This window comes from Streptomyces sp. NPDC001732 (genome assembly GCF_053596315.1).
Map to the genome: position 1 here is coordinate 1 of NZ_JBSFFY010000037.1, position 56291 is coordinate 56291.

Annotated in this window: 50 protein-coding genes and 2 pseudogenes (1 of these 52 running past the window's edge); 29 read left to right on the forward strand and 23 right to left on the reverse strand. The window is 71.4% G+C overall.

Features of this window, described 5'->3' with window-relative positions; genetic code table 11:
- Positions 1-829: 829 nt before the first annotated feature.
- From ACWCXX_RS27755 to ACWCXX_RS27780, 6 genes are all read right to left on the reverse strand, one after another.
- Positions 830-1399: a hypothetical protein gene (locus tag ACWCXX_RS27755; RefSeq protein WP_451131825.1), complete on the reverse strand. Its 570-nt coding sequence runs from the start codon at positions 1397-1399 to the stop codon at positions 830-832.
- Between the two features lie 61 nt (positions 1400-1460).
- On the reverse strand, positions 1461-1745 hold the full coding sequence (locus ACWCXX_RS27760; protein ID WP_451131827.1) for a hypothetical protein: 285 nt from the start codon (positions 1743-1745) through the stop codon (positions 1461-1463).
- A gap of 233 nt (positions 1746-1978) precedes the next feature.
- The gene (locus ACWCXX_RS27765; protein WP_451131829.1) at positions 1979-8323 is read right to left on the reverse strand and encodes a type I polyketide synthase; all 6345 of its coding nucleotides are present in this window, start codon (positions 8321-8323) and stop codon (positions 1979-1981) included.
- A gap of 451 nt (positions 8324-8774) precedes the next feature.
- Positions 8775-10091, reverse strand: coding sequence for a beta-ketoacyl synthase N-terminal-like domain-containing protein (locus ACWCXX_RS27770; RefSeq protein WP_451131831.1), 1317 nt, complete (start codon positions 10089-10091; stop codon positions 8775-8777).
- Positions 10092-10154: 63 nt separating this feature from the next.
- On the reverse strand, positions 10155-10415 hold the full coding sequence (locus ACWCXX_RS27775; RefSeq protein WP_451131833.1) for a DUF5988 family protein: 261 nt from the start codon (positions 10413-10415) through the stop codon (positions 10155-10157).
- Positions 10416-10946: 531 nt separating this feature from the next.
- Positions 10947-11354 (reverse strand): hypothetical protein, encoded by a 408-nt coding sequence (locus ACWCXX_RS27780; protein ID WP_451131835.1) that lies wholly within the window; start codon positions 11352-11354, stop codon positions 10947-10949.
- A 1261-nt stretch (positions 11355-12615) separates the two neighbouring features.
- Here ACWCXX_RS27780 and ACWCXX_RS27785 point away from each other — a divergent pair.
- A complete protein-coding gene (locus ACWCXX_RS27785; RefSeq protein ID WP_451131837.1) occupies positions 12616-13125 on the forward strand; it encodes an ATP-binding protein in 510 nt (169 codons plus the stop codon).
- A gap of 338 nt (positions 13126-13463) precedes the next feature.
- On the opposite strand, the gene ACWCXX_RS27790 is transcribed toward ACWCXX_RS27785, so the two are convergent.
- A complete protein-coding gene (locus tag ACWCXX_RS27790; protein WP_451131839.1) occupies positions 13464-13922 on the reverse strand; it encodes an Ig-like domain-containing protein in 459 nt (152 codons plus the stop codon).
- A gap of 179 nt (positions 13923-14101) precedes the next feature.
- Positions 14102-15124, reverse strand: coding sequence for an IPT/TIG domain-containing protein (locus tag ACWCXX_RS27795; RefSeq protein WP_451131841.1), 1023 nt, complete (start codon positions 15122-15124; stop codon positions 14102-14104).
- 1958 nt (positions 15125-17082) lie between these two features.
- On the opposite strand from ACWCXX_RS27795, the gene ACWCXX_RS27800 reads away from it, so the two are divergent.
- Positions 17083-17829, forward strand: a complete 747-nt coding sequence (locus ACWCXX_RS27800; protein ID WP_451131843.1) for an IPT/TIG domain-containing protein — start codon at positions 17083-17085, stop codon at positions 17827-17829.
- A gap of 510 nt (positions 17830-18339) precedes the next feature.
- Here the strand turns inward: ACWCXX_RS27800 and ACWCXX_RS27805 are convergent.
- Positions 18340-18519, reverse strand: a pseudogene (locus tag ACWCXX_RS27805) (IS256 family transposase); the annotation flags it as partial.
- Between the two features lie 729 nt (positions 18520-19248).
- Here ACWCXX_RS27805 and ACWCXX_RS27810 point away from each other — a divergent pair.
- The 3 genes from ACWCXX_RS27810 (at position 19249) to ACWCXX_RS27820 (ending at position 21081) form a co-directional block, all read left to right on the forward strand.
- Entirely contained in the window at positions 19249-19509 is a 261-nt protein-coding gene (locus ACWCXX_RS27810) for a hypothetical protein (protein ID WP_451131845.1), read from the forward strand.
- A gap of 490 nt (positions 19510-19999) precedes the next feature.
- Positions 20000-20221, forward strand: a complete 222-nt coding sequence (locus ACWCXX_RS27815) for a DUF6480 family protein (RefSeq protein ID WP_451131847.1) — start codon at positions 20000-20002, stop codon at positions 20219-20221.
- Between the two features lie 302 nt (positions 20222-20523).
- Positions 20524-21081, forward strand: a complete 558-nt coding sequence (locus tag ACWCXX_RS27820; protein ID WP_451131849.1) for a hemerythrin domain-containing protein — start codon at positions 20524-20526, stop codon at positions 21079-21081.
- Between the two features lie 726 nt (positions 21082-21807).
- Here ACWCXX_RS27820 and ACWCXX_RS27825 read toward each other — a convergent pair.
- Positions 21808-22974 (reverse strand): cytochrome P450, encoded by a 1167-nt coding sequence (locus ACWCXX_RS27825; RefSeq protein ID WP_451131851.1) that lies wholly within the window; start codon positions 22972-22974, stop codon positions 21808-21810.
- Positions 22975-23179: 205 nt separating this feature from the next.
- Here ACWCXX_RS27825 and ACWCXX_RS27830 point away from each other — a divergent pair, with 205 nt between their 5' ends.
- From ACWCXX_RS27830 to ACWCXX_RS27840, 3 genes are all read left to right on the forward strand, one after another.
- Positions 23180-23854 (forward strand): NAD(P)H-binding protein, encoded by a 675-nt coding sequence (locus ACWCXX_RS27830; RefSeq protein WP_451131853.1) that lies wholly within the window; start codon positions 23180-23182, stop codon positions 23852-23854.
- Positions 23851-24504 (forward strand): AAA family ATPase, encoded by a 654-nt coding sequence (locus ACWCXX_RS27835; RefSeq protein ID WP_451131855.1) that lies wholly within the window; start codon positions 23851-23853, stop codon positions 24502-24504. The genes ACWCXX_RS27830 and ACWCXX_RS27835 overlap by 4 nt, the downstream gene beginning before the upstream one ends.
- Positions 24505-24990: 486 nt before the next feature.
- Positions 24991-25365 (forward strand): hypothetical protein, encoded by a 375-nt coding sequence (locus ACWCXX_RS27840; protein WP_451131857.1) that lies wholly within the window; start codon positions 24991-24993, stop codon positions 25363-25365.
- A gap of 296 nt (positions 25366-25661) precedes the next feature.
- Here the strand turns inward: ACWCXX_RS27840 and ACWCXX_RS27845 are convergent, their stop codons facing one another.
- Positions 25662-26228 (reverse strand): GNAT family N-acetyltransferase, encoded by a 567-nt coding sequence (locus ACWCXX_RS27845; protein ID WP_451131859.1) that lies wholly within the window; start codon positions 26226-26228, stop codon positions 25662-25664.
- 556 nt (positions 26229-26784) lie between these two features.
- Between ACWCXX_RS27845 and ACWCXX_RS27850 the strand changes: the two genes are divergently transcribed.
- Positions 26785-27321 carry a hypothetical protein gene (locus tag ACWCXX_RS27850; RefSeq protein WP_451131861.1) on the forward strand — a complete coding sequence of 179 codons (537 nt, stop codon included), beginning with the start codon at positions 26785-26787 and terminating at the stop codon, positions 27319-27321.
- A gap of 154 nt (positions 27322-27475) precedes the next feature.
- Here ACWCXX_RS27850 and ACWCXX_RS27855 read toward each other — a convergent pair whose 3' ends face one another.
- Together ACWCXX_RS27855 and ACWCXX_RS27860 are read right to left on the reverse strand one after the other, a co-directional pair.
- Entirely contained in the window at positions 27476-28306 is an 831-nt protein-coding gene (locus tag ACWCXX_RS27855) for an SAM-dependent methyltransferase (protein WP_451131863.1), read from the reverse strand.
- The gene (locus ACWCXX_RS27860; protein ID WP_451131865.1) at positions 28303-29172 is read right to left on the reverse strand and encodes a helix-turn-helix domain-containing protein; all 870 of its coding nucleotides are present in this window, start codon (positions 29170-29172) and stop codon (positions 28303-28305) included. Before ACWCXX_RS27860 ends, ACWCXX_RS27855 begins: the two co-directional genes overlap by 4 nt.
- 167 nt (positions 29173-29339) lie before the next feature.
- Here ACWCXX_RS27860 and ACWCXX_RS27865 point away from each other — a divergent pair, with 167 nt between their 5' ends.
- On the forward strand, positions 29340-29642 hold the full coding sequence (locus ACWCXX_RS27865; RefSeq protein ID WP_451131867.1) for a hypothetical protein: 303 nt from the start codon (positions 29340-29342) through the stop codon (positions 29640-29642).
- 293 nt (positions 29643-29935) lie between these two features.
- On the opposite strand, the gene ACWCXX_RS27870 is transcribed toward ACWCXX_RS27865, so the two are convergent.
- Positions 29936-30871 carry a nitrilase-related carbon-nitrogen hydrolase gene (locus tag ACWCXX_RS27870; RefSeq protein ID WP_451131869.1) on the reverse strand — a complete coding sequence of 312 codons (936 nt, stop codon included), beginning with the start codon at positions 30869-30871 and terminating at the stop codon, positions 29936-29938.
- Between the two features lie 49 nt (positions 30872-30920).
- Between ACWCXX_RS27870 and ACWCXX_RS27875 the strand changes: the two genes are divergently transcribed.
- Positions 30921-31856 carry a LysR substrate-binding domain-containing protein gene (locus ACWCXX_RS27875; protein ID WP_451131871.1) on the forward strand — a complete coding sequence of 312 codons (936 nt, stop codon included), beginning with the start codon at positions 30921-30923 and terminating at the stop codon, positions 31854-31856.
- A gap of 43 nt (positions 31857-31899) precedes the next feature.
- On the opposite strand, the gene ACWCXX_RS27880 is transcribed toward ACWCXX_RS27875, so the two are convergent.
- Entirely contained in the window at positions 31900-32520 is a 621-nt protein-coding gene (locus ACWCXX_RS27880; protein ID WP_451131873.1) for a DNA-binding protein, read from the reverse strand.
- Between the two features lie 103 nt (positions 32521-32623).
- Between ACWCXX_RS27880 and ACWCXX_RS27885 the strand changes: the two genes are divergently transcribed.
- Both ACWCXX_RS27885 and ACWCXX_RS27890 read left to right on the forward strand, forming a co-directional pair.
- Positions 32624-33091, forward strand: a complete 468-nt coding sequence (locus tag ACWCXX_RS27885) for a hypothetical protein (RefSeq protein ID WP_451131875.1) — start codon at positions 32624-32626, stop codon at positions 33089-33091.
- A gap of 43 nt (positions 33092-33134) precedes the next feature.
- Complete coding sequence (locus ACWCXX_RS27890; RefSeq protein ID WP_451131877.1) at positions 33135-34277, forward strand: serine/threonine-protein kinase; 1143 nt, start codon at positions 33135-33137, stop codon at positions 34275-34277.
- A 39-nt stretch (positions 34278-34316) separates the two neighbouring features.
- Here the strand turns inward: ACWCXX_RS27890 and ACWCXX_RS27895 are convergent, their stop codons facing one another.
- Entirely contained in the window at positions 34317-35222 is a 906-nt protein-coding gene (locus ACWCXX_RS27895; protein WP_451131879.1) for an endonuclease/exonuclease/phosphatase family protein, read from the reverse strand.
- A 380-nt stretch (positions 35223-35602) separates the two neighbouring features.
- Here ACWCXX_RS27895 and ACWCXX_RS27900 point away from each other — a divergent pair, with 380 nt between their 5' ends.
- Together ACWCXX_RS27900 and gap are read left to right on the forward strand one after the other, a co-directional pair.
- Positions 35603-36559 (forward strand): GlxA family transcriptional regulator, encoded by a 957-nt coding sequence (locus tag ACWCXX_RS27900; protein WP_451131881.1) that lies wholly within the window; start codon positions 35603-35605, stop codon positions 36557-36559.
- A gap of 103 nt (positions 36560-36662) precedes the next feature.
- A complete protein-coding gene (gap, locus tag ACWCXX_RS27905; RefSeq protein ID WP_451131883.1) occupies positions 36663-37661 on the forward strand; it encodes a type I glyceraldehyde-3-phosphate dehydrogenase in 999 nt (332 codons plus the stop codon).
- Here the strand turns inward: gap and ACWCXX_RS27910 are convergent.
- Together ACWCXX_RS27910 and ACWCXX_RS27915 are read right to left on the reverse strand one after the other, a co-directional pair.
- Complete coding sequence (locus tag ACWCXX_RS27910) at positions 37579-38106, reverse strand: DUF6368 family protein (protein WP_451131885.1); 528 nt, start codon at positions 38104-38106, stop codon at positions 37579-37581. The genes gap and ACWCXX_RS27910 overlap by 83 nt on opposite strands.
- Positions 38107-38338: 232 nt before the next feature.
- Positions 38339-38854 (reverse strand): hypothetical protein, encoded by a 516-nt coding sequence (locus ACWCXX_RS27915; protein ID WP_451131887.1) that lies wholly within the window; start codon positions 38852-38854, stop codon positions 38339-38341.
- 166 nt (positions 38855-39020) lie between these two features.
- Here ACWCXX_RS27915 and ACWCXX_RS27920 point away from each other — a divergent pair, with 166 nt between their 5' ends.
- From ACWCXX_RS27920 to ACWCXX_RS27950, 7 genes are all read left to right on the forward strand, one after another.
- Positions 39021-40214 carry a hypothetical protein gene (locus ACWCXX_RS27920; protein ID WP_451131889.1) on the forward strand — a complete coding sequence of 398 codons (1194 nt, stop codon included), beginning with the start codon at positions 39021-39023 and terminating at the stop codon, positions 40212-40214.
- Positions 40215-40270: 56 nt separating this feature from the next.
- Positions 40271-40447, forward strand: a complete 177-nt coding sequence (locus ACWCXX_RS27925; protein WP_451131891.1) for a hypothetical protein — start codon at positions 40271-40273, stop codon at positions 40445-40447.
- Positions 40444-41043, forward strand: coding sequence for a cysteine hydrolase family protein (locus ACWCXX_RS27930; RefSeq protein ID WP_451131893.1), 600 nt, complete (start codon positions 40444-40446; stop codon positions 41041-41043). Before ACWCXX_RS27925 ends, ACWCXX_RS27930 begins: the two co-directional genes overlap by 4 nt.
- A gap of 76 nt (positions 41044-41119) precedes the next feature.
- On the forward strand, positions 41120-41668 hold the full coding sequence (locus ACWCXX_RS27935; RefSeq protein ID WP_451131895.1) for a GNAT family N-acetyltransferase: 549 nt from the start codon (positions 41120-41122) through the stop codon (positions 41666-41668).
- Positions 41669-42078: 410 nt separating this feature from the next.
- Positions 42079-42516: a hypothetical protein gene (locus tag ACWCXX_RS27940; RefSeq protein ID WP_451131897.1), complete on the forward strand. Its 438-nt coding sequence runs from the start codon at positions 42079-42081 to the stop codon at positions 42514-42516.
- 79 nt (positions 42517-42595) lie between these two features.
- Positions 42596-43525 (forward strand): hypothetical protein, encoded by a 930-nt coding sequence (locus tag ACWCXX_RS27945; protein ID WP_451131899.1) that lies wholly within the window; start codon positions 42596-42598, stop codon positions 43523-43525.
- A 93-nt stretch (positions 43526-43618) separates the two neighbouring features.
- On the forward strand, positions 43619-44632 hold the full coding sequence (locus tag ACWCXX_RS27950) for a MarR family transcriptional regulator (protein ID WP_451131901.1): 1014 nt from the start codon (positions 43619-43621) through the stop codon (positions 44630-44632).
- Between the two features lie 97 nt (positions 44633-44729).
- On the opposite strand, the gene ACWCXX_RS27955 is transcribed toward ACWCXX_RS27950, so the two are convergent.
- Positions 44730-45758, reverse strand: coding sequence for a hypothetical protein (locus tag ACWCXX_RS27955; protein WP_451131903.1), 1029 nt, complete (start codon positions 45756-45758; stop codon positions 44730-44732).
- Between the two features lie 477 nt (positions 45759-46235).
- On the opposite strand from ACWCXX_RS27955, the gene ACWCXX_RS27960 reads away from it, so the two are divergent.
- The 5 genes from ACWCXX_RS27960 (at position 46236) to ACWCXX_RS27980 (ending at position 51813) form a co-directional block, all read left to right on the forward strand.
- On the forward strand, positions 46236-47867 hold the full coding sequence (locus ACWCXX_RS27960; protein WP_451131905.1) for an nSTAND1 domain-containing NTPase: 1632 nt from the start codon (positions 46236-46238) through the stop codon (positions 47865-47867).
- Between the two features lie 110 nt (positions 47868-47977).
- Entirely contained in the window at positions 47978-48688 is a 711-nt protein-coding gene (locus ACWCXX_RS27965; RefSeq protein ID WP_451131907.1) for an HAD family hydrolase, read from the forward strand.
- 147 nt (positions 48689-48835) lie between these two features.
- Positions 48836-49261: a hypothetical protein gene (locus ACWCXX_RS27970; RefSeq protein WP_451131909.1), complete on the forward strand. Its 426-nt coding sequence runs from the start codon at positions 48836-48838 to the stop codon at positions 49259-49261.
- Between the two features lie 138 nt (positions 49262-49399).
- Positions 49400-50554 carry a PLP-dependent cysteine synthase family protein gene (locus ACWCXX_RS27975; protein WP_451131911.1) on the forward strand — a complete coding sequence of 385 codons (1155 nt, stop codon included), beginning with the start codon at positions 49400-49402 and terminating at the stop codon, positions 50552-50554.
- The gene (locus ACWCXX_RS27980) at positions 50551-51813 is read left to right on the forward strand and encodes an MFS transporter (RefSeq protein WP_451131913.1); all 1263 of its coding nucleotides are present in this window, start codon (positions 50551-50553) and stop codon (positions 51811-51813) included. The genes ACWCXX_RS27975 and ACWCXX_RS27980 overlap by 4 nt, the downstream gene beginning before the upstream one ends.
- A gap of 125 nt (positions 51814-51938) precedes the next feature.
- On the opposite strand, the pseudogene ACWCXX_RS27985 reads toward ACWCXX_RS27980, so the two are convergent.
- Positions 51939-52136 (reverse strand): annotated as a pseudogene (locus ACWCXX_RS27985) (PaaI family thioesterase); the annotation flags it as partial.
- Positions 52137-52480: 344 nt separating this feature from the next.
- On the opposite strand from ACWCXX_RS27985, the gene ACWCXX_RS27990 reads away from it, so the two are divergent.
- Both ACWCXX_RS27990 and ACWCXX_RS27995 read left to right on the forward strand, forming a co-directional pair.
- Entirely contained in the window at positions 52481-53839 is a 1359-nt protein-coding gene (locus tag ACWCXX_RS27990; protein ID WP_451131915.1) for a diacylglycerol/lipid kinase family protein, read from the forward strand.
- Entirely contained in the window at positions 53832-54437 is a 606-nt protein-coding gene (locus ACWCXX_RS27995; protein ID WP_451131917.1) for a phosphatase PAP2 family protein, read from the forward strand. Before ACWCXX_RS27990 ends, ACWCXX_RS27995 begins: the two co-directional genes overlap by 8 nt.
- Before the next feature lie 88 nt (positions 54438-54525).
- On the opposite strand, the gene ACWCXX_RS28000 is transcribed toward ACWCXX_RS27995, so the two are convergent.
- The 3 genes from ACWCXX_RS28000 to ACWCXX_RS28010 form a co-directional block, all read right to left on the reverse strand.
- Complete coding sequence (locus ACWCXX_RS28000; protein ID WP_451131919.1) at positions 54526-54813, reverse strand: hypothetical protein; 288 nt, start codon at positions 54811-54813, stop codon at positions 54526-54528.
- A 338-nt stretch (positions 54814-55151) separates the two neighbouring features.
- A complete protein-coding gene (locus tag ACWCXX_RS28005; protein WP_451131921.1) occupies positions 55152-55730 on the reverse strand; it encodes a hypothetical protein in 579 nt (192 codons plus the stop codon).
- Positions 55731-56016: 286 nt separating this feature from the next.
- On the reverse strand, positions 56017-56291 hold the end of the coding sequence (locus ACWCXX_RS28010; protein WP_451131923.1) for an RraA family protein. Its footprint extends 541 nt past the window's final position; only the last 275 of its 816 coding nucleotides appear in the window; its start codon lies beyond the right edge, outside the window — the gene reads right to left on this strand; the stop codon is at positions 56017-56019.

Sequence of the window (56291 nt, forward strand, 5' to 3'; positions counted from 1 at the left end):
AGTTGGCCGTAAGTGTGACGGGTGTACAGTGGTGTGCTCTGCCGATCTCGCGCGGTTCGCTCCGCGAACACGACGCGCCGTCGCTACGCGACGGAAGAAAACAACGCACTCCGTGCGTTGTTTTCGGGACTTCGTCCCGGAGATTCGGGCCACTCCGTGGCCCTGGAGTCCAACTCCGTTGGACTCTCGCCCTGTTCGCTCCGCGATCAGGGCGACGGGCCGCGCTCCGCGCGGCCCTGTGGCTGGCTGCTTGATGGGGCATCTCCTTGCTTCTGACTCGTGGTCGGTTTTGGTAGAGACTGGCTTGTTTTATGGAAGCAGAAAAACTATGGAACTTTCGAGATGTCTGTGGGTCCCTCTTCGGGAACGTCGGGGGTGGTTCCGGACCGGTCCTTTCGGAGGTTCCCTTCCATCAACTTGTCTTGGTCTTCTAGTAGTTGATCTGTTTTCTGTTTGGTGCGGGTCTTGCGCAGCCACGGGCCGATCATGACGTGTTCGCCGTCGGCCTCGATCCATTCCCTGGCCCGGGGTGGGCGTCCGTGCCGCTCCACGAAGGCGCGCAGCGGCAGCGCTGTCTGCTCGAAGGAACGGCGTTTCCTGGTATCGGATGTGACGCGAGTTCTCGGTGTTTTGTCTCAGTGTGACTTGATCGGCGGTCAGGTCGAGGCTGGTGAGAAGGTCGCGTTGGCCGGAGTTGAGTTCGTGCCAGGTGGTGAACTGCCGGTGTAGCCAGCTGCCGGCCTTCACGCTGTCGATCACCGTGTCGCGGCGTGATGTGGCGGTGCAGCAGGGGGGATTTGGGGTGCCAGTCCGGGCCGTGAGGGAGTGTTCAGTTGGGGTCGAGAGCAGTGAGTTGGGTGTTGCGGTCGGGGTCGTGGGTGAAGTCGAAGCGGAAGCAGCGCGCGAGCAGGCGGTGGGTATCGTGGTCCGGGCGGTGTGCGGTGTTCTTGCGCGGGGCTCGGGCAGCAATGGCCTGGACGACGCGGCGGACGCTCGCTGTGCGGTCGGCGAAGACCGCGGCTCTACGGCTGGCAAGTCCACGCCTTCGCTGAGGACTTGGGTGTTGGTGAGCACTGCCGGTCATGGCCTTGGGGATGGCCAGGTGTAACGCACTCGTACACCGGGCTGTCGGGGCGAACCCTGTGTGTGCGTCATGCTGGTTGGTCAGGACAGTGCGCAGGTCGGTGTCGGTGGTCGTGGGAATGAGTAGCTGGTGGTCCGCCAGGGTGCCGTCCTTGATCGCGTCCGCGTGGGAGTAGGTGTGCAGGCGCTCCCCGAAGACCTTCGCGTCATCCGTTGAGGCGATGAGGGACGGGGGCTCCCAGGCGGGTACGGTGGTCGGGGTGCGCTTGGGCTGCGGGCGTGTGTCGGGGCCTCGGTCAGACGCGGTGCCTCCCACTCGTACGGTGTCGCTGTCAGGTAGAGGCGTCTGTCGGCCGGGACACGCCGGTTGTCGTGGATCATCGTTTGCTGCTGGTCCCAGCTGCCCGCGGTGCGGTGCGCCTCGTCCACGGCCAGGAGGTCGAGGAGGGGGCGGTGGAGGCGGAGGGCTGGGCTTCCTCGGTCCTCGGAAGGGGGTCGAGCGTGACGAACACGGCCGCCTTCTTGTGCTGGGCCGGCCAGCAGGCCGGGTACTCCCCCGCGCCGGCGAGCAGCGGATTCTTGTGGGCGTTGGAGGAGGAGGCCGCCATCAGTGCCTCGCGGTGCTCCTCCGCGCGGGCCGGGGCCGCCCGCTGGTGGATCAAAAGTTCGGGGACGGCACCGCGGCCAGGAGATGTGGGCTGTCCAATGCCTCGGTGATACGCGGTGCGATCAGGGTCTTGCCCGTCCCGCACGCGGTGTGACGGGCTTCCGGGCTGAGAGAGGGGGTCGGTGGTGCCTTGGGCCGGGGAGAGGGCGTGGGTGGTGCCTTCGGCGTTGCGCGCTGCTTGCGCCTATTGCCGCTGCTTGCCAGGCCTCGCATCGGTCTGGCCGAGCACTACAAGCTGGTACCGGAAAGGGGTGGTTCGTCCTGGGAGGCCAGGCCCATGTGGATGGCCAGGGCTGTGGCGAGGGAGGTGATGGTGGGGTGTTGCCAGATGAAGTTGCCGGCCAGGCGGATGTTGAGGTCGGTGTCGAGGCGGATGCGTAGTTCTGTGGCGAGGAGCGAGTCGAAGCCGAGGGACTTGAGGGGGGTGTGTGGGTCGAGGGTGCTGCTGCCGGTGCGCAGGATGGTGCGGATGTGGTCGGTCAGGTAGCTCTCCAGGGCGGTCTGGCGGGCGATCCCGGCGGGCAGGGCTTCGAGCCGGGACCGGATGTTGTCCTGGGGGTGTTGGGGGGTGTTGCTCTTGTCCGTGGTGGCTTCGGTTGGGGCGGGGGCAAGGTGTTCGAAGAGGCTGGAGTGCGCGGCGGTACTGGGGATCCAGGTCTGGGCCGGGCCGGGGATGACGGCTGTCTGGACCCGCTGGTGGGCGAGGAGTGCGTGCAGGGCTTCCAGTCCTTTGCGGGTGGGGATCGTTTCGTAGCCGCGTTCGGCGAAGTCGACGGCCTGTCCTGTTTCGCCCCAGGGGCCCCAGTCGACGGCCAGGGTGGGCTGGCCGTTGCGGGTGCGCCAGGTGGCGAAGGCGTCGAGCCAGGCGTTGGCTGCTGCGTATGTTCCTTGTCCGGCGTTGCCCAGGAGGGAGCTCATCGAGGAGTACAGGACGAACCAGTCCAGTGAGTGGGTGGCGGTGGCCTGGTGGAGGTTCCAGGCGCCGGTGACTTTGGGGTCCCATACCCGTTTGAGCTGGTGGTCTCGGACGGTGGCCAGTGCGGCGTCGTCGAGGACCATGGCGCAGTGCACGATTCCGCGCAGGGGCACGCCTGAGCTGGTGGCGGCGGTGACCAGCCGCTGGGCGGTCTCGGGGCGGGAGATGTCGCCGAGGATGACGGTGGTGCTGGAGGCGAGTTCGTTGATGGCTTGTGCGGTTTCGAGCGAGGGGCATCGGCGGCTGTTGAGGATGATGCGGGTGGCTCCCTGTTCGGCGAGCCAGCGGGCGGTGGCCATTCCCAGGCCTCCCAGGCCGCCGGTGATGATGTAGGCGCCGTCGGTGCGGACGACGGGTGGTCCGTCGGGCAGGACGGCTGTGGTTTCTCCCCGGTCGGGGACGGTCAGGACGATCTTGCCGGTGTGGCCGGCGCGGGCCATCAGGTGGAAGGCGTCCGCTGCTCGGTCGAGCGGGTATTCGGTGCACAGGAGCGGTTTGAGTCGCTGGGCGGCGATATGGTCCATGGTCTCGCGGAAGACTGTGGCGAACAGCTTTGGGCGCTGCTGTTGCAGTTCGATGAGGTCGACGGTGCTGAAAGTGATGTTGTGGCGCAGGGGGGCGAGCCTGAGGGGGGCGTCGGCCAGGATGTCGCGTACGCCGAGTTCGATGAATCTGCCGAAGGGGCGCAGGGTTTCGAGGCCGGCTCGGACGGCGGGGCCGGTCAGGGAGTTGAGGACGACGTCGACTCCCTGGCCGTCGGTGGCTTGGCGGGTCTGTTTGGCGAAGTCCAGGGTGCGTGAGTCCATGACGCAGCGGATGCCCATGGCGCGCAGGTGGTTTCGTTTTTCTTCGCTGCCGGCTGTGGCCAGGATGTCTGCGCCCAGGAGGCGGGCGACGGCGATGGCGGCCAGGCCGGTGCCTCCGGTGGCGGAGTGGATCAGTACTCGTTCGCCCGGGGCGAGTTGGGCGAGGTGTCGCAGGGCGTACCAGGCGGTGAGGAAGGCTGTGGGCAGTCCTGCTGCGGTGGTGGGTGTCAGGGTGGGGGGCAGGGGGGTGACGGCTGTGGCGGGGAGGGTGATGAAGGAGCCGAAGGTGCCGCCTTCGAGCTGGATGGCGAGTACGGGGTCTTTGGGGCGGAGGTGGTGGACGCCGGGGCCTACGGCGCTGATTTCGCCTGCGCATTCGAAGCCGATGCGGTAGGGGGTGGTGGGTTCGGAGCCGAGCATGCCGAGGGTGGTCAGGATGTCGCGGAAGTTGAGGCCGGTGGCGTTGATGCGTACTTCGACTTCGCCTTCGTCGGGGTGGCGGCGGCCGGTTGCGGCCAGTTCGAGGCTGTCGAGGTTGCCGAGTTGTCCGGCGCGCAGGCGGAATCCGTCCTGTCCGAATCGGACGGTTCGGGTGGTGCAGGTGGTGCGTTCGGTGGGGGTGAGGGGGGCTCGGTCGATGCGGGCGATGTGTCGGGTGTTGCCGCGTAGTGCGACTTCGTCTTCGGGTGCGTCGGCGAGGAGTTCGGTGGCAAGGGCTTGGAGCCCGTTCTTGCCGGGGTCGGTGTCGATGAGGGTGGGTCGCAGGTGGGGCTGTTCGACGGCCATGACGCGTGCGACGCCGCGTACGGTGCTGTGGGCGGGGTGGCCGGTCTCGTCTTGGGTGACGGCGTAGGCGTGGCGGGTGACGGCGTACAGGCGCCAGGGTCCGCTGTGTTGGTCGGCGGCCTGGGCGAAGGCGAGTAGTTGGCGGGCTCGTTGCTGTGCGTCTTGGGTGGGGTGTGGGTGGGGGGTGGTCGGTGCGCGGAAGAGCAGGACTACGGCGCGCCAGGGGTTTGTCGGGGTGGTCAGGTGCTGGCCGAAGGCGGCGGCCAGAGGGGCTAGTTCTTCCGTGTTTGCGGGATATTGCCGTACTTGTGTTTGGGCTCCGGCGGTGTGCAGGAGTGCGGCCAGGTGTTCGCCCTGGCCGTCGCCCTCGTCCAGGATGAGCCAGTTTCCGGGTGGGGTTGTTGTGGGGCGGGGGGAGGGTGCCCGGTGCCAGCCGTGTTGCAGGAACCACTGGTCGACGGTGTTGTCCTGGGCGGGTTCGCTGCGGGTGAAGCGCACGCCGTCGAGGGCGAGTACGGGCCGGCCCTGGGCGTTCAGGAGGCGGACGTCTCCGGCAAGTGTCGTGCCGTTGTTCTCGGTGACCTGTGCGTGGGCGTGGGCGGCCTGGGCGGGGTCGCCGAGGATTCGCAGGGTGCGGACCTGGAGCGGCAGGATCGGTGCGGGGGTGCTCTCGAAGTCGATTGCCGCTACCAGGAGTTGGAGGCACAGGTCGAGGAGGACGGGGTGGATGCTGAGGGCGGGTTCGGGGGTGCGGGCGGGGGGCGGTAGCTGGATGTCGGCCCAGAAGCTGTCCCGGCGGCTCGTCGTGTGCAGGGTGGTGATGCCGGTGAAGGCGGGGCCGTGTTCGAGGCCGCAGGCGCGCAGGGTGGCGTAGAGCCTGGCGGGGTCGAGGGGGACGGGGTGTCTGTTGCTGAGGCCGGGAGCGGGTGGGGGTGGGGTGGGGTGGGGTGCGGGGCCGCGGTGGGCGGTGGCTGTGGCGTGCAGTTGCCAGGAGCCGTCGGGGTTTCGGGAGTGGACCTCGCAGGCGGCCTGCTCGCCGGTGGGGGTGGGTGTGACGGTGGTGCTCATCTGGGTGTCGTCGTCCAGGCGCAGGAGGTCCTGGAAGGTGATGTCGGTGAGGGTGATGTCTGGGGGTGCGCCGGTGAGTGCGGTGTGGGCTGTGGTGTGGAGGAGGGCGCAGAAGGCGGCGCCGGGCAGGACGGGGGTGCCGTGGACGTGGTGGTCGTTGAGCCAGGGCAGGTGGAGGGCGGGGGCGGTGGTGCTCCAGGTGTGGCGGGTTTGGTCGCCGGGGGTTTCGGTGTGGCGGCCGGGCAGGGTGTCGGTGGGGTCCGGTGCGGGCGGGCCGGCGGCCCAGTGGGGGGTGCGGTCGAAGGTGATGGTGGGGGTGTCCGCCAGGTCGCCGTCGCCGTACAGGGGGGTCCAGTCGACGGTGCCGCCGTTGCAGTGGAGGGTGGCCAGCTGGGTCAGGAAGGTGGTGGGTTCGTCCTGGGCGCGGCGCAGGGTGGGCAGGACCAGGGCGTGGGGGGCCAGTGGGGTCAGGCTGTCGGTGAGGGGTTGGGTGATGACGGGGTGGGGTGAGATCTCGATGTAGGTCTGGTGGCGGTCCTGGGCGGCGGCGGTGACGGCGGGGTGGAAGCGGACGGGGCGGCGCAGGTTGTCGCACCAGTAGGCGGCGTCGAGGAGGGGGGTGTGGCGGGGGTCTTCGGTCACGGTGGAGTAGAAGGGGATGCGGGGTGGGCGGGGGGTGAGGTTGGAGAGTGCCTGGTGCAGGTCGGGCAGGAGGGGGTCGACGTGGGGGCTGTGGGAGGCGACGTCGACGGCGATGGGGGTGGCGGGGATGCCGAGTTGGTCCCATTGGCGGGTCAGGCGGGTGATCTGGTCGGGGTCTCCGGAGATGACGGTGGTGTCGGGTGCGGCCAGGACTGCGACGGAGACGGCGTCGGCTCCGGCGTCGGCGAGGGTGGTTTCCGTGGTGGTCCGGGCCAGGCCGATGCTGGCCATCGCTCCTGTGCCGGCGATGCGTTCCAGGAGTGCCGAGCGGCGGCAGATGACGCGGACGCCGTCGGCGAGGGTGAGGGCTCCGGCCACGACTGCGGCTGCGGCTTCTCCCATGGAGTGGCCGATGACGGCGGCGGGCTGGACGCCGTGTGCCTGCCATGTCGCGGCGAGGGCGATCTGCAGGGCGAAGAGGGTGGGCTGGACCTTCGGGCATCCTGTGACGGGTTCGCCGGCCCGGATCAGTTCCAGGACGGAGAAGCCTGCCTCGTTGCGGATGAGGGCGTCCACGCGGGTCAGGGCTTTGGCGAAGGCCTTGTCGTGGGCGAGGAGTTCGCGGCCCATGCCGGGCCATTGGGAGCCCTGGCCGGAGAAGACCCATACGGGCCGGCGGGGGGCGGTGACGTCGGTGGTGCCCGGGATGAGGGCGGGGTGGGGCAGGCCGTCGGCGAACCGTCGGAGTGCGTGGAGCGTGTCGGTGCGGGAACGGGCGAGGACGGCGAGGCGTCCTCGGCCGGGGCTGCGGCGCAGGGCCAGGGTGTGGGCGGTGTCGCGCAGTGGGGTGTTGGCGCCGTCGTGGTCCAGCCAGTGGGCCAGGCGGCGGGCGGCGGCCGGCAGGGCCTGGTGGGAGCCGGCGGCGACCAGGATCACCTCGGGCGGGGAGGGTTGGGGTTTGCGGGGGGCGGGCAGGCTGGTGCGGCGGCGGGGGGTGGGGGGTTGCTGCAGGATGACGTGGGCGTTGGTGCCGGAGAAGCCGAACGAGGAGACTGCGGCCAGTCTGACTGGCTGGTTGCCGGGCCACGGGGTGCATTCGACCGGGACGAAGAAGCGGGTGGTGTCTGCGGCGATGGCCGGGTTCCATCGGGTGAAGTGGAGGTTGGGCGGGATGGTTGCGTGCTGGAGGCACAGCACGGTCTTGATCAGTCCGGTGATGCCTGCGGCGGGTTCCAGGTGGCCGAGGACGGTCTTGACCGAGCCCAGGGCGCACGGGGAGAGGCCGTTGCCGTACACGGCGGCCAGGCTGGCGAATTCGACGGGGTCTCCGAGGGGGGTGCCGGTGCCGTGGGCCTCGATCAGTGAGATGCGGGCGGGGTCGACACCGGCCCGGTCGAGTGCTGTGCGGTAGAGGGCCTGCTGGGCGGTGAGGGAGGGGGCGGCGAGGCCGTCGGAGCGGCCGTCCTGGTTCACGGCGGTTGCGCGGACGACGGCGAGGATGCGGTCGCCGTCCCTGCGGGCGTCGGCCAGGCGTTTGAGGACGACGACGCCGCAGCCCTCGCCGCGGACGAATCCGTCCGCGGCGGCGTCGAAGGTGTGGCAGTGCCCGGTCGGGGAGAGCATGCCCATCCTGGCGAAGGAGCGGGTGATGCGTGGGGCGAGCATGAGAGTGACGCCGGCGGCCAGGGCGAGGTCGCAGTCCTCGCGGTGCAGTGACTCGCAGGCCAGGTGGAAGGCGACCAGGGAGGAGGAGCATGCGGTGTCGAGGGCGAGGCTGGGGCCGTGCAGGCCCAGGAGGTAGGAGAGGCGGCCGGCGGCGACGCAGTGGCCGTTTGTCAGGATGGAGCCTTCGAGTTCCTGGGGTCGGCCGGCCAGCTGGTCCATGTAGTCGTTGTAGCTCAGTCCCGTGAAGACGCCTGTCGGGGAGCCGGCGAGCTGCTCGGGGGGCAGCCCGGCGTGTTCCAGGGCCTCCCAGGCCACTTCCAGCAGCAGCCGGTGCTGGGGATCGAGTACGTCGGCCTCGCGTCCGGAGACTCCGAAGAAGTCCGCGTCGAACCGTGAGACGTCCTTCAGGTAACCGCCTCGGTGGAAAGCGGGCTGGGTGTGGGTGGGGGGGCCGGTCTGGGGGGTGGTCATCTCGCGGCCGGGGGGTGGAGCGCTCACCGCTTCGCGGCCTTTGACCAGCAGGCGCCACAGGGCGGCCGGGGAGTCGGCGTCCCCGGGGAGTCGGCAGCCCATGCCGATGACGGCGATGGGCGGGTTCGCTGGGCGATGGGGGTGCCTGCGGTGGGCCACGGGGGTCTCCTTGTCGTTCACGGGGAACGTGGGGGCGGGGTGTGCGGCTCGGGGCGAGGGAGGTGTGCCGCGCGGTGGGGGAACGGGGCGCACCGGTGCGTGCGGGCGGGTGGGGGGTGTCCGGGCCGGAGGGAGTCCGGGCCGGGATCTCTGTCCGAGCCGGAGGGCGGAAGGCGGAGGGCGGAGGGCGGTCCGGGCCGGGGGCGGAGGGGCGGGGGCGGAGGGGCGGGGGCGGAGGGGCGGGGGGAACGGGGCAGGGGGAACGGGGCAGGGGGAACGGGGCGCACCGGTGCGTGCGTGGGGGGGGTGTCCGGGCCGGAGGGAGTCCGGGCCGGGATCTCTGTCCGAGCCGGGGGCGGAGGGGCGGAGGTCCGTGAAGGGCGGAGGAGGCGGGGGTGGGGGCCCGCCGACGGGGGCTGTCTGAGGACGAGGAGGGGTGGGGAACAGCGGTTCAGACGTCGGGGCTTCCCAGCAGGATCGCGCTTTTCACGCCCCCGACCTGGTAGTTGAAGCTGAAGGCGTAGTCGAAGTCGAGGCGGCGGGGTGCTGTTCCCGGGACCGGGTCGAAGGGCAGCTGTGGTGCCGGCTGTTCGCAGTTGGCGGTGGGGCACACCTGGCCGTGGTTCATCATGAGCAGGGTCAGGGCCACGCCGAGACAGCCGGCCGGGGCGCCGTTGTGGCCGAAGCAGCCTTCCTGCGAAGTCATGAGCAGGTCGCTCGCGGCGGGACCGTACAGTTCCTTGACGGCGTTGGCCTCGAATGCCGTGACGACGACGTTGCCGTCGCTGCCGCCGTGGAGGTAGGGAACCTGGGTGATCTCCCAGGTGTCGCCGAGGCATCGCCGTACCGCGGAGACCAGTGCTTTTCCGCTTTCGTCGCTGGCCAGGGGGTTGGCCAGGCCGTCGCGGGTGGTTGCCTGGGAGAGGACTTGTCCGTAGGGGCGGGCGTCCCGGCGGAAGGCGTGTTCCCTGCTCTCCATGACGATGGTCGCGGATCCCTCGCCGTGGTTGATGCATTCGGCGCGCCGGTCGTAGGGGCGCATCAGGGCGTCGAAGGACGGCAGGAGGCTGGGCATGTCCTGGGACCGCATGGTGTCGTAGGTCCTCTGGGCGCCGTTCAGCAGGCGCTGGATGTTGCGGATGAGCGTGACGCTGAAGACGTCGACTCCGGTCACCACGGCGATATCGACCTCGCCGGCGGCGATGAGGCGCTGTGCGTTGCCGATCTGGAGGGCCGAGGATGCGCAGCCGCAGGAGACGGTGAAGTTGGCGGCCTTGGAGCGGGTGAGTGCGCCCTGGACCAGTGCGACGTCCGAGGGGGTGATGGACTGTTCCGCTGCGACGAACATTTCCAGCGCGTCTGCGACCGGGTAGGTTGCGGGGTCGGCCCTGAGGACGGCGAGGTAGCTGTCGATGTTGGCGTCCACGCCGCCTCGGCCCACCAGGATGGCGGCTTCTTCCAGGTCGTGCCGGGTCTCGAGGCCGGCGTCCGCGCATGCCTGCGTCAGCGACACCAGTCCGAAGCGGTGGGCGTCTGTGTAGTGGCGGGAGAAGAACTCGGGAATGCCGGGCACGCGTTCATCGAACGTTTCGTCCGGGAGGTCCACGCTGCCGTAGTAGACGCCGTTCTTGCTGAGGCAGGACGATCCGGTGGACGCGACGTTCCAGAGGTCGTCCGCGGTGAGCACTGGGGTCCCCGGGCCGGGAAGGCACAGGCCGATGCCGGTGACCACGGCGTCCCGGGCCCGGCCTCCGGTCCGCCGCGTCATGAGTCACCCGCGGGGACTGGTGGATTAATCATGGAATTTTCCCTTCAGGATCACGGTACGGGCTTATTCGGCCACGTATGTGCGGCGGCACCAGCAGTAAACGGGCAGCTGCTCGCCCTCATGGAGGGTGTAACGGCCCGAGAAGTCGAAGTGTTCATAGGCGTTGCCGCACAGGATTTTCACTCTGGGTTCGGCCTCCAGGGACTCGACTTCCCATACGGAAGGAATGAAAATCCAGTCCGGGCCTCCGGAAAGCTTGACTCGAATACGGTCGGACAAATCCAGCTCCAGTTTCGGTCTGCGGGCAGAGGGCGGCTGGTCCACACCGTTCCGTGCTCCGCACATGCACACCGCGCCCCAGGGAGTTTCACCTGGGGCGCGGTGCGGCATCATCGGTTTCTCGCCCGCGAGGGGAGGGCGGGAAAGGGGCGGGAATCAGAAACCGGAATCCATGCAGCAGGCACGGCACAGGGAATCAGGAAAAGTGGTGCCCGGTACGGGGGCCCCGGTATGCAGCGGGAGAAGGTTCATCGCCTTTCGTGCATACACGTCTGCCCGCGCCGTGAGCGCGCAGAGGAAGTGGATCGCGGGGCCCGCGCGGGTCCGCAGGGGTCCGCAGGGGTCCGCAGGGGTTCGCAGGGTTCGCGGGCCGGCGGACGTCCGGGCCGCGGGGGTGATCCGGCTGCGCACGGAGAGGGCGAGGGGCTTCTCGCCGCCCGGCTGCCCGCTGCCGCCCGGGCGGCAGCGGGCGGCCGAAGCGCGCACCGGTCTTCGGGCCGGGATCCCGAAGGCCGGGCGGCGGCCGGCCGGGAGGGGGCGGGGAAGCCCGGTCACCGGCGCCCGCCCGGGCGCGGGTCAGGTCGCGCTGGCCAGCGCCTGGCTGATCGACGAAGCGGTCGCCTGCTCGGAGCCCAGTGCCGAACTGGCCGATCCGAGCAGGTTGTACACGATGGCGGTCGCGTTGGTCGCGGAAGCCATGAGGACATTGGCTCCCACCACCGGCGGCTGCCCGGCACAGTCGCCGAGCGCGGAGGCGAGCGAGGTGGCAGTGCTCAGGTTGCTGGAGAAGGCGGCCTTGGTGTTGTTGGCCTGGTCGGCGGCGATGGCGGCGTTGTTGGACGCCTGTGCGGCCTGCAGGTCGTTGACACAGGGGGAGGCGGCCACGGCAGCGGGAGCCGCTGCGGCCAGGGGGGCGAAGCCCACTACGGCGCCCGCCGCCAGGGCGGCGGTGGCAGTGGCGGCGGCAAGACGGGAACGGAACATGCTGGCACTCCCTACACATGACGTACGCGCTCATCGGCGGCGACGTCGGCGGAGCGGTGCCCTTCTCTTTCCGGGGGACGGTCTGTTCTGCGAGCGAGAACACCGTCTGGTCGCCGCATGCTTCGCTGTGACGGGAGCGAGGACCGGAACGGGTAGCAGCCACGTCCCCGGGAAGGGATGGGCGACCCGCCGGTTCGTAATCCAGTAAGCGGGACGGATTAGTGACGCCTCAAGGGAGGAAGCCCCCAATCACTCGATCGGAGTACCGTGCCGGGCAGGAAATCAAACACAACAGTGTTCACTGCCGCACCAGTGTGCGCACTCCCCCCTTCCCTCCCTCTCCCGGAATTCAGACGGCAAAAATCCGTCCTGCGCCGCAGGAATAACGATCCGGCACTCTGCGGCAGGGTCCCAGGAATAACGATCCGGCACTCTGCGGAGCATCCCCTGCAGAACCCGGCCGCATATCAGACACTCACGATTTCTGCCCCGGTGATGGCGAACGGCCCGGACAAGGAAAGCTGATAAGGTGTCAGGAATCCGCTGCCCGGCGGGCTGCCGAAGCGCCCTTCCCGCCTGTTCGTCCATTTCTAAACCGGACAGAATCTGAACATTTCATCGCACCGAATTAATCCATTCGGGTGCCGTATCATCGACACCTATTGCCGTCATATGCGGGCTCGGCGGATAACGGTCATGTCCAATGGTTGGCCGCCCGTCCTCTCCGGGGAAGTGGCTATCCAACCGGTCAGGCGTCTGATTCGCGCCAGCCGCTGAACGGTTGGTCACCGCTATGGGCGCCCCGTGAGAGGAGTTGGACGCGTCAGCCGGCGCCACCCGGCGCCGGCTGACGTTCCGGATCCGGCACCCGGCCGAGCACCTCGCGGCAAGGCCGCGCCGCTGCCGGACCGGACTGGCCCGACAGACCGCCGTCCTGCATGGGCACGGCGGTTGTCGCCGTCTTCGGGCCGGACCGGCGCCGGAGCATCCGGCCAGGAGACCGGAACACCCCTGCACGAAGGCGCACCGCGCCGCCGGCAGGAAGGAGCGTACGGCACAACCGGCGCCCCGTATGCGCCCTTTTCGTCTTCGTTTCCACCGCTGTCCCCCGTATGCAGGTCTTATGAAAGCACAGTGCCATGCTCCTTCTTCTCACCCGCGTGAAGAAACGCCCCCCGACACGTCGGCGGCACCACCGCGCGCCGCTCCGGGACACCAGAACCTTCTGCCGCCTGCGCCTCTCACGAGCACCAGGAGAGTCATGTCGCCGACCCGTGCATATGCGTGTATCGCGCTCACCCTGCAAGAAGTCGAACGATGGCCCGATACACCGGTGGCGGGCGTGCTGGCCGCCGGCCGGCTCCGGTCGCGTACCACCACCCTGCGTCTTCCGGCGGTGGACCGGGCCGTCCCCGTCTGCCGGTACCTGACCCGTTTATGGCTCGATCAGCAGCACTTGACCGACGAAGGCGTCCGGCACACGGCCCTGCTGATCGCCACGGAACTCGCCACGAACGCCATTCTCCACACCAACAGCAGCGTCATCACCACCGACCTGCAGCAGAACAGGGGTCATCTGCGCATCCAGATGCGCGACCAGGGCACGGAACGGACCGTCAGACACTGGCACGGCAACTCCGGTTTCGGCCGCGGCCTGGGAATCGTCGCCAACTGCACCCGGGCACTTGGCACACACGTGGAACGCGACGGGTCCCGGACGATCTGGGCCACCGTCTCCCTGACGCGCCGCCCGCCCGGGTCCCGTGCATGAGAAGCAGCCGGCGCCGGGTGCGGGGGCGCCCCGGGCGCCCGGGGCCGCGGACCGCGTGGGCCTGCCCCCGTGGCCCCGGGACGGGCTGCCGGGACACCGGGCAGGCCCTTGCGCCGGCGTCCCGGCCGGCAGACACATCCGGCTGCGGCAGACGGGCACCCCGGTCCCGGCACCCCGGACCGGCGCCCAGGGCCGGCACCCCGAACCGGTACCCGGCCCCGGCGCCCAGGCCCGGCGCCCCGTCCTGGCGCCCGGACCGGCACCCGCATCCGCGAGAGTCCTGGGCCGGGCGGACAGCACCCGGGCCGGGCTGCTGCAGGTGCCTCCTGCCGCAGCCCTCAGTGGACGACAACGGTGTTCTTGATGTCCCCCGCGACGAAGCCGATCAGGCTGCCGCAGCCGAGCAGGCACAGACCCGGGGGCTGGCCGGGCGCCGGGGACGAGGAGACCTGGACGGTCGTGGTGCTGTTGGACGCGTCGCAGGCGCCGTTGCCGTTGTACGCGGCGGTGATGGTGTGCGTACCGGCCGTGGTGAACGACGCGGGGTAGGTGGCTTGGCCGTTGGCCGCCACCGGCACGGTGCCCAGAAGGTCGCCGCCGTCGAAGAAGGACACGCCCAGACCGCCGCCCGGATCAACGTCGCAGGTGACAGAGGCGGTCAGCTGGACCGGGCTGTTGACGGCGGCCGACGAGGGCGAAGCGGTGACACTGGTGGAGGACGGAGCGGCGGCCGCCGGCGCGGCAGCAGCCAGGACGATTGCCAGCGCCGCCGAGGTGACGGCCCCCCCGCCATGCATATGCCTGCGCCTCATTGAGCAGCTCCCTTTGTCTGTTTTCGCCGGGTTTTTGGTAGCGCACACGCTAGGCCCTGCCGGAGAGATCCGCGGTGAGGCCGCCCCCGGGACGGACCCACTCAGGTGAGCCCGCTGGGGCGATCGCGTGAAGGAGACGGGGGCGGCAGAAGAAAAGGGGGCACTCAGATCTCGGGCGCCGCAACACGGTGGAAGATCACCGCTCCTGACGTTCCGCCCGCTGTCGTCACCTGAACGGGCACGTCGCCGGCGGCCCCCGGCGGGATGGCCGCGGTCAACTCGGTGTCCGAGAGCACGGTGAAGCCGACCGGCACCCCTGCGGCCTCCACGTCGGTCGCGGTGGCCAGCCCCGTACCGGTCAGTGTCACGACCGTGATGCCCGAGGCCGGCCCGCTGGAGGGGAACACACTGCTCAGTACGGGAGCACCCGCATACGCGTAGGCCAGGGAGTTGCTGGTGCCGCCGGGGGTCGTCACCGTCACCGCGACCACACCGGCCCCTGCCGGGGCGACGGCCGAGATCCCGGTGGCCGAAACGGAGTTGAAAACGGCCGGGAGCACACCGAACCGCACAGCGGTGGCATTCGACAGGTTCTGTCCCGTCAGCTCTACCGTGTTGCCGCCGGCAGCCGGGCCGGCCCCCGGAGAGAGCGCGGTGAGCACCGGGGCGGGAACGTAGAAGAAGTACGACGCCGGGGCGGCGGCGCTCGTGCCTGCCGGCGTCGTCACGGTCACCGGCACCGCGCCCGCGGGCCCCGGCGGGGAGAGCGCGGTGATCTGGGACGGGGAGACGACACTGAAGGACAATGCACTGACGGAGCCGAAGCGAACCTGGGTGGCACCGGAGAAACCGGTCCCCGTCACAGTGACCGTGGTGCCGCCCCCCGTGGGACCGCCGGACGGCGAGAGACCGGTCACGGCAGGAAGCGGAGCGAGGACATAGGTGAAGGTCACCGTGGCGTTGCTCGTCCCGCCGGGCGTGGTCACCGTCACCAAAACCGGGCCGGTGCTCCCGGCAGGGGTGACTGCGGTGATCTGCGTGGCCGAGACGACCGTGTAGGAAACGGCACCGGCGGCCCCGAACCGGACGGCTGTGGCGCCCGTGAGACCGGTACCGGTGATGACGACCGTGGTACCCCCCGATACAGGCCCCTGCGCGGGACTGATGAAACTGACCACGGGCGGCATGGATACCTCCTGGAACGAGAACGGAACAGCAGAAAAACCGGTGCGAGACGGCCCCGTGTCCTTCCCGGCACACGGCACCAGCCGCACCCCGACCACCCCGGGCCGGACAACGGGACCGCATGGCAGCCGAACGAGCCCGCACAGCCCCCAAATCCGCCGGACACCCGCCACCCGGGGCCAAGCCGCCCCCGCATCGAGGAGACCGGGCACGGACAGCGTTCCCGTCCCCGCCGGGACAACAAGCCGTGCAAGAAGCCGTGCACCGTGCAACAAGCCGTGCACCGATCCGTGCACCCGGCCCCGGCCCGGCACAACTCCCCCTTGGCAGGGGGCGGCTGCCGGGCCCGTCACCGAAGACACGGCGATGGGCACTGTCCGGGCCGGTGACAGTACACAAAGAGCGAAGTGCCACTGCTTCACTTCATGAGAACCGTGAACGGCGTGCTCTGCGCCGGCCGCGCGAACGCGACACCGCATGCTTCCCGGTCCGGGAAGGGCGGCCCGCCGGCTGGACATCCCCAGTCACCCATACAGCCGCCCCGGCGACAAGACAGCCCCCAACGGGATCACCCCAACGGGCTAAGCAACACCAGCGGTTCCACACAGAAAACACCCCCCAACTACCGCACCCAGACAGGAACTTGCCCCGCCCCGAACGGCAGAGCCCCGCCCCGCCCCGCCCCGCCCGGAGCCTACGGCCGAGGACAGCGGGACCGGCAAGCCGGCGCGGCAGACCGACAGGCCGGCGCGGCGGACCGACAGGCCGGCGCGGCGGACCGGCAGGCCGGCGCGGCGGACCGGCAGGCCGGCGCGGCGGACCGGCAGGCCGGCGCGGCGGACCGGACAAGTGGATCAGGCCGGCGCGGGAGGCAGGCCGACGGATCGGGCCAGCAGGCCGACGGATCGGGCCAGCGCGGGCCGGGCCGAGAGCAGGCCGGCGGATCGGGCCAGCGCGGGCCGGGCCGACGGGTCAAACCGGGCCGGGCCGGTGGATCAGATCGGCGAGTCGGCCCGAGAGGCAGGCCGGCGGATCGGGCCGGCGGGCCGGGCCGACAGGTCAAACCGGGCCGGGCCGGTGGTCCGGTGGTCCGGGCGGCGCGGAGTGCGGGCCCGGCACGCCCGCGGCGCCCCGCCGCAGCCCCCGCCCTGCCCGCCGGCCGGGCAACGGCACGAAAATCCGACAGCAGCCGGCCTCCCCGTACCCGGGCACGGCCCACCGGCCCGCGTCCGTACTTCCACCGGACCACACCGCGGCAGGAACCGGACCCCCAGCACACCACCCGGCCGGCAGTACGGAGCAGACAGCACCGACCCCGGCCGGCACCCGCCAGACCACCCGGCCGGCACCGGGCAAACCAGCCCCCGGGGCAGCCCGGGCACGCCGGCAACAACGGCTCGGCAGGGCCCCGCGCCGGACCCCGGACACCCAAGGCCCGCGGGCCAAGCCCGTGCCGGATACGGCAGCCCGGCAGAAAACCCGCCCCGCAGCCAGACGGGCAGGCAGGGAACAGCCCAGACGGCTGCCCGGACACAACCCAAGCCGAACCACCGGACGGGCCGTGCCCGCCGGCTCGAAGAAGCCCGCGCCCGCACCGAGACGGCTGCTCCGTTCGGGTGACAGCAGGCCGCGGCCCTTGCCGCCCACAGCCCCCTGTGGGTCACTGAAATGGCGAACCGGCGGGCTGCCCAACCCTGGCCGAGGAAGGCAGGAACAGGCAGCGCATGCCGGTTCTTCTCCACGTTCGAGGAGAAGACGCCGGTACCCAGGGTCCGGCGCCGGACCCGGCCATGCGCGTGCGCCCCGCCCTCTTCGGACTCCCGGCCGTGCCAACCACGCCCCCGCGCGCGGTGCACCCCGACGTCACCGGCAACCGGCATCCTCGCCGGCCGCCGAACGCCCGGGCCGGGCACCGCTCCGCCGGTCACCCATGTCCCCTTGGAGAACGAGGAGCATTGTCATGCCTATCTCTCCCAACCAGGGCTCCACCGGAGGAGGAACCCTGGTGACCATCACGGGAACGAACCTGTCCAACACAAGCGCGGTGAAATTCGGCAGCAAGCCGGCCACCAACATCACCCAGGTGTCCGCGACCGAAGTCACCGCACTCTCCCCCTCCGGCACCGGCACGGTCGGAGTCACCGTCACCACACCGGGCGGAACCAGCAACCCGGTACCGTTCTTCTACGTCGGCGCACCGTTCAAGTCCTCCCTGAGCGGAACCTCCGGACCCACCGCCGGCGGCAACACCATCACCATCAACGGCACCGGACTGTCAACGGCCACCAGCGTCTCCTTCGGCACCACGACAGCCACCCCGACCGTGAACTCCGACAGCTCCCTCAGCGTCACGGTTCCCGCCGGCACCGCAGCAGGCCCCGTCCCCGTGACCGTCACCACCGCAGGCGGCAGCAACAACGGCCTGACCTACACCTACGTGGACGCCCCCACCGTCACCACCCTCACCCCGACCTCCGGACCCACTTCCGGCGGGACCGCAGTAACAATCACCGGCACCAACCTCGACACCACCGACTCGGTCACCTTCGGCGGCACCCCGGCACCCTTCTCGGTGATCAACGCAACCACCCTCGCAGCAGTCACCCCGCCCGGCACCGCAGGAGTAGTCGACGTCGTCGTGACGAACCCCGCCGGAACAGCCACCGCAGCCGGCGCATACACCTACATCGCCGCCCCCGGCATCTAACCCACCCCAACCCACCCCACCCCAGCAAAACAAGGATCCCGTCCGGACACCCCACCCGGACGGGATCCACCCACACACCAGACCCACACCCCCCAGACCCACACCACCACCCCCCAGACCCACAACCAAAAACCCTCCCCCACCCACAACAAAACAACAGAAAAACAGCAGCGCACCACCCCCTGCCACACAAAACCCAGCCCAGGAACCACCTGCGAGACCCGGCCACACCCGAACGACCAGACACAGGACCAGCCACCAGCACGAAAGACAAGCACCCACCCCACACCCAAAGAACGACTCCCCCGCGAGCCCCACCCATAACCACCACACCCCCCAGAACGAAAACCAACCAGAACAACAACACCAAAACCCACACCAACCAAAAAAACCCCGAAACAAACCAACACAAAACCACCCCCCCAACCCCCCGAAACCACCACCCCCACCCAGAACACGACAACAAAGTCCGAGGCTGTCAAACAAGCGGTGTAACTGGGGTTGTTGGAGTTACTGACGGGCTGCGGAGAGGCGCCCGTCGAAGGTGATGTCGAAGGCGTTGAGTGCGGTCTTCCAGCGCATGGTCCAGCGGGCTCGTCCCTTGCCTGTGGGGTCCAGGGACATGATCGCCATGTAGACCCACTTCAAGGCGACCTGCTCGTTGGGGAAGTGTCCGCGGGCCTTGACTGCCCACCAGTTCGTCAATTAGCCGGTCGTCCAAAGACTTCGCTGACGCTGCCTCAGACGGCTCGGCGGGTTCGACCTCGTTCGTGTTGTCGCTGGTCATCGAGGCATCTTCCATGGTCGGGAGTTACACCGAACGTTTTACAGTCCCTTCTTCATCGCGGTAATGACGCAGACAGGGATGTGCTCGCCCCGCACAGCATTCGCTAAAGCTCCACCGCCGCGTGCGACAGCCGCACGACCTCCGCCGCCGTCCAGAACGGCCAGAACGACGGCTGCGACGCGAACCCGGTGACGCGTGGATCGAAAAGTCCATCGAGATCGCGTGATCACGCTCCAACCACGGCTCGAACCCCCGAGTGCGGGCCCCGTCGGCCTGCACTTCGAAGCCCTCGTCCTCGCCACCCTGCGCTGGAAAGCCCCCACGGCACCGTCACCGCCTTCGAAGAGGCCGTTACCGACATCCCGCACGTCCTCAACCGACGCCCCGCTCCGTCGGAGACGAAGAAGGCGTTGACGCTGAACCACGCCTCCGGGGGCTTCCACGCTCGGGGCGCTTGCCCAGGCTCCCCCTGGACTCGCCCGGGTCAGGTCGCCGGCGGAACAGCCCGCAGCGGGGCTTGCCCGGCTCCTGGCCACGAGCTTCTCCTCCGGCGATCCCGGACGGAGATGCAGGAGGTGCCCTCCTGAGCGACAGTGGTGAGAGGGGGAAGCTCCGTCACTCTCGGGAGAACCATGATCATCAAGGTGCTGCACGAGAAGGGCCTGAAATCCGAACACGCATACTGCGCAGGCTTCCTTTCCATCGGTTTGGCCGTGGCCTCGTGGGCCGGGTCCCTGAAAGCGGAGTGCCGCGGACTTGGACGCGCGGATCACTGGGGCATTTTTGTCGGCGAGTGGGCGCCGACCTTCTTCGCGATCGGCCTGGCCCTCGCGAACTACGAGCACGACGACCGGGAGACCCCACCCGAGTCGCTGCGCCCCGTGGCCGACTGAGGCCGGGGGCGCGAAACGCGCAGGCGGCAGACGGTGCGGCCGAAACACACGGTGTTTTTGGTGAACGGATTCGGTGCGGAAAGGGACGCTGAGCGACGACATGGTCGATGGCGAAGGCACATCATCAGGTCGGCGGTCGGCACGCCACGCGGCGCACGCCTCGTAGGACCGGACCAGGGCACCCGCCAACAAGCGCCATCGACGATGGTATCGACGGCAGCGCGGCGGACTCCGAGGAAGCCACCGCGTGTACGCGGCGAGCAGTTGTCTCCCGCAGCCAACCGAGCGCCGCCCACCCTGCTGCCCGCCGGCGGGCTGCCGTGGGGAGTCCAGGACGTGCTCTTGGGGACCTGGCACGGCCCTCGGCCGATGGACCGACCGGTCGACCTCCCCGGTCCGTCGGCGCAGCGCACTGCGGATCCGAGCCTCGGGACCGACGCGTTCGCCCGGCGGAATCACGTCCCGATATCGCGGATGGGTGGTACACCACATGAACACAGGAAATCCTGACCCTGATCCGCGCAACACCCCGGGCCTGGAGCCCGGCGGCGGCGTCCCTCCCGGCGAAACCCCGCCCGCCGAAAGCAGCACCTCGGAAGCGGGACCGCGCCATGAACCCCCGCGAGGATGGGCCCGGGGCCCGCTGATCGCGATCCTTGTCGTCGTGGTGCTTGTGGCTGCCTTCTTCCTCGCCTTCGCACTTCTGGTATGACCCGGGGGACGGCAACCAGGAATGTGACTGCGGCGCCTGCCCAGTGCGGCCACTTTCGCACAGGGCTGTCGGCGACCGGCTCTGTCGGAGCAGCCGCGCGTCCGGCCGTACTCCGTCCCCGGTCCGGCGGCCTGATGGCGAAGCACTCCTGCCGAAGAGCGCCGGGCCCCTGTTTCTCGATCCGAACGGGACCGAGATCCGACCTGTGGAGTCGGCAGGGCCGTTCCGCGGCTGGGAACGCGTTTCGTTTCTCCGCGCGTTCGGCTCCGGGCGCGCGTCTGGACCCGAAGGTGGTGTGCATCATGCGGCATGGCGGCGATGTCATCGAGGAGCTGACGGCCGACCACCGTGAGGTGGAGGAACTGTTCGACCGGATCGAAGCCGTTCCGGCACGAGGCTCGGAACGCAGACGGCTGCTCGACCAACTGACCATTGAGCTGGTACGGCACGCAGTCGCAGAGGAGCAGCACCTGTATCCGGCAGTGCGGGAGCATGTCCCGGGCGGCGATGCACTGGCCGACAAGGCGGTTGCCGACCACAGCCGTGTCGAGCGGCTGCTGAAAAACCTTGAGGGGATGGACGCGGACGATCCCGAGCTCATCCACCTGTTCGTCAAGCTCCGTACCGAGGTCCGCGCGCACGTCCAGGACGAGGAAGGCAATCTGTTCAGTCGACTCCGGGCGGCCTGTGGTCCGGAGGTTCTGGATCTTTTGGGGCAGGAGGTCCGTATGGCGAAGGAGACGGCTCCCACTCGCCCGCACCCCGGCGCCCCGAGCTCCGCGTCGGCCAGCAGGATCCTCTCCCCTGGGCTGGGGCTGGTCGATCGGGTACGCGACTTCATCACCGGCCGCGGCGAATGACTGGTTCTGCTCACTGCCGTGACACGTTTACCGATGAATACCGTACGGTTCGGCGCTCGCCGGTGCGGTGGAGGACGTCCAGGAGCTTCTGCTGGTCGTCGTTGTCCGCTGAGCCTTCCGGAGCAAAGGGACCGCGTGGCCGACGCCAGGGCGCCCCGGCCCTCATTCGGTGCCAGACAGGGTGGGGGGAGCGCCTTCGGAGTCGCGGATGATGGAGGCGCTGCTCGGGGTGTCCACGGGAGGGGAACCGGTGAGGACTCGCCTCCGGCCGTGACGGCGGCCGGAGCAGCCTGCTTGCGGTCTTCGAGGGGGAAGTCGATGTTCCAGCGGGGCCGAATTCCTGGGTCCGGGGCGGTTTCGGCGCCTCCGTCATACAGGGTGGCGACGGTGCGGCCCCCGGTCTGGACGAGGACGTGGTCCTCGGCGCAGTCGATCGTGCAGCCGCCCGGCGCCCGGGTCCAGTCGAAGACCTCCGCGTAGAAGATCACGGCGTCGAACGCGTCGCGGGTCCGAAGATCCAGCCGGGCAGGAGCGTCTCCCCGCCCCACGGGCCAGGACAGGGTCGGGGTCTTCCCAAAATTCCGAACACGGCGCCCTCTCCGTCCGCAGCGATCCCGCACGGCCCTCGCCCGGGGCAAGAGGGCCGACGGCGAGGGTGGCACCGCGCACTGCAAGATCGCCCTGCCGGCTTTGGGCGGGCGGGTCCTGTGTGAGCGGGGTCGGCGACTACCAGGTGACGGGCAGGTGCCGGGGGCTCCGGGTGAGGGCGCTCGCGCGCCATTCGACGGCGTCGGCCGTCAGGGCCGGGCGCAGGGCCGGCAGCCGGGCGGCCAGCCGGTGAAGGGCGAGGCGGAGTTCCGTGCGGGCCAGGGAGACTCCCAGGCAGTAGTGGTGCCCCCCGCCGAAGGCGAGGGTGGGGTGTTCCAGGGGGGCGAACAGGTCGGCGAAGGGGTCGCCGGGGAAGGCCGCGGGGTCGCGGTTGGCCGCGCCGCGGTCGAGGGTGACGAGGTCCTTGGCCCGGATGGCTGTCCCGGCGATCTCCAGGTCCTCGGTGGCGCGTAGCGGGTTGGTGCGCTTTTCGGGGTCGTTGAGCGGGATCAGGTGGGTCAGGCGGTCGGCCAACACTCCCGCGGCCGCTTCGTCGGTACCCAGGCGGGACCAGTCCTGCGGGCGTTCGCTCAGGAGGTAGAGGAGGCTGTTGCCCAGCATGGTCATGGTGGTGTCGTATCCGGCCACGACGAGGGTGGTCACGAGGTTGACGAGGTGGGACTCGGGGATGCCGCCTTCGCGGTCGGCGGCGTGCACGAGGGTGCTGATCAGATCCGGCCCGGGGGCGTGTCTGCGCTCGGCCATCAGGCGGGTGGTGAACTCGGTGAACTCCTGGGCGGCCTTTGCCGTTTCGTCGTGCGGAACCGAGGCGTCGGGGAAGGCACATTCGGTCCAGTGCAGCAGCCGGGTGTCGTCGAGGTCGTGGATTCCCAGCAGCTTGTTCATGACGGCGATGGGGAGGGGCCGCGTGTAGTGGTCGACGAGGTCGGCGGGCGGGCCGTGGCGGACGAGGTCTTCGACCAGTCGGTCGGTGACCTCGGCGACCAGCGGTGCGAGGTGGTCGATCGCGCGAGGGGTGAAGATCCCTTTCGCGATGTGGCGCAGTCGCGTGTGCGCGGAGCCGTCCTGTTTTGCCATGGCGTCAGTGGTGTCGGAGAGGGGCGAGGCAGCTGCGGCAGGCAGGACGGCGCGGACGAACCGGGCGTCGGCCAGTACCTGGCGGATGTCGTCGTAGCGGGTGAAGTGCCAGGCGGGGCTGCCATCGGGGAGAGTCGTGCGCCGGGGCGGGCCGGGAGCCTCGACCGGCAGCCGGTGCAGGGGAAGGGCTTCCTCGTCGTCGGTCATGATCCTCCTCAACCAGCGGCAGCCTGTAATGCCGGGGCGGTGGCATTCCGGTTCCCCGTATGCGATACGTGTGCGGCGGGTGCCGGGGACGGGCGGTGGCGAAGGGGGCGTGACCGTCTCTTCCGGCCCGGGACTACGCAGCCCCGGTGCCGTCACTCGCACACCAGCTTGAACACAGAGTGTACGCATGATTACTATGCGTGTCATGCATGTGGTTATCGCCGGTGGTCACGGCCGGGTCGCACTCGCCGCAACCCGTTTGCTCGCAACCCGGGGGTGGCAGGTCACCGGGCTCATCCGCCGTCCCGGACAGGCCGACGACGTGCGCGCCGCCGGAGCGACCCCGGCTCTCCTCGACCTGGCCACGGCCTCGACGGAGCAGTTCGCCGAGCGGCTCGTGGGCGCGGACGCGGTGCTCTACGCGGCCGGTGCAGGTTTGGGTGACGCGCCCGGCCGGGCGCACCCCGCCGATCGCGACGCCGCCCTGACCCTCGCGGACGCGGCGCAGCTCACCAGCGTCCGGCGTTACGTCATGCTCTCGGCCATGGGGGCCGACCGCAGCGCCCGGTACCCGCAGAACCCGCTCGTCGAGACCTACCTCAGGGCCAAGGGCGAAGCCGATGAGAACCTCCTGTCCAGGCCCTTCCTGCACTGCACCGTCCTGCGGCCCGCATGGCTCCGTGACGGCCCGGCCACCGGCATGGTCCGCCTCGCCGAATCCACCGGGGTCGGCGAGGTGAAGCGGGCCGACGTGGCCGCCGTCCTCGTGGCCCTGCTGGCCGCCCCCGAAACCGCGGGCCGGACGCTGGAGCTCGTCTCCGGCCACACGCCTGTCGACGAGGCCGTCGCCGCCCTCACCCGTTCAATGCGCCCCACGTGACCACGCCTCACAACCACCTCGCGCGCCGCCGTGAACGGCATGACGCTGCCGTGGCGGCTGTACTGGTCCTCGGAGTAGCCGGTGCGGGGAAAAGCACACTGGCTGGGGAACTCGACCGGCGCGGGCTGACGGCGGTCGACTCCGACGAAGTGCTGGCCCGGTGGGTGGACGGCGAAGGGCGCTGCGTGGAGTACCCGGCCGAGCCCGATTCGGCATGGCTGGCCGCTCACCACTGGCACTGGGACGGTGCACGCCTCGACGCGCTCCTGCGCAAGGCGGCCGGCACACTGTTCGTGTGCGGTACCGCCCTCAACGTTGTGAGCTTCATACCGCGCTTCGATCTGGTGATCCTGCTGGAACTGGACACCGAGACCATGGTGCGCCGGGTGGCCTCGCGCAGCACGACTTTCGGACGTACTGGTGTCACCCGCGAATGGCTACTCAGCTGGGCTCCCGGATTTCAAAGGGGCGTCAAGCAGCTCGGGGCGCGGGTGGTCGACGCCCGGCTTCCGGCGAAATGCGTTGCCGATACCGTGATCCGTCTCGCCGAGGAACAGGGACTGATCGATTCCGGCACGCACGAAAGGCTCGGCGGTCCGTGGCGGCACCGTTCGACTGTCCGGCTCCGTCCGCCCGCATTACGACAGTGAAGAAGGCCGCCGCGCCTCCTGCCCGTCGGCCGTCACAACTGGCGCACTCGGCGTCGGCTGGGCGTTGGAAGACGGGGTCGGCGCCTGTTTCGAAACGGTCGGCCGGTGGAGACCGTGACCCGTACACCGCAGGCCCGGCTGTACCGGGTGGAACAGGACGAGACCGGCACGACGACAGAACGGGCTGTGCCCTGCCGCCTCCTCACCACGCACAGCCCTTTCGCCCCTGACGGGAAAGACACCTGAGCGCAGCCGTGCGCTGAACATCAGGTACTCCAGAAGAGAAGAGGCGGTTTCAAGCCGTCAGGCCGTGACTTCCTCACTGCCCCGCCGCGCCCACAAAGCCGGCATCCGGTCACCCGCTTCCGTACCCGGACGTTCAGCTCCCGGTAGTGGTGCCATCGCGCTCCGGCATGCGGCAAGGCCTTGACCGGGCCCAAGCGGATTCTGGTTGAGCCCGGGACGCTGTCCCGGGACACTTGTGCGATGAGACAGAGCATGCCGGCCGGATCGGTGGAAAAGGGCTGGGACAAACCTTGGTACCGGGTTCGCGCGGAAGCCTTCGAGGCGTCGTTCCTGCCCAATGAGGGCGAGGACTTGGAGGCGGTCTGCGACGTCGATGTCCTCGTGACTCTCAAGGACGGATCTCGCTGGAGCGCGACCATGTTCACCGTCGCGCAAGTCGAGCGCCTGATGAAGCTCTGGGAGGGAAGCGACGAGGCTCTCGGGGGCCGGTACTTCTGGTTCTCGGACGGCCTGATTGTCCGGGATCCCGGCATCGACAGCATGACTGACGTAATCGCCGGGCTGATCGAGAACGACGAGTTCTCCGACATCTTCCAGCGGCTCCCCGACGAATGATCAAGCTCGGTCGCCCTCGGTAACGTGGGATGGCCAGGCCACGTCGGTGTCCTGCCCGATGACTTCTGGTCGGTTCTTGAGCCGGTGGCTGGGGCCGTGGACGGAGAGGGGCGTCGTAGCGGTGGAGGAGACGGCGGGGGCCCGTCGACCGGGGCGGGTTTCGGGGCGAGTTCCAGGAGGAGGGGTGTTGCCGGGGTCGGTTCCGCGCTTCCGCCCGCCGGGGCCGCACCGGGGCCGGTCACGTCGTCGAAGTGGTTGGGGACGACGAGGTCACCGACGACGAGGTGCCGCGAAGATCACCGCACCGACGGGCGTTGGTGTGCGGCCCAGTATTCGGCGGCGGTGATGCCGAGCAGCACAACGTCGTGGTAGCCGCCGGCAAAGAATTCATGCTGGCGAAGCCGCCCCTCCTCGACGAAGCCCAGTCTGCGGTAGAGGGCGACGGAGGCGTCGTTGAAGGCGTAGACCTCCACCTCGCACTTGTTGTGGCGCTGTTCGGCGAACATGTAGGTGAGGACGAGTTCGGTTGCTTCCGCCGCGTACCCCTTGCGACGATGATCGCGGGCGATCTCGATCCCCGTCTTGAACCGTCCCGCGCGGCTGTCGGTTTCTCCGACTGTCACGGACCCTGCGAATGCCTGGTCGGCCAGTGTCTCGATCACCAGACGGAATGCTTCGCCCCCTGGCGAACGCCCAGCACGCTCAGCGGTCCAGGAACGAAAACTCTCGGCGGAGCGCGGAGGGGCGACCAGGTCTGCGTTGCGGACGTCGAGGGTGTTCCGGGCCAGGTCGCGAAAGCCTTCCCAGTCTTCGGGCTCGACGCCTCGCAGGCGCACCTTCTCACCGGTCCACATGTCACTCATGACGCCTACCACTTCCGTATCGGTTGCGGACGCCGACGGCCGTGCACTTCAAAAGCGCCGCACAGCGCCACCAAGCGCGTTCCACACCCCTGTCGTACCGTCACCGTCGGTTCACCCCATGCGATTTCGCGCAAACAGATCCGGCCCACCGTAACGCGTGGCGCAGGCCCGGCCGTACAGCACGGCTATGCGGAACGCTGTTCCGCCACGTCCAGGAGCGGCAGCAACGGGCCTTTGCGGAGCACAGGTGCGCTCCGGCGAGCAGGGGCAGCGGCGGCAGCAGCGGGGAATGCCTTCGTCCTGGCCGGACGACGCGGTGAGCCCACCGGCTTTCTCCACCGTTCTTCGCGCCTGCCCCGGCAGGGATCGGCTCGCGGTCGGTGTCGGCGTCGGCGTCGGACCGACGCAGCCGGAATCTGTCGGTCTTCACCGCCTTCCCGTCCTGCTGCCGTTATGACGTGTGGGGGTTTCCGATGGGATTCGTCGGACTTCCACCCCTCCAGTGACTACCGTACGAACGCGTTGCGTTGCCCACGGTTATCCGAGGAGGAACACCATGTCATCACCCTGCGACCCCGCGTACGCCCCCGCCGGCGATGTGGGTGTAGCGCTCATGGCGCTCGACTCCCATCTCAAAGCCGTCTACGACGGCCAGCCCGGTGCCGACTCCGAGCAGCAGCAGTTGATGGACCAGTTCACTGCGTCATTGGGTCCCGCGGAAGTCGATGACGTGGTGGACGGCATGTGCACGCTCGTCTACATGTTCATGCAGTGGCTGCGGGTGACCTATGAGGAGCACGACAGGGACGTCATCGAGTACGTGGTGCCGAGCTTCGTGGCCTCGATGCGCATGATGCCCAAGAGCGTCCGCCCCGAAGTGATTCCCACCATGACCGGGCTGGTCGTCGCGGCCGGCACCGGCCTGAGCCCCAGCCTGTGGCGCAAGCAGTACGGAGACTGGACCGAGAACGAGATGAACTCGCTGGAAGCCACGGCCCTGCTGCTCGCGGACCACATCAACCGGCTCACCGACGACCACGACTTCGCCACCCGCATGGTCACCAAGGCTCTGTCCGTGGCGACCCAGGACTGACGCGCAGCACCTCGGCCCGAGCCTGTCGGTGCGTCCAGGGGCCCGGGGGCGCCTCCCGCGGCCCCCACGATGCCGGGTGTGTTCGATGGCCGAGACGCCCGTGGCACCACCGAGCGCTCCGGGGCCGGCCGTGGACGGCCGGCCCCGGGGCGCGTCAGACGACCGGCTCCCCCGGCTTTCCGGACACGCCCCGGGCGGTCTTGTAGGCGACGTACCCCCATTGCTCGGTGTCCGGGCCGGGGCCGGTGTGCGGGTCGGGGAACCAGCGGTTGATCGGGCCGAGGCCGGGCGGAGGGATGGTGAGGCCTTCCGCCATCGCGGCCATGGCCTCGGCGGAGCTCGCCGCGTAGGGGATGGTCCCGGAGGCCGCGTAGGACTCGTTCGCGGCGTCGACCTCGGGTGACGCCAGGGTCGTGCACAGCACCAGGCAACTGCCCGGTGCGAGGCGGGCCATGTACCTCTGGACCAGGGCGGCGGCCTCGGCGGGGTCGGTGACGTGGCCGATGACGGCCATCAGCATCAGCGCGACCGGCCGGTCCGGGTCCAGCGTCCGCGCGGCGTGGGCGAGCACCGTGTCCGGGTCCGTCAGATCGGCGTCCACGTAGTCGGTGGCGCCCTCGGGTGTGCTGGTGAGCAGGGCGCGGGCGTGCGCGAGGACGATCGGGTCGTGGTCGACGTAGACGATCCGGGCGTCGGGCGCGACGCGCTGCGCGACCTCGTGGGTGTTGTCGGCGGTCGGCAGTCCGGTGCCGATGTCGAGGAACTGCCGGTACCCCTCCTCTCCGGCCAGGTGCCGTACCGTCCGTCCGAGGAAGGCGCGGGTGGCGAGGGCCAGGTCGACCGCGCCGGGGTACTCGCGTTTGATCTGCTCGCCGAGTTCCTGGTCGGCGGCGAAGTTGTCCTTGCCGCCCAGCAGGTAGTTCCAGAACCGTGCGGAGTGCGGTTTCTCGGGCTGGAGGTCCAGGTCCTGCGTGCCGTCGGTCATGAAGGGGGTTCCTTTCCGGTTCGGATGCGGTTGGTCGGGGGCGGGGCGAGGGCCGCGGTCGCGTCCATCGCGGCGAGGTAGGCGAGGACCGCCCCCTGGTCCTCCGTGACCGTGGTGGCCTCCGGGTGAAGGCCGCGCACGATCAGCCGGTCGGCGAGTTGCTGGTGGGTGTAGCGCAGGATGTCCGCGGATCCGCTCAGCAGCAGCGGGTGCTGGCCGGCCGTTGCGGTGATCACCTGCAGGGTGACTGCCCCCCGGCGCTCGGCGAAGTGGTCCAGGTGGGCGAGCTGCTCGGCCATCACCTCCTGGTCCCCGATCACCCGCTCCAGTACGACGTTCTCGATCAGGGCCCACAACCGTACGGGACGGTCCGTGCGGTGGATGGTGTGCTGTTGCCGTTCTTCCAGGAGCCGCAGCCGTCGGCCGATCTCCTCCGGGTCGGCGCGGGGGTGCCGCAGTTCCAGGAGTGCGCGGGCGTAGCCGGGGGTCTGGAGCAGTTCGGGGACCACGCCGGGGGCGTAGGTGCGGATCAGGCTGGCCGCTGATTCCAGGTCGATCACCCCGGCCAGGTGGTCGGGGAGGATGTCGCGGTACGGGTGCCACCAGCCCGGCTGCCGCGCCTCCTCCAGCGAGGCCAGGACCGCCTCCGCCTCGGGGTCCGGGGTCCCGTACAGGCGCAGCAGGTGGCTCACCGTCGCGCGGCGCGGGGCGGTTCTGGCGAGTTCCAGACGGCTGAGTGTCATTTCGTGCACGCCGAGCGCCGCAGCGGCGGCCTCCAGGGTGAAGCCCGCGGCTTCACGCCGGGCGCGCAGCTCGGAGGCGAACAGGCGCAGGGCCACAGTGGGGCCGGAGCGGGGCCGTGACACGGGCAGATGAATCCCTTCTCGGTCGGCGGGTGCCACCCTCCACGATCCAGCAGCTCCCGCTTACTCGCACTCTGCAGGGTTGCAGAGTGTCGGGTCATCTTTGATAGTGGTTTAGGCCACACGGCTGAAAGCATTCCCTCGGCCGTCCCGTAGGAGTGGAGGCATCCATGTACGTCTGCATGCCGGCAGCCCTCGGCTCGATCCCTCACGCCCAGCGCGTCGTCGCTGCGGAGCTCCGGTTGCGGCACTGCCCACCTGAGCAGATAGCCGACACTCAGCAGGTCGTGACCGACCTCCTCAATCCGCTCTGCCGGGCGGCAGAGGTCCGTCAGTACGGCCTCACCATCCAGCAGTCCCCCACCACCCCGGGCGCGGTCCGCGTGAGTGTGAACACGGGCGGCACGAACGTGCAGCGCGAGATCCCCATCCCCCGGCCCCGGCCTCCCGTCGACGACCTCCCGGGGCTCTGAACAGGGTCCCGTCCCCTTTCCGGGTCGCGGACGCCCCGGAGGCCCCTGGGGACGGCGCCGCCGATGAACGCGGGGGCGGTCGCGGCGGAGTGCGGCCCGCCACGGGAGGGGAAGGCGGGGGAAGGGAAAAGGGGCGGGGAGGAGAAGGCCGCGAGCCCGGGGCAGGGACGCGGAGCTGAGGCAGGGACGCGGGGAAAGACTCGGGCATGGGCGCCGGGCACGGACGCGGGCCTGGGCGCGGGGCAGGGGTTCGGCGGGCTTTCCCGTCGAGGCCGGCGGGTGTCGGCGGGCGGTCAGGGGTGCGCGGTGCGCGGCGTCTCGTCGACGCCGAGGGTGAAGACGTCCGGGCGGGCGTAATGGCCGACGGGGTCGAAATCGAAGCGCGCACGGGCCAGTTCACCGAGATCGAGTTCGGCAGTGAGGATGCCCTCGCCGTCGCGCAGCGGGCCCGCGAGTACCTCGCCGAGCGGGGAGACGATGGTGGAACCGCCCCCGATGAGCACGGTGTCCGGCTCGTCGCCCTGTACCGGGTGGACGTCGGCCGGCAGGGCGGAACGGAGCAGGTACTGGTTGGCACTCAGCACGAAGCAGCGGCCTTCCAGCGCGATGTGTTTCATGGTGGCCTGCCAGTTCTCGCGGTCGTCGACCGTGGGGGCGCACCAGATGTCCACGCCCTTGCCGTACAGGGCGGTGCGGAACAGCGGCATGTAGTTCTCCCAGCAGATCGCCGCCGCGAAAGCCGCCCGCCCGGCCTGCATCACCGGCATGGTCGAGCCGTCGCCGCTCCCCCAGATCAGCCGCTCGGCCGCGGTCGGCATCAGTTTGCGGTGCTTGCCGAGATATCCTTCCGGGCCGAAGTAGAGGGCCACGCAGTACAGGGTTCCGCCCGCGCGCTCGATGGCGCCGACCACCGCGTGCACGGCGAGCTCGCGGGTCACGTCGGCCAGGCGCCGCACCTCGGGCCCGGACATCTCGACGGCCGATTCGAAGTAGCGGCGGAACAGCTCGCGCCCCTCGGGAGTGCGGCTGCCGACGGTCACCCCGAAGTCCAGGCCCTTCGGGTAGCCGCCGAGGTACGCCTCCGGCAGCACGACCAGCTGGGCGCCGCGCCCGGCCGCGTCGCGGATCCACTCCTCCGCCGCGGCGAGATTGGCGGGGGTGTCGAAGAGCCGGGCGCCTGCCTGGACCACGGCGACGGCGAGCGTGCGGGAAGTCGTGGGTGCGTGCATGGCCCAGACTTTACGAAGCACCTTCCGTCGCGTGAAACCAATAGTTGCCATGCCTGATATTTATGACGTCGATTTTCGCAAGGCCGATCTGAATCTGCTGGTCGTCTTCGCCGCTCTGATGCAGGAGCGCAGCACGACCCGCGCCGCTGCCCGCCTGCACCTGAGCCAGGGTGCGGTCAGCGCCGCCCTCGGACGGCTCCGTCGGCTCTTCGGCGACGAGCTGTTCGTCCGCTCCGGCCACGGCATGACGCCCACCGCCCGCGCCGGGGACCTGGCCCGGACCATCGGCCCCGCCCTGGTCGCCCTGCGGGGTGCGATCGTCGACCGGGGTTCCTTCGATCCCACCAGCAGCCGCCGCACCTTCGTCCTGGGCATGTCCGACGACATCGAGGCCCATCTCATGCCCCGCCTCGCCGCCGCCCTGGTCACGACGGGCGCCTGCGGCTCCGGCCCCCGTGTCTCCGTGCGCCAGACCAACCGGGCCACCGTCGACGCCATGCTGGACGGCGGCAAGATCGACCTCGGACTCGTCGCGGCCCCCGCCCACGACCCCGAGCACCGCCAGACTCCCCTGTTCACTTCCGGCTACACCTGCCTCTACGATCCCGGGCTCCTCCCCCTGCCCACGCCGTTGACGCTCGACGCCTACCTCGCACATCCGCACGTGCTCATCTCCTACGACGGTCGCCGCGGCATCGTCGACGACCTGCTCGAAGCACAGGGTCTCAGCCGGCGGCTCCTCACCTCCACGACCCACTTCGCCGGCGCCGTCCCCCTGCTCAAGGCCGTGCCGTCGCTGGCGACCATGCCCCGCCACGCGGCGGCGACGTTCGCCCGCACCGCCGGGCTCAGAGCCGTGCCGCCCCCGCTGGTGATGCCGGACTACACCGTGTCGATGGTCTGGCACGCCACCTCGGCCGCGGACCCGGCGCTGATCTGGCTGCGGGAGGCCGTCCGCGGTGCGGCGGGGGTGGGAGAGTCCTGAAGGTTGCCGGTGGTCCGGCTCGCCGCTCGTCGGCAGCGCTCCTTCAAGGGCCTGCGCGGCGGCCACCGGCGTCGTGACCGGCGCCGAGCCGGCGGACGAGGTCCACGGCCTCGTCGGTTCTTCCCGCGCCGCAGGTGCGGAGGATGTCGGCGAGGCCGGGGTGGTCGGCTTCGAGGAGGGCCGCGGCCGCCACGATCTCCGCGGCGCCGGCACGGGAGTTGAGCAGATCGCGCAGCCGCAGGGCGAACTGCGCGTCCAGGTCCGGGCCCTGGGCCGGGCCGGGGGCGGGGGTCGGCACCGGGGCCGGGTGGGGAGGGGCGGGCGGGAGCGAGGCGGTGCCCAGCGAGTCCTGGCCGGGGGTTCGGCTGGCCTTGATGGTCGCCAGCGTCTCGCGTGCGGTCGCGGCCGGTACGGTGCCGGCGCGGACGTCGTGGGCGAGGCGGAGCGCCGCCGAGAGGCGGGCCGCGGCGTCGGGATTGGCGATCCGGGCGCGCTGGGCACGCATGACGAGGCTGAGCATGGCCGGCGAGACGCCGAGGATCTCCGCGAGGCCGGACTGGGTCACCGAGAACAGGGTGCACAGGTCCCGGCAGAGTTCACCGAGCGGGGCGCCGTACCACTGGCGCTGGAGTTCTTGGTTGCGCGTCGTGGCGGCCTGGTCCATGGGGACACCCTAGGAGCAGTTTTTACACTTGTCAAAGAAGGTTTTCATGTGTCAATCTCCCTTCCGGAAGTCCGACCCACCCTCGAACTGACGGGATGTCATCGTGTCCTGGACGCGCACCACTTCGCTCGCCGCCGTCGCCGCCCTCGCCGTCTTCGGTCTGACCGCCTGCGGCAGCGACGGCGGCGAACCCGAGGGCTCCGGCAAGCCCGCCGCCACCGCGGCTCCGGACGCCGCCCCCTCCGGCGATGACGCCGCCCCCTCCGGCGATACGGGCGCCTCTTCGGACGATGCCACCGCCTCCGGTGTGAAGGCCCCGGACGACCTGCCGGCCGGCCTGCCGCTGCCGAAGGGCGAGCTCACCTCCGTGACCGGAAGCAAGAACGCGTACGTCCTCACGTACCGTACGGACGACCCCGAGGCCACGCTCGACGCCTACCGGTCCTCCCTCGAAGGCGCCCAGTACACCGTGGTCGACATCGGTGGCACGTTCACCGCGAGCTCGGGCACGACCGCCGTACAGATCACCACCACCGCCGACACCGTGATCCTCACGCTCGCCGGCGCCTGACGCCGATGCGCCCATGCGCCCATGCGCCGGTACGCTACGGCGCATGGAAGCAGGGGGGATGCTCGCCGACCGGTACCGGCTGCTCGCGCCGATCGCGCGCGGAGCCCAGGGCACGGTCTGGCGGGCCGTGGACACGCGTCGCGGCGAGGACGTGGCGGTGAAGGTCACCGGCGGCGCCGACATCGAGGCGCTGCTGCGGCTCGTGTGCGAGCAGTCGGTACGCATCGGGCACCCCCATGTCCTCGCCCCCGCCGACTGGTTCGTCCGCGACGGCGAGGCCTGGCTGGTGCTGCCCTTGGTCCGCGGCGGCACGCTCGCCGGGCTCCTCGCCGACTACGGCGAACTGCCGCCCGCCGTGGGCCTGCTCCTGGCCGAACAGCTCCTGGACGCGCTCGTCGCGGTGCATGCCGCCGGCCTCGTGCACCGTGACGTCAAACCCTCGAACGTCCTCCTCGCCGCGACCGGGGCCGCCCGCCCCCACGCCTACCTCGGTGACTTCGGCATCGCCCGCGTCCTGCCCCACCTCCAGCTCACCGCACCCGCCTTCGTTCCGGGCACGCCCGACTACCTCGCCCCCGAGATCCGTGCCGGGGCCGACAGTTCCCCCGCCCAGGACGTCTACGCCGCCGGGCTCGTACTGCGTGCTCTGGGCGCCCCACCGGCACTGCTCACCGCCATGACCGCGGAGCGGCCCGAGCACCGGCCCACCGCCGCGGCGGCCCGCGACGCGATCGCCGCCGCCCGCGGCGCCCTCGGGGCCGAGAACTGGCCCCTGCAGTGGCAGGACGAGACCTTCATCGTCCCCGACCAGCTCGGCGACGCGCCCCTTCCCGCCGCCGACCGCCCATCCCACCGCCGACGCCCCTGGACGGCCCTCGCCGTCGGCGCCGCGCTCCTCGCGGGCCTCGCCACGACGGCAGTGCTGATCAGCGGCGATCCCGGCGGCCCGGACACCCCCGGCGGGAGCAGCCCGTCGGGCGCCCCCACCCGCACCGCCCCCACCCGCACCGTTCCCGCCGACGCCGAGCGCGGTCCCGCCGACCCCGAAGGGCCTGCCGCCTTCAGCTCCTGTCCCGCGGATCAGGAGTACGTCGTCGCCTTCAGCCCCGAGGGCTACGCCCTGTCGTGCGCGCACGTCCCCGGCACCCGGCGCTACGAATGGCGACCGATCACTCCCGAGGACTGACCCCGGCCGTTCCCTGCCGAGCCGATCGAGGTCGCTTCTTCAGCCCAGTTCGATCCGGGCGATGACCGGCAGGTGGTCACTGCCGGTGGGCGGCAGGGTGCGGATCCGGCGGACGGTCGCCGAGCGGGCCATGACCTGGTCGATACGGGCCACGGGAAGGGCGGCGGGGAAGCTGAGGGCGAAGCCTCGCTCCGCCGTGTTCATCCGCGAGGTCAGCGGGGCCAGCCCGCGGTCCTCGACGGTGCCGTTGAGATCGCCGAGCAGGAGGACCGTTCCCACCTTCTCGGCGGCGACGGCCTCGCCGAGAAGGCCGGCGCTCTCGTCGCGCCGGGAGGACGCCAGGCCGCTCGCCCGGACGCGGACCGAGGGCAGGTGCGCGACGTACGTCGCGATGGCGCCGTGCGGCGTGTGGACCACGGTCCTCAGCCCCCGGCTCCAGGGCTCCGTGATCCCTCTGGGTTTGATGTCCACCGGCCGGGTGCCGGTCAGCGGATGCTTCGACCAGAGTCCGACGGTGCCCCGGGCGACGTGGTACGGGTGGCTCGGGGCGAGGGTCCGCGCGTACACCGCCAGTGCCGGGGGCACCAGTTCCTCCAGCGCGATGAGGTCGGGCTCGGCGTCGGCCAGGGCGCGGGCCGTACCCGCCGGGTCGGCGTTCTCGTCGCTGACGTTGTGCTGCACCACGACCAGGTCGTGCGGCCCGGAGCCGGCCCCGGGCAGGAGCAGCCCGCCGAAGAGGTGCGTCCAGGCCGCCATCGGCAGCAGCAGCGCAACCAGCGCGGTTGCCGAGCGGCGCAGCAGAGCCAGGACGAGCAGCACCACGACCATCAGGCCGAGCCACGGAAGGAACGTTTCCAGCAGGCTGCCCAGGTGGCCCACGGAGTTGGGCACCGCCCGGTGGAAGGCCATGAGCACGGCCGTCAGCACCGCGAACGCGGCGGGCACCCGCCCCTGCCCCCGGCTCCGGACCGGCCGGCGCCGTGAAGCCCGCTTCGCGCTCCCACTCGGTCGGGGCTGTGAATCCCGCTCCGGGCCCCCGCCCGCAGCCCACGGCCCGGGCAGGCGTCGCGTCCCCCGGGCCGCCCGTGCCACTGTTGTCTTCTCCGTCACGGCTCCCCCGTCCGCTTGACCTCGCTGCCCAGCACGGGAGCCTACTGATCCGGTGACAACCGCCGTTCCTCGCCGACGCGGAACGCCGGGGCATACGGGGTTGCGGTCGTCGGGACGGCCGGTGGAGCGCTACGGGGAGGGCTGTCCGGCCGGTGCCGTCCGCCCGTGGTCCACGCGGTGGGCGTACCGAAGGCGCCCCACGTAACCTCTCTCCCGTGCCAGCATCCCGTCTGTATCGCGTCGCCGTCCTTGTGCTCGACGGCGCGAAACCGCTCGACGTCGGAATTCCCGCGCAGGTTTTCGCGACCCGCGCGAGCATGCCGTACGAGGTGCGGGTGTGCGGGGCGGCACCGGGTCTCGTGACCGGTGGCGACGGCCTGTCGTACGACGTCGCCCACGGCCTTGACGCACTCGCGTGGGCCGACATCGTCTTCGTGCCCGGGTATCGGTTCCCGGACCGCGACGACCCCCCGCGGGCCGTCCTCGACGCGTTGATCGCCGCCCATGCCCGGGGCGCGCGGCTGGCCGCCATCTCGACGGGCGCCTTCGCGCTCGCCGCCACGGGCCTGCTCGACGGCAGGCGCGCCACGACGCACTGGCACTACACACGGGCGCTGGTGACACGGCATCCGTCCGTCCGGGTCGACGAGAACGTTCTGTTCGTGGACGAGGGCAGCGTGCTGACGTCGGCCGGCGCCGCCTCGGGCATCGACCTGTGCCTGCACATCCTGCGCGGCGACCTCGGAGTGGCCGCGTCGAACCATGCGGCCCGGCGCCTCGTCGCGGCCCCCTACCGCAGCGGTGGTCAGGCGCAGTACGTGCCGCGCAGCGTGCCCGAGCCGCTCGGTGAGCGGTTCGCCGCCACCCGCGAGTGGGCGCTCCACCGGCTCGGCGAGCCCCTCACCCTCGGGGCACTCGCCCGGCACGCGGCGGTGTCGCCGCGCACGTTCTCGCGGCGCTTCGTCGAGGACACGGGATACACACCGATGCAGTGGGTCATGCGCGCCCGCGTCGACCTGGCCCGCGAGCTGCTCGAGCGTTCGGAGCGGAGTGTCGAGCAGATCGCCATCGACGTCGGCCTCGGTACCGGCGCCAATCTGCGGCTGCACTTCCAGCGGATCCTCGGCACGACGCCGAGCGAGTACCGGCGCACCTTCACTCAGGGCGAGTAGCCCGCCGCCACGTGGCGAGATCCTTTTGAACCATGGCGATCATGCCGCTGTCGTGGGCGGATGCAACGCGCGAGATTGATGGCGAACCGAAGGGACACCATTCATGACTCGCATCGCCATCAACGGATTCGGCCGCATCGGACGCAACGTGCTGCGCGCACTGCTGGAGCGCGACAGCGACTTCGAGGTCGTCGCCGTCAACGACCTCACGGAGCCCACCGCGCTCGCCCGGCTGCTGGCCTACGACTCGACGTCCGGCCGCCTCGGCCGCCCGGTGAGCGTCGACGGGGACGTCCTCGTCGTGGACGGCCGCCGCATCAAGGTGCTGGCCGAGCGCGAGCCGGCGCAGCTGCCGTGGGCGGAGCTCGGCGTGGACATCGTCCTGGAGGCCACCGGCCGCTTCACCTCGGCCAAGGCCGCCCGCGGCCACCTCGACGCGGGTGCGAAGAAGGTCCTGGTCAGCGCCCCGTCGGACGGTGCGGACGTGACGCTCGCGTACGGCGTCAACACCGACGCGTACGACCCGGACGTGCACACCATCGTCTCGAACGCCTCCTGCACCACCAACGCGCTCGCGCCACTGGCCGCGGTGCTCGACGAGCTCGCCGGTATCGAGCACGGCTTCATGACGACGGTGCATGCCTACACGCAGGAGCAGAACCTGCTCGACGGTCCGCACCGCGACGCCCGCCGGGCCCGTGCCGCCGCCGTCAACATCGTGCCGACCACGACGGGCGCCGCCAAGGCGATCGGTCTCGTGCTGCCGAACCTCGACGGCAAGCTGTCGGGCGACTCGATCCGCGTGCCGGTTCCGGTGGGTTCGATCGTCGAACTCAACACGACCGTCGCCCGCGAGGTGACGCGCGACGAGGTTCTGACCGCGTACCGGGTCGCGGCGGAGGGGCCGCTCGCCGGCGTGCTCGAGTACTCGGACGACCCGCTCGTGTCGTCCGACATCACGGGCAACCCGGCCTCGTCGATCTTCGACTCGGCCCTCACCCGCGTCGACGGACGCCACGTCAAGGTGGTTGCCTGGTACGACAACGAGTGGGGCTTCTCGAACCGCGTGATCGATACGCTCGGCCTCCTCGCCACCCGCTGACCGGGCGCCGGGGCGGTGCCCCGGCTCCGGCGACCGCATCATCGCCCGGCGCCTCCTGCGAGTGCTCTGGTCGGCCGTTCGGGCCGACCGGGGCGCCCAGTCGCTCCGCGGGCACGTTGACGTCGAAGTACCCGGGTCGCATCTCGTCGAAGCGGGAGGCGAGTCCCACGATCAGAGCGCGGAACTCCCGCAGTGCAGCCGGGGAGACGGGCTCCGCCAAATCGATCACCAGTGTCGGGCCGGACATGTCGGGAGCCCAAGGGCTGTCCCGTAATGCCTGGTGGATCGGAGCGCGGCGTCGGATGCGGTGCATCGCAAGGCGGAGGGGCACCCGCATGCTGGATGTGTTCGGGCGTTCCGGCAACGCGGCGAGGACGGGGTCTCCCCTGCTCGGGCGCGGCCGAGAGCTCGGGGAAGTGGCTGTCGTCGTGCGCCCGCCAGGCATTGCGGGACAGCCCTTGGTGCTTCGGCCGGCTCCGCCGCCGCTCAGTTCTTCCCGTGCCGGATCCAGTTCCTCGGCGTGGCTGCGTTCTGGGGCCTGCCCGGCCGGGGTCCGGTTCCGGCTGCGGCGTCGGAGATCCTCCGCCGGTGTCCGGGCTGCTTCTCCACGGGCCGGAACGCCGGAGCGGTGGCCGGTCGGGGTGGTCGTTCCTTCTGGCGGTACGGCGGCCGGTTCGTCACTCGTCGTCGTCGACGCCTTGGACGTCGACGGGCCGAATCCCGTCGAAGGTCACGAGGATTCCATGGGGGTCGCCCATGTGGAGCCCGCTCTCGGCGAAGCGGATCATCCAACTCCGGTCGGTCCACACCGTTGCCTCGGGAAGTCCCCATGGCGGCTCCGGAAGGTCCAACAGGTCCAGCTCCTCGGCCGTGAGTCCGAAGTGTTTCTCCCGGAGTCTGATGCGGCAGTACTCCGTGGCCTGGGCGACGAAGGTGTCGAACCGGCTCACGACGTCGTGGGCGAGCCGGAGGGTGGCCGGCTGCGGCGGGGCCAGCGGTTCGGTCACCAGACTGACCGCGGTCGGGTCCGCGCCCGCCGGTGCCGGGAAACCGCCGGTCCAGCAGGCCAGTGAAGGAGGGCTCTCCACCCGTCCCAGCACGAGCCCGGCAATGTGCAGGGTCGCGGGCAACTCCGTTTCGGCAGCGGGTTCCGCGCTGCCCGAGCCGCTCGGCGGTACTCCGTTGACGGACATTCGCCCAGCATAGGCCGGAGCCGTGCACGGCCGACGGCCGACGCCCGTTCGTACGGGGCCGATGCCTCACGCCGTGGCTGTGCTCCGGGCACGGGGCGGGCGGAAAACACGTTGGCCGACCGCTGTCGAGCTGCGACGATGTGCCTGTTTCCCGAGCGGAGGACATTTGTTCGTTTTCGTGTGCGTGGGGTGCGGCGCTGAACTGACCGCTCCGTTGTCCCGGGTCGCCCTGCCGGTCCACGCCCATCAGCAGTACGGGAACGGGCTTCAGCTTCCGGTGCTCATGGAACCGGGGACGTTCGCCGTGGAACCGGAGCCCTGGGGGCCGCCGTGGCGGAGGTGGGAAGAGGTCGGCCCGGACGAGGCGGCGGCCCGCGGTGTCCACGCGCCGGTCCCTGCCCTGTCCGACGGTGCGCCCGGGGCGATCGTCGTCGCGCCCGGAGACACCCGCGGCACCGTACTGATCCCGGAGAAGCGCGGTGGCGCCTGCTGTGGCCTCGCCGGGGCCGACGGCCCCAACACCGCCTGCGGGGCGTGCGGTCTGCCGGTGGCGAGCCGGATCGACGACTGCTCGCTCTGGCAGGCCGTGTGGCTCGCCCCGGACGCCGTGCTCCGCCTGCCTGTCGAAGGCGCCGACGCCGGACCGCTCTCCTGGACGGAGCTGATGGCGGAGGGGAAGGGCGTGCCCCCGTTCGAGCCGATGGCCCCGTGGGGATCGCTGTCCGGGGCGAGTCACCGGTGGTCCTGGAGCCCGCAGTGGGAGGCGGCAGCGGGGCAGGCGCTCGCCCACCTCCTGGTGGCTTCGGAAGGCCGGGCGGTGACCGTCCCGGACGGCCTGGCCACGGAGATGTTCCAGCGCGCCCTCGACGCTCTGCTGCCGGCCGCCCCGCCGGCGCGGCGCGCCGTCCTCGCCGGACCGGAGCTGCCCGCCCCCGACGTGGACGCCGGCATCCTCCTCGTACCGTCCCATCCGCAGACCGGGGAGGTCTGGGCCCCTGCCGCCCCGGCGCACCCGGTGCCGTTGCCGTTCGGGGTGTGGCTCCGGCTGGTCCTTCCCGAGCGGCAGCTGCCCGTTCCCACGTCAAGTCTCGTGCCCGGCGGCATACTTCGCGACGATCCGCCCGCACCGGGCGTCGATGATCCGTTCCGGATCGACCTCGGAGCGTTCCGGCGCACCCTGGCCCGGCTGCCGGCCGTCCGCGCCCCGTGGTTGCGCGAGATCCTCGAGCACCCCGCACGGTACATGCACGCGGGCGACTTCCAGCCGGCCGGCGGAAGGCTCCGGACCCCTGCCTCCCGCCCCGGGACCGTTCTGCCGCCTCCGAACGGGGTCGGACGGCGGTGCCCTCCGACGTGGTGAACACCCGCTGTCCGTTCTCGGCGGAGAGTGCCGGCACGCCCGGGACCGCCGTCCCCGTGTGCGCGCCCGAGGATGCCCCGGACGTACCGGGCCGCCTCACCGCGGCAGGCCGCCTGGCGGAACTCTTCCCCCGCGGGCACACTGCCACGGTGCCGTTGGCCGTGCACGACCCGGGCGCGGAGGACCCCGCCCGCTTCAGCGCCGAACCGATGTCGTTCCTGGAGACCGTATGAGCAGTGCCCTTCTCGTGATGGACGTCCAGCGGGCCGTCGTGGACATCGCCGACGACGGCTCCGGCTACCTGCCGCGCCTGCGCAGGGCGATCGATGGTGCACGGGCCGCAGGCATTCCCGTCATCTACGTGGTCATCGCGTTGCGTCCGGGCTTCCCGGAAGTCGACCCGCGCAACAGGGCACTCACCGCCGTCGCGCGAGCCGGGCTCCATGTCGAGGGCGACCCCGGCACCGAAATCCACCCCGATGTCGCGCCCCTGCCGGGCGAGGTGGTGGTCACCAAGAGACGGGCGAGCGCGTTCTCGGGCAGCGACCTCGACGTGGTGCTCAGGGCACGTGGCATCGACAGCCTCGTCCTCACCGGCATCGCCACCAGCGCCGTGGTGCTGCACACCCTGTGCCAGGCCAACGACCTGGACTTCGGCCTCACCGTCCTCTCCGACGCCTGTCTGGACATCGACGCCGAGGTCCACCGGTTCCTCACCGAGAGGCTGTTCCCGCAGTGGGCGGACGTCGTCACCGCCGACGACTGGCTCGATGCCATCGCACCCCATGAGCGGCAGGGCATGCCGTCGGACGGCCCCGGGACGGGCTGACCACGCGGGCCCGCCTCGCCGCCGCCGTCGGTCGTCCGGGGCTTCCTGCCCGATGGGGGTCCGATAGGTTGCTGCCATGAGTGAACTCGGCCCCGTCGCCTGGCCCCCCGCTCCGATCAGGACCGAGCGGCTCGTGCTCCGCGAGTCCGGGGCCCGGGACCGTGCGGCGTTCATCGAGCTGTTCGCCTCGCCGGAGGTGGGCGCCTACGTGGGTGGTCCCCGACCGCGTGAGGAGCTCGAACGCGCGATGCCCGAGGTTCCCGGGCGGCGCCCCGGTCTTTTCGTGATCGATCTCGACGGAGCGATGATCGGCACCATCGAACTCAACCGGCGCGACGCGGAGCGTCGGAGTCATGCCCGTCCGGATGCCGGGGAGGCCGAACTCGGCTATCTGTTCCTGCCGGAGGCGTGGGGACACGGGTACGCCGCCGAGGCGTGCGCGGCGGCGCTCGGCTGGTTCGCCGACGCGTTTCCCGGCGAGCCGGTGGTGCTCTGCACCCAGACCGCCAACGGCCGCGCGATGCGTCTCGCGGCGAAGCTGGGGTTCACCGAGGTGGAACGGTACGAGGCGTGGGGCGCCGAGCAGTGGATGGGCGCCTGGTCCCCGGCCGCACCGCCCGCCTGAGCCCGCACGCCGGCACGGATCCACGAGGACACCGATCGTCGCTCTGCGCCGGTGAACCGCTTCGTCGCCTGCCGGGGCGCGACCGGTGCGCCGCGACCGTGTCCGCCACCGGGCCGCTTCCGGGAGGTCCCGCCGTACGCCCGCGACGCCCATCGGGGCCTCCCGGCTTTTCCGGGCACGACCCCGGACACCGCCCTCCCCACGGATGCCTTCAATGCCCGGACAGCAGAAGAAGCTCGTCCCGACCGGTGTGGTTAGCGGGTGAATTCGCCCTTGTTCGGCTCATGCCGAATCACCTCGCGAAGCGGTCTCGTGCTCGCGGAAGCTCTGAGACATCAGGCGCGGTGGCACCCCGGCGGGCATCAGCCCGGGATGGCCACGCGTACGACACCACCGAAACGAGGGAACGCATGCGTGCACGCAAGAGACTGGCGGCAGTGAGTGCTCTGGCCGCGGTGGTGGCCTCGGCCGGAATGCTGCTCGGGGCCTCCCCGGCATCCGCCGGACCCAACTGCTCGTCCGGCTACCACTGCGTGTTCTACCTGGGCATCCACGACTCGGCCCGTCACTCGTACTTCAACAGCGACACCGACTTCGGCAACGACACCTTCAACCAGCTGACGAGTCGCGCCGGCGGCGGCCGGACGGTGCACAACAATGTGGTTTCGGCCAGTAATTCGAGCAGCAGCGGGTACGAGAGCCACTACTACACAGGGGTCGGCAGCGACTGGGGCGGCTTCCTGTTCTGCGTGAACCCGGGCTCCTCCGTCGACTACCTGCCGAGCAACCTGCAGAACCGGGCGAGCTCCCTGCAGGTGCGGAGCACGACCGACATCAAGTGCTACTGATCCATCACCGCACCGGCCGGGGGCAGCGGGCCACGTCCTGTCGCTGTCCCCGGCCCACGGCCCGGAGAGAAGACCGTCCATGTCCTCAACACGCTCCACGCCCTCCCCCGGAACCCGGCAAAGGCGTCTCGGCATCGCTTCGCTCGTCCTCGCCCTCCTCGCTGTCGTCGGCCTCGCCGCCTGGACCCTGCACGGCCACGGCGCCTCCCCCGCCCCGCAGGCCGATCGTCAACTCCGCCCGATTCCCGCCTCGTTGCGCGCCCGGCTCCCTCTCCATCCTCTGCTGTACGCGCCCGTGGCGACGTCCCGGCGGGTGCACGAGGCCGAACAGCGGCTGATCACCGCCTGCATGGCGAAGCACGGCTTCCGCTACGAGGCCGCGCCCCTGCGGGCCGGGGCGGGCCCTGCCGGGGGCGGGCCCGTGCCGTTCGGCATCGAGACTCTCGACTCGCGGTCCGCTGCCGCCCCGCCCTCCGCGCAGCCCTCGGAACGGCCGCGCGGAGAAGCGTTCGCACGGGCCCTCTACGGCGACCCGAAGCACAGGATCTCCGCCCGCAACAAGGCGATCAGCGTGCACCGGCCGGCCACGGGGTGTCTCGCCGAGGCGCAGACCCGGCTGCTCGGCGCGGGCGGCCGCCAACGCGACCTCACCCTGCGGCTCCGGCTCGACCAGGGCGAGCGCGACGCCCTCCGGGCACTGGCCCGGGACCCCGCCCACCGGCGCGCCACCGCCCGCTGGCGCTCCTGCGTGCGCCGGGCCGGTGTGACGGCCGGGGACCCGCAGCGCCTTGCCGCCGGGCTGCGCCCGGACGAGCCGCTCGCCGCCCAGCCCGCGGCCCGTGCCGACCTCGGCTGCAAGCGGACCACCGGCTATCTACGCCGGGCCTACGGACGGCTGGCCGTCATGCAGGGGCACTGGCTGGACGCCCACCGGGGAACGGAGAGCGCCTGGAAGGTGTTGCGGAAACGGGAGGCCGACGCCGCGGCCCGAGTCCTCAAGGGCCGCTGACGGGGCCCCGATTCGACGCGATTCGGTCTGTACCGGCCACAGCACTTCGAGAAGGATCGCCCGGGACGGTGCCGCACCGGACTCGGGGGAGCTGTGGTCTATCGCATCCACTTCACGCTGGACGATCTGGCCCGGACCAGAGTGGCGCAGGCGCCGCCGCCACTGTGGGAACTGAGCATCTCCGTAAGACAGTTGCAGGATCGCGCCCACCCCGTGCCGTTCGCGGCCTGGCGCCGCCGGGCCGTCGCGGGCCTGCTTCCCGAGGCCCGTATGGTTCTCGATCTGATCCCGCCGCAGGGCTGGGCGCCCACGTTCCTCGCCCCCTCCAGCACGGGCGACCCGCAGGAGGTCCTGGAGCGGGTCCGTGCCACCCCGCGCGCCCGGATCCGTGCGAGCCTGGCCGCCGTCGCCGAGTTGCAGCCCATGCCCGTCTGGGCCCGCCATCTGCCCGACGACAGGCACCGGCTCGAACAGCTCTTCACCGGGCTGGAGAACGTCTACGACCGACTGCTGAAACCCCACTGGTCACGGATCACCAGCTTCACCGCGGCCGATCACGGGGTGCGCGCGCAGCAGGCGGCCGCCGGGGGCATGGAACGTCTCCTCGCCTCCCTGAACCCCCGCCGCATCCGCTGGAGTCCACCTGTGCTGGAGGTCGCGATGGCCTCGGGCCGCGAGGGCGACCTCCACCTCCGGGGCAGAGGGCTGCTCCTCGTCCCGTCCGTCTTCGGCATCGAGGCACCGGTGATCGAACCGAGGGCCGAGCCCCAACCGACCCTGACCTACCCGGCGGGCCTCGACCAGCACGCCCGTGCGCTGCCCCTGCACACCCCGTCCGCGCCGGAGCACCCGTCCCCGGGTGCGGCCCCGTCGCTCGCCTCGGTCCTGGGCCGTACCCGGGCCGACGTGCTCCACACGATCGCCGCCCATCCCTCCTGCACCACCAAACAGCTCGCCGCCTTCCTGGGCGTCGCCCCCGCCAGCGCGAGCGAACACGCCACGAGCCTGCGGGAAGCGGGCCTCATCCACACGGTGCGCAACCGGAACACGGCGCTGCACAGTCCGACGAGCGTGGGCATCGCCCTCCTGAACGCTCCGCGGACGTAGCGGCTGCGAACGGCTCGGCCCCGGCGGGGGCCGCGGGGGCGGGGCCCGTGGTCGGGGGCCGGCGGGGCACCGCGCGCCGGGCTGTGCGGGGCGACCGTCAGGTCGCTCGACGTGCCCGTGCGGTGGGGGTGCGGCCGTTCTGGGCCTCCTGGGCGCGTTCCGCCACCATCTGTGCCAGCGCCTCCAGCGTGGCGACCTGGTAGTCGTCGTTGTTGCCCACCTCCGACACGGCGACGACGGTGGTGCCCACGCGTATGTACGCCTGGCCCTCCCCCGCCGAGAGTTCGAGGGCGAACGCCTGGTCGCCGAGGGCCGGTACGGCCAGCGGCTTGGCTTCGTCCTTCTGTTTCATCCGCCGCTCGAAGTCGTCGTGGACGCGTTGTGCGTCGTCGACCGAGGCGCAGGCGACCACCAGGAATGAGGCGGACTGGTCGTAGGGGTCGTGGAAGGACGCCTGGCCCACGCTCAGGATCCCCGCGCACTGTTCCTCCGACAGCTCGGAGCAGGCTTCGTCGCCCGATGCGAGAGTCGTCGTGGACCTGCTGGTCCAGCCGGTCGGCATGCTGTGCAGGTCGGGCACGACGGCCTTGACCGTCGCGGGGTCCTCGAGCACGGTGACCCCGTGTCCGGCGCCGGGCGACGGCGCGCCTTCGTCGCCGATGGCGAGCCGGGCCAGACCGTAAACGGCCAGAACCAGCACGACGGCCACCGCGACGACCGCCACGAGCGCGCCCGGGTCGCCCTTGCGGATCCTGGTGACCGCCTGGTCGCCGAGCACGAAGGTGCCACGGGCCCGCCCTCCGCGGTCGATACTGATGCTGCCCGTGTTGGCGGGCTGTCCGGTCGGTCCGGGCGGGGCCAGGACGCTCGTCAGATACGCGGCGAACGCCGGGTCCTCGGCCAGCACTCCCGCCAGTTTCTCCCGCAGCCGCGAACGCGCATCGGGGTCGTCCGGTGTCCGCTCCACCTCCGATACGGCTTCCTCCCCCTGGTCGACGTTCCGCAGCCGACCGCGTACCAGGTCGACGACCATGCCGCCGGCCGCTCCGCCCGCTGCGGTCGCCGCGGCGGCCGTGGCCCGTGCCACCGCGTCCACCGCCGCGGCCGCCAGATCCACCCCGTTCATCCGTGTCTCCTCAGTCCCTTGCATCCCTTCGACCACCCCCGGAACGAGGCTGAACAGGCCGGAACGGGCCGGAGGTCGTGCGTCCGCGGGTACTCGCCCCGTGCGGGGCGCGGGCTCGGGGACGGCCCCACCCCCCGTCGATGGGGCCGTCCGTTGTGCCGAGGCGGTTCGGTCGGTGTCACAGGTCCTGGAGCACGGTACGGACACCGCCGCGACCACCGGCACCGCCGTGCCACGCCTGCGCATGCGCAGGTCCTCTCCTCGGCGGGCAAAAGGTCCGTGGCCCGCCGTTGCGCCCAAGTCTCGGGCCATCGGGGTTTGTTGCGCAGGTCCTCTCGTACGATGAAACAATCTCCTGCCGTCGGCGGTGGCCGGTGGCGGGGCCCGGCCGGTCGGCCACGGCGCGAATTCTTCTTGCGGGCAGCACAGCGGCGCGGTTGGGTCGGACCCCGGCACGAGTGGGGAGGGCAGGAGGGCATGGGCCGACACGAGAATCCGCTCGACGCCTCGGCGGGTCCGGTCGCCGAGCTTGCGAGCGCGCTGCGTCGGCTCCGCCATGACGCGGGCAGCCCTCCGTACCACCGGATGGCCCGTCGCTGCTCCTATTCGGTCACCACCCTCTCCCGGGCCGCGGCCGGCAAGCAATTGCCCACCCTCGCCGTCCTGCTCGCGTACGTCGAGGCGTGCGGTGGCAACGCCGATGCGTGGGAGGCGCGCTGGCGTCACGCGTCGGAGGCGCTCGCGGCCCAGGACACCGACCGCGGGACGCCCCCGTACAAGGGGCTCGCCCGGTTCGACCACACCGACCACGCCCTCTACTTCGGTCGTGAGCGCCTCGCCGACGACCTCTGGGCCCTGGCCCGCGAGCAGCGTGCGGTAGCGCTTCTCGGCCCTTCCGGGAGCGGGAAGTCCTCTCTTCTGCGTGCGGGGCTCGTGCCCCGGCTGCGTCGTCCGGAGAACGGTCCGGCACGCCCTGCGGCGGTCCGCATCATCACCCCCGGCGAGCGTCCGCTCGCCACCCATCGCTCGCTCCTGTCGTCCGCGGGTGCCCGCACGGCCGACGTCTTCCTCATCGTGGACCAGTTCGAGGAACTCTTCACACTGTGTCACGACCCGGTCGAGCAGAGGGAGTTCGTCGATGCCCTGCTCACGGCCCGGAGCCCGGCCGGCCGCCTCCGGGTGGTCCTGGGGATCCGCGCGGACTTCTACGCGCGCTGTCTGGAGCATCCGGGTCTCGCGGCGGTCATCCGCGATGCGAGCCTGCCCGTGACCCGGATGAGCTCTGCCGAGCTGCGCGATGCCGTCGTCGGACCGGCGCGGGCACACGGGCTGGTCGTCGAGCGCGCGCTGACGGCCCGGCTCACCGCCGATGTCGCCGACAACGGCTTCGCGCTGCCGCTGCTGTCCCATGCTCTTCTGGAGACCTGGAACCGGCGGCGCGGCCGTACCCTCACCCTGGATTCCTACGAACAGGCCGGCGGCATGCGCGGTGCGATCGCCCAGAGCGCCGAGGCCGTCTACGCGCGGCTCGACACCGCCCAGGCGGACATCGCGCGCCGGATCATGCTGCGGATGATCGCTCCGGGAGCCGACGGCGTCCCCGACACCCGTCGCGCCGTCACCCGGGCCGAACTCGCGTCCCTGGGCAGGGGGCAGGAGGCGGACAAGGTCCTGGAGTCGCTGGCCCGTGCCCGGTTGATCACGCTCGACGGGACCACCGCCGGCCTGGCGCACGAGGCCCTGATCGACGCCTGGCCCCGGCTGAGCGGCTGGATCGAGCGGGACCGCGAGAGGTTGCGTTTCCAGCGCTGGTTGACCGAGGCCGCCAGTGCCTGGGAAGCAGTCGGACGGGACCCCGGCGTGCGGATCTCACCGGTTCGCCTCGCCCAGCTCGGCACCCATGCCCCGCTTGCCGACCGGGCCGAACTCACCTCCCTCGAATCGGACTTCCTCGCCGCGGGCATCGCCACGCACCGTCGCACCCTCCGCAGCCGCCGCGCGGCACGAGCCATGGGTTCCCTGCTCGTGGCGACGACCACGCTCGCCGCGGCCATGGCCTGGAAACAACAGCGGCTGCTCCAGGAGCACCGGTCACAACGCAGACAGTGAAGGTGAACCGCCCCGTCGAAGCACGTCCCGGCCACGGGCTCCGTGGCGTATCGCCCACGGATGCCGGGAGGGACGACCGCCCTTCCAGGACGGCGGGCACGGTGCGTGCGGTGGTGTTCGACGTCGGGGAGACGCTGGTCGACGAGACCGGGCTGTTCGGTGGCTGGGCCGACTGGCTGGAGGTGCCGCGGCATACGTTCTCGGCGCTGATCGGAGCCGCCATCGCCCGTGGTGGCGGCTTTGGCGAGGCGTTCGAAGCGGTCCGGCCGGGCTTCGACTTCCGCGCCGAGTGCCGGTTGCGGGAGGAGGCCGGAGCGCCGGACCGCATCCGCGAGGAGGACCTCTACCCGGATGCCCGTGCTTGCCTCGACGAGCTGCACGGCCTCGGTGTCTGGGTGGGCATTGCGGGGAACCAGCCCGCGCGAGCCGGGCACGACCTCCGGTCCCTGCGTCTGCCGGTGGATCTGGTGGCCACCAGTGGGGAGTGGGGCGTCGGCAAGCCCGATCCGGGGTTCTTCGAGCGAGTGGTGGCAGCGACGCCGTTCCCTGCGGAGGAAATCCTGTACGTGGGGGACCGGGTCGAACGGGACGTGGCCCCGGCGAAGGAGGCGGGGTTGCGGACAGCGCTGCTGCGCCGCGGACCGTGGGCATACCTGCACGACGGGGGCGACGGTGGAGCAGATCTGGTCCTCGACGGGCTGACGGCGCTGCCGGCATGGGTTGCCGAGCGGCGTCGGTCCCCCGTGCGCCCGGGGTCCGGTCACATCGCTGGTGCGACGAGCGATGGCCCGCTCGGACGTCGGGGCGTCCAGGAGGACTGAGGGGGCCTCGCGTTTCCTTCCCGCACCCGGCCGGGCGGCCTGCTCCTCGGCCGTGGTCCCGGCCCCGGGGACCGGCCGGTGGCTTCGCCGGGTTTCTCCAGCCCCCTAACAAGCACTTTATGTAACTGATCGCATACGCTTCGTGTCGTGCTGATGCGGGCGGGCCTTCGCGTGCCCCGGCCTGTGCTGTGGCGGCTGGTGCCGGTCATGGTGCTGGCCGGGCTGTTGCACCTGCTCGGCTGCGCCCACGGCGCGCAGGCCGACGGGCTGTCACGAGCCGATTCGCTGCCGGTCGTCGCAGCCGTCTCCTCTCCCCCCGCGCCCCCTCCCGCAGCAGACGTTTCGGCGCTGTGCGATCACTGCGTCGTCGCGGAATGCGCGGCGGACGAGCCCGCGGCCGCCGGTCCCCGGACGGACCTGCTCCTGCCCCCCGCGCTCGGCGGTGAGCCCCTCGGAACCGATGCCGCCGAGCCGCCGCCCGTGAAGAGCCGGGCTCCGTGCCGCGGCCACGGTGGTGAAGAACGTACGGAACACGGTCGGACGCGCGCCGTGCTGGGGGTGTGGCGGACCTGAGCGGACCGGGCCGCCGGCCGTGCTCCTGAGGGCACTCGACGGCGGCGCCGCGTCCCCGACGGTTCCGTTCTCGAACATCCCGACTCGCCCCGTACTGCCCCGGGCAGGCACGGTGGCGGTCGACAGGAGACCTGTGCAATGAACTCCACTCTCATGCCCTCTTCCGCCCCCGCTCCGGCGCAGCTGCTGGGCGGTGCCACCCGCCGGGCCCATTCCCCGGCCTCCCTGGTCGGCGACACGCCGGTGCTGTGGGTCGGCGATCCCTTCACGCAGGCCGGGCGCGGTTTCTGGGCCAAGCTCGAAGGCCACAATCCCGGCGGGATCAAGGACCGCACCGCCCTGTTCATGGTGGAACGCGCCCGGGAGCGCGGCGATCTGCTGCCCGGCGCGCGGATCGTGGAATCCACCTCCGGCACGCTCGGCCTGGGCCTGGCCCTGGCCGGGATCGTCCACGGGCACCCGGTCACCGTGGTCACCGACCCCGGGATGGAGCCCCTGGTGTCGGGGCTGCTCACCGCCTACGGCGCCGACGTGCAGACCGTCGCCGAACCGCATCCGGTGGGGGGCTGGCAGCAGGCCCGCCGGGACCGGGTGGGCGAACTCCTGTCGGGTCACCCGGGCGCGTGGTGTCCGGACCAGTACCACAATCCCGACAACGTGGCCGCCTACGCGGGCCTGGCCCGGGAGCTGGTCGCCCAACTCGGGCGGATCAACGCCCTGGTGGTCAGCGTGGGTACCGGTGGCCATTCCGCCGGGGTGGCCTCGGTGCTGCGCGGCTACTTCCCCGCGCTGAGGGTGGTGGGCGTCGACACCTGCGGCTCCACCATCTTCGGGCAGGAGGCCACGCCACGGCTGATGCGGGGGCTGGGCAGCAGCATCTATCCGCGCAACGTCGACTACGCCCTGTTCGACGAGGTGCACTGGGTCGCGGCCGGTGAGGCGGTGTGGGCGGCGCGGGCGCTGGCCCGCTCCCGGTATGCCACCGGTGGGTGGAGCGTGGGGGCGGTCGCCCTGGTCGCCCGGCACCTCGCCGCGACCCTCCCGGCCGAGGCCCGGATCGCGGCCGTGTTCCCCGACGGCCCGCACCGCTACGCCGGGACCGTCTTCGACGACTCCTGGTGCCGGGAACACCGGCTGCTGGGCGGCGAGCCGGCCGCCGTCCCCGACGAGATCGCCCACCCCGGGGAACGGGCCGTCACCCGGTGGACGAAGTGCGAAGCCGTCCTGGACCCCGTCCCGGCCGGCGCGGGACGGGACGCCGGTGGCGCGCGCCTGGCGGGGGCGGCCCGGTGAAGGCCCTGTGGATCTCCACCCGGAGCTTTCCTCCCGCGGTGCGGCTGCTGATGGTCAACCAGTTCGCCATCAACCTCGCCTTCTACATGCTCATGCCCTACCTCGCCGCCCACCTCTCCGGTGAGCTCGGCCTGGCCGCGTGGGCGGTCGGCCTGGTCCTGGGCGTGCGCAACTTCTCCCAGCAGGGCATGTTCCTCATCGGCGGCACGATCGCCGACCGCTACGGCTACAAGGCGCCGATCATGGCCGGGTGTCTGCTGCGGACCGCGGGATTCGCCCTGCTGGGCATCGTGGAGAGCCTGCCCGTGCTGGTCGTCGCCTCGGCGGCCACCGGATTCGCCGGCGCCCTGTTCAACCCCGCCGTGCGCGCCTACCTGGCCGCCGGGGCCGGGGAGCGGCGGGTGGAGGCGTTCGCGACGTTCAACGTCCACTACCAGGCCGGCATGCTGGCCGGGCCGCTGGTCGGACTGGCGCTGCTGGCCGCCGACTTCCGCCTGGTCTGCCTGGTGGCAGCGGGCATCTTCGCCGCCCTGACCGTCCTGCAGGGCCGGGCCCTGCCCACCCGCCGGGCCGCCGGGCGGGCGGAGGACCGGGGCGGGGTGCTGGCGCAGTGGCGCACGGTGGTGGCCAACCGGCCGTTCCTGCTGTTCTCCCTCGCGATGATCGGCTCGTACGTGCTGACCTTCCAGGTCTATCTCGCGCTGCCGCTGGCCGCCGGGGAGGCGTTCGGCCCGGCGGGCGCGAAGGCCACCAGCCTGCTGTTCGTGCTCTCCGCGGCGGTGGCCGTGGCCGGGCAGTTGCGGCTGACCGGCTGGGCGAAGGCGCGCTTCGGCGGCGACCGGGCCCTCACGCACGGGCTGGCCCTGATGGGCCTGGCGTTCGTGCCGCTCGCCCTGGTCTCGGCGAGCGGCAGGACCGTACCGGCCGGTGCGGCGCTGGCCGTGCTGGCGATCGCGGTGATCGCCCTGTCGGTCGGCAGCGCGATCGTCTACCCCTTCGAGATGGACACCGTCGTCTCCCTCTCCGGCGACCGCCTCGTCGCCACCCACTACGGCCTCTACAACACCGTCTCCGGGCTCGGCATCACCCTGGGCAATCTGGCCACCGGCGCCCTGTGGGACTACGCCGCGCAGCACCGTGCGTTGTGGCTGGTGTGGGCCGCCCTGGCCCTGACCGGGGCGGCCTGTGCCGGGGCGGTGCTCGCGCTGGCCCGCACCGGGCGGCTCCATGCGCCCTCGCCGCGGGCCGCGCTCGTCTGATCGCACCCGTTCCGGTGCCGGGCGGGCCCGGCATGCGGCGGGTCCCGGGGGTGCCCGGTCCGCAGCCGCGGGGAGGGGCGGGTTCACCGTGCCGGGTTGTCCACGCGGACGAGGGTCTGCTGCCCCTTGGCTTCGACGGTGAGTACTTCGGAGTTCTCGGGGAACAGGGTGAGGGCGGCGTAGCCGCCCTCACTGTCCGCGATAGTGCTGGTGGCTCCGGCGTGGACGCAGCCGTGCTGCTGGGCGACTTCGGGGCGGTTCGGGAGGGTGATGTGTACGCGGCCGGGGCCGATGTGGGTGAGGTGCGCGCCGAGGTGGGTCATGAGGCCCTGGCGGTCGAAGCTCTCCTGGACGCGTTCGCGGACCGCGGGGCCTGCCTGTTCCGGTCGTGCGGGGCCCTCCGCGTCTTCCTCCTTCGGGGGCGTCACGGTCTTCGGGCGGGGCGGAGCAGGGGTTCGTCGGCCGGGCGTTGCGTGAGCAGGAGTCCGCCGACGGGGATCATCATGGCACCGGAGGTCCGGGGGGCGGCCCGCTCGCGCGGTCCCGCCGGGTTCGCCGGCCGGGGCTCACCCGCCCGGCGCGGCCGGGATGATCCACGGACCGAAAGCACGCAGGCTGGTGGAACGGGCGAGGCCGGGAGGCGGAACACGGTATGGGGCGAGGAGACATGAGTACGGCACGGACGACGGACTCCGGCGGGGGCGCGGCCGCTCGGTTGCTGGCGCGTCTGGCCGTGCTGACGGCGGTCGGGGCCGTGATCGTGCTGGTGTTCCCCCTGGGCGAGGGCGGGCTGCTGGTCATCGGGGCCGGGCTGCTCGGGCTGGCCGTCTGCGCCGTCGGTGTGTGGTGGTTCCTCGCGTACCGCGGCGTGGTGCGGCTGTTCGGCGCTCTCGTCACGGTCGCCTCGCCGGTCGGTGTCGTGCTGCTCTTCGCGCGGAACGGGCTGTGGCTGACGGCACTGGCCGCGTTCCTGTGCTGGGCCGTGACACTGTCCTGCGCGCGGGCGGCGTTGCGGAGGTCGCGTCCGGAGCGGTCGCGGCAGAAGGTGGCCGCGCCCCGGCCGAAGCGGCCGGTGCTGATCATGAACCCGAAGTCCGGGGGCGGGAAGGTGGGCCGCTTCGATCTGGCCGAGCGGGCGAAGGCGCTGGGGGCCCGGGTGATCCTGCTCGATCCGTCCGCTCCCGCCGACGTGGCCGCGCTGGCCCGCGACGCGGTGGCCGAGGGCGCGGATCTGCTCGGGGTGGCGGGCGGCGACGGCACCCAGGCGCTGGTCGCGGCGGTCGCGGCCGAGCACGGTCTGCCGTTCCTCGTGGTCTCCGCCGGTACCCGCAACCACTTCGCCATGGACCTCGGCCTCGACCGTTCCGACCCGGCCCGCTGCCTCGACGCGCTGACCGACGGCGAGGAGCTGCGGGTCGACCTCGGTGACGTCGCGGGCCGGGGCTTCGTCAACACCGTGTCCTTCGGCGTGTACGCGGATGTCGTGCACCGTCCGGAGTACCGGGACGACAAGGCGGGCACAGTGCTGAGCCTGATGCCGGACCTGCTCGTCGGCGAAGGGGTGCGGCGGCTCGACGCACGGGTCGACGGCGTCGCGCTCTCGTCCCAGCAGGCGCTGCTGGTCAGCAACAATCCGTACGTCTCCCCCGACGACGTCACCGGCAGCGGCCGTCGGTCCCGGCTCGACGAGGGTGTGCTGGGCGTGCTGGGCATCCGGGTGGAAAGCGCGGTGCAGGCGGCGGAGCTGGCCGTGCGGGGTTCGCAGTCCACGGGGCTGACCGTCATGACCGCGCACCGGGTCGAGGTGACGTCCGACGCCGACGAGATCCCCGTGGCGGTGGACGGCGAGGCGCTGCGCATGCCCACACCGGTCGTGTGCACGTCGCGGCCGGGCGCGCTGCGGGTCCTGGTCCCGCGCGACCGGCCGGGCGTGGCCCCGCCCGCTCCGCCCGTGGACTGGCGACGGCTCGTCGGCCTCGCGTTCGGCCGGGTCGGCGAAACCCCCGAAGGGCGGCACCGTGGCTGACCGCGAGACCTCCGCGTCCGTCGCATCGGTCCGCCGTACCGCGGCGGCCGTGCTGGGCGATCTGCAGGCGATCGACGGGGCCCTGTACGCGGCCGTGGCCGCCACCCCCACGCCCACGCTGGACCGTGCGCTGCGGCGGTTGTCGCACACGGCCGACCATTCGAAGATCTCGCTGACCGTCGCGGCCGGCCTCGCGCTGAGGCCCGGCCGTGCCCGCAGGGCGGCGGTGGCCGGGGTCGGCGCGGTCGCGCTGGCTTCGGCGGCGGCGAATCTGCTCGGCAAGAGAATGGTCCGTCGGCGCCGGCCCGACCGGGAGCAGGCCCGGGTGATCGTGGACCGGCACGTGCCCATGCCGCAGTCGGCGTCCTTCCCGTCCGGTCACACGGCATCGGCGACCGCGTTCGCCACGGCGGCGGGCGTCGTGCTGCCTCCGGCGGCGGTGCCGCTCGGGGCGCTGGCCGTCGCCGTCGGCTACTCCCGTGTCCACACGGGCGTCCACTATCCCGGTGATGTCGCGGCCGGTGCGGTCCTCGGCTTCGCCGCCGCCGCCGTGTCCCTGGCCGTCGGACATGCCCGGCTGCCCCGCGGCGTGGTCTGACCGGCCGCGCGAGGAGCGGCGGGCCGGATGCCGGACGAGGCACGGAACCGGCACGGGCCGTCCCGCCCCTCCCCCGGCCGACGGCCCGTCAGACCAGCAGCAGGGTCAGGGCATGCATGACGAACATCGCACCGGTGAGGACCGCGATCGTGCCGAGGGACATCTGAATCCAACCGCAGGCCGTGCTGAATGCGACGACGGCGCCGAGCACACCGGCCGTGCCCAGGAGCGCCCCGAGCCAGAACCCCGGCCCTTCGAAGAAGCGGGACAGCACACCGATCGCGGCCAGCATGGTCAATATGCTTCCGACCTGCCCCGGGGTCGGGGCGCGGCGCGGCGTACGGCGGGCGGACGCACGGGCGGGGTCCGAGCGCATGGGGTCCTCCTCGGGGACGGGGCGGAATCTTCCCGGGGCGCGCCGACGGCGGGAGCGCACCGGCGACAAGGACGACGGGAAGAAGGTGACGGGTTCCGTCCGCTTCCGGCACGAAAGCGGACGGAACCGCCGTCTCCGTAAGGAAGCCTCACGTTCTCTCCTCACCGCCCCGCTCTGCCCGAGAGCCTGCCCGGACCGCGCGTCGTGTCCGGACGACTGCGGCGCAACCGCCTGGTCCTCCACCGGCCTCGGCAACGGTGTCCTCGTGCTGCACGGGGACGGCGAGGGGGAGCCGGGCCCGCCGTCCCGTTCCGGATGCGCGGGCCCGGTTGCCGGGGTCAGTGGTGCAGGGCGTGGTGGGCCAGGCGGGAGCGGGCGGCCCGGGTGCTGATTCCGAGCGCCCGGCCGACCTCGTCCCAGGAGGGGCCACCGGGGGTGTCGATGTCGAACGCGACGTCGGTCGTGGCCTGTTTGGTGAGGCGCTCCAGGGTCGCGGCGGCCCGGACCGCGGCCAGGGGTTCCTCGTCGACCAGGCGGATGAGGCGTTTCCCGAGCTGGTCGATCAGTGCGGTGACGTCCGGGGGCACGGGCACGGTGCCGGCCTGTACCTCGGCGATGTGGGTGTCCCGGTCGTTCTCCGGGCCGCTGGTGTCGAACAGGTACGGGCGGCGGCGGTCGACCTCCTGCCAGTCGAGCGGATAGCGGGCGGTGCCGCGCCAGCCGCACGAACACGCCCCGCGCATCTCGGTGGCGGCCGGGGCGCGGAACGTACCGTCGTAGACCCACCAGTCGGTGCTCGCGTGCATCGTCGGCCCGCTCCCGGTGTCGAAGTACACCGGCCCCGGTTCGGTCCCGTCGGCCAGCAGCACGCCGGGCCGTCCCTCGTGCTCGGCACCGAATTCCTCGGTCTCCCACATGTGACGCGCTCCTCCCCACCGGCCCGAACACCGGTGACGCTCGAAGACCCGGCGCGGCGCGGCGCATCCGAAGCACCACCCCTCCCAGGGCCTGCCCGGTCTCCTCCACGACACTGCCCGCATCACCCCCGGTCCGGCACGCGAACACCCGAACCGGTGAACGGCCATTGCTTCTGCTGGACCGGGTCGTGCGAACGGTCCGGGACGGGAAGGCCGCGGGTCTCGGGCCGGTCTCGTGCGTTCGCCGGCCCGGCCCGTTCGCGCGGGTGGTCCGTGTTCCGGTGTCTCAGTCGGCGGAGCGGCTCGCCAGGTACTCGGCCATGCCCGCGCCGGTGAGCGGGTAGTAGTCGGACAACCTGGCGCCCTCGTCGAGGCGTTGCCGTGCGAACGCCTCGCGGTCCTGGTGCAGCAGCGCGTCCTCGGCCAGGGGCACGGCGCTGTGCTGCGGCACCACGACGGCGCCGTCCTCGTCGGCCACTATGAGGTCCCCGGGGGTCACCAGGGTGCCGCCGACCCCGACCGGGACGTTGAACGCGGAGGGGAAGAGCTCCGTCTGCGACG

What these genes read in the sequence shown, in the direction of transcription:
- ACWCXX_RS27990 (WP_451131915.1), top strand. Translation starts at nt 52,481, where the DNA reads ATGAGTACGGCACGGACGACGGACTCCGGCGGGGGCGCGGCCGCTCGG.
- gap (WP_451131883.1), top strand. Translation starts at nt 36,663, where the DNA reads ATGACTCGCATCGCCATCAACGGATTCGGCCGCATCGGACGCAACGTG.
- ACWCXX_RS27910 (WP_451131885.1), bottom strand. Translation starts at nt 38,106, where the DNA reads ATGCCTGGCGGGCGCACGACGACAGCCACTTCCCCGAGCTCTCGGCCG.
- ACWCXX_RS27915 (WP_451131887.1), bottom strand. Translation starts at nt 38,854, where the DNA reads ATGTCCGTCAACGGAGTACCGCCGAGCGGCTCGGGCAGCGCGGAACCC.
- ACWCXX_RS27790 (WP_451131839.1), bottom strand. Translation starts at nt 13,922, where the DNA reads ATGCATGGCGGGGGGGCCGTCACCTCGGCGGCGCTGGCAATCGTCCTG.
- ACWCXX_RS27770 (WP_451131831.1), bottom strand. Translation starts at nt 10,091, where the DNA reads ATGACGCGGCGGACCGGAGGCCGGGCCCGGGACGCCGTGGTCACCGGC.
- ACWCXX_RS27780 (WP_451131835.1), bottom strand. Translation starts at nt 11,354, where the DNA reads ATGTTCCGTTCCCGTCTTGCCGCCGCCACTGCCACCGCCGCCCTGGCG.
- ACWCXX_RS27955 (WP_451131903.1), bottom strand. Translation starts at nt 45,758, where the DNA reads ATGAACGGGGTGGATCTGGCGGCCGCGGCGGTGGACGCGGTGGCACGG.
- ACWCXX_RS27845 (WP_451131859.1), bottom strand. Translation starts at nt 26,228, where the DNA reads ATGAGTGACATGTGGACCGGTGAGAAGGTGCGCCTGCGAGGCGTCGAG.
- ACWCXX_RS27890 (WP_451131877.1), top strand. Translation starts at nt 33,135, where the DNA reads ATGGAAGCAGGGGGGATGCTCGCCGACCGGTACCGGCTGCTCGCGCCG.
- ACWCXX_RS28005 (WP_451131921.1), bottom strand. Translation starts at nt 55,730, where the DNA reads ATGTGGGAGACCGAGGAATTCGGTGCCGAGCACGAGGGACGGCCCGGC.
- ACWCXX_RS27830 (WP_451131853.1), top strand. Translation starts at nt 23,180, where the DNA reads ATGCATGTGGTTATCGCCGGTGGTCACGGCCGGGTCGCACTCGCCGCA.
- ACWCXX_RS28000 (WP_451131919.1), bottom strand. Translation starts at nt 54,813, where the DNA reads ATGCGCTCGGACCCCGCCCGTGCGTCCGCCCGCCGTACGCCGCGCCGC.
- ACWCXX_RS27850 (WP_451131861.1), top strand. Translation starts at nt 26,785, where the DNA reads ATGTCATCACCCTGCGACCCCGCGTACGCCCCCGCCGGCGATGTGGGT.
- ACWCXX_RS27820 (WP_451131849.1), top strand. Translation starts at nt 20,524, where the DNA reads ATGCGGCATGGCGGCGATGTCATCGAGGAGCTGACGGCCGACCACCGT.
- ACWCXX_RS27855 (WP_451131863.1), bottom strand. Translation starts at nt 28,306, where the DNA reads ATGACCGACGGCACGCAGGACCTGGACCTCCAGCCCGAGAAACCGCAC.
- ACWCXX_RS27810 (WP_451131845.1), top strand. Translation starts at nt 19,249, where the DNA reads ATGATCATCAAGGTGCTGCACGAGAAGGGCCTGAAATCCGAACACGCA.
- ACWCXX_RS27940 (WP_451131897.1), top strand. Translation starts at nt 42,079, where the DNA reads ATGCGTGCACGCAAGAGACTGGCGGCAGTGAGTGCTCTGGCCGCGGTG.
- ACWCXX_RS27945 (WP_451131899.1), top strand. Translation starts at nt 42,596, where the DNA reads ATGTCCTCAACACGCTCCACGCCCTCCCCCGGAACCCGGCAAAGGCGT.
- ACWCXX_RS27865 (WP_451131867.1), top strand. Translation starts at nt 29,340, where the DNA reads ATGTACGTCTGCATGCCGGCAGCCCTCGGCTCGATCCCTCACGCCCAG.
- ACWCXX_RS27840 (WP_451131857.1), top strand. Translation starts at nt 24,991, where the DNA reads ATGAGACAGAGCATGCCGGCCGGATCGGTGGAAAAGGGCTGGGACAAA.
- ACWCXX_RS27960 (WP_451131905.1), top strand. Translation starts at nt 46,236, where the DNA reads ATGGGCCGACACGAGAATCCGCTCGACGCCTCGGCGGGTCCGGTCGCC.
- ACWCXX_RS27825 (WP_451131851.1), bottom strand. Translation starts at nt 22,974, where the DNA reads ATGACCGACGACGAGGAAGCCCTTCCCCTGCACCGGCTGCCGGTCGAG.
- ACWCXX_RS27975 (WP_451131911.1), top strand. Translation starts at nt 49,400, where the DNA reads ATGAACTCCACTCTCATGCCCTCTTCCGCCCCCGCTCCGGCGCAGCTG.
- ACWCXX_RS27930 (WP_451131893.1), top strand. Translation starts at nt 40,444, where the DNA reads ATGAGCAGTGCCCTTCTCGTGATGGACGTCCAGCGGGCCGTCGTGGAC.
- ACWCXX_RS27875 (WP_451131871.1), top strand. Translation starts at nt 30,921, where the DNA reads ATGCCTGATATTTATGACGTCGATTTTCGCAAGGCCGATCTGAATCTG.
- ACWCXX_RS27815 (WP_451131847.1), top strand. Translation starts at nt 20,000, where the DNA reads ATGAACACAGGAAATCCTGACCCTGATCCGCGCAACACCCCGGGCCTG.
- ACWCXX_RS27795 (WP_451131841.1), bottom strand. Translation starts at nt 15,124, where the DNA reads ATGCCGCCCGTGGTCAGTTTCATCAGTCCCGCGCAGGGGCCTGTATCG.
- ACWCXX_RS27880 (WP_451131873.1), bottom strand. Translation starts at nt 32,520, where the DNA reads ATGGACCAGGCCGCCACGACGCGCAACCAAGAACTCCAGCGCCAGTGG.
- ACWCXX_RS27785 (WP_451131837.1), top strand. Translation starts at nt 12,616, where the DNA reads ATGTCGCCGACCCGTGCATATGCGTGTATCGCGCTCACCCTGCAAGAA.
- ACWCXX_RS27935 (WP_451131895.1), top strand. Translation starts at nt 41,120, where the DNA reads ATGAGTGAACTCGGCCCCGTCGCCTGGCCCCCCGCTCCGATCAGGACC.
- ACWCXX_RS27800 (WP_451131843.1), top strand. Translation starts at nt 17,083, where the DNA reads ATGCCTATCTCTCCCAACCAGGGCTCCACCGGAGGAGGAACCCTGGTG.
- ACWCXX_RS27870 (WP_451131869.1), bottom strand. Translation starts at nt 30,871, where the DNA reads ATGCACGCACCCACGACTTCCCGCACGCTCGCCGTCGCCGTGGTCCAG.